The sequence below is a fragment of the Coprobacillus sp. genome, from assembly GCF_984815275.1.
In genome coordinates this window covers 115344-157911 of the sequence record NZ_CFJNYH010000002.1, presented here as the reverse complement: position 1 = coordinate 157911, position 42568 = coordinate 115344, and the positions used below count along the sequence as shown (strand labels likewise).

Genomic DNA, 42568 nt, shown 5'->3' with positions numbered 1-42568 from the left:
GTCAAGGATAATAAGAAGATAAGACAACAAATGCAAATGGAATATTTAGAAAGAAAAGAGAAATATACATATTTAAGACCAGGTATTTTTGATACTTGTCCTAGAGAAGATGTTTCGGCAGCTGCTATTTTTCATTGTATAAGAAAAGAAGATGAGGACTTTGATCATTATTTTGAAAAAATGAATTATAGTGAAAAAGTTGTTTTTGGAATTTATCAGGTCTCTTTGTCTTTAGAAGGACAGGGATCTTCTATTCATAGTTTTTTCTTGAGTCCTTCAAACCGTCCGTTTGTTCCTATTATAGTGGATATTTTTGAAGAAGTTGGGGCTCATGATATAGCAGAATTAATGAGAGCAGCAAGACGATTTGCAGAGATTATTGAAAATGATGAAGAAGATGATGAAGATGATCCTGAGATGGGAGATTTTTCAAGATATAATTTCTCAGATTTTACAAATGAATTTGTTTCGTTGGTTAATACAACTAACTTGAATGAAAAAATTACAAGATTTATCTTAGAACATAAGGAAGATTTTTATGATACAGATATTCCTAAAGAAATTGATGAAAATGGAGATGAGATAGATGAAGGAATTAGCGACTAAATACAATCATCAAAAAGTAGAAGAAGGTAAATACAAAACATGGATTGATCATCATTATTTTGAGGCTGGAGATGTTTCTAAAAAGCCATATAGTATTGTGATACCACCACCTAATGTTACTGGTAAATTACATTTGGGACATGCTTGGGACACAACACTTCAGGATATGATTATTCGTTATAAACGTATGCAGGGATTTGATGCCTTATGGCTTCCTGGAATGGATCATGCAGGAATTGCAACGCAAGCCAAGGTTGAAGCAAGAATGCGTGAAGATGGACTTTCTCGCTATGATTTGGGAAGAGAGAAGTTTTTAGAAAAAGCATGGTCTTGGAAAGAAGAATATGCTTCTATTATTCGTAATCAATGGGAAAAACTGGGGTTGTCTTTAGATTATTCTAAGGAACGTTTCACATTAGATGAAGGTTTAAGCGAAGCAGTTAAAACAGTTTTTATCACTTTGTATGAAAAAGGATTGATTTATCAGGGAGAACGTATTATTAACTGGGATCCTGTACAAAGAACGGCTCTGTCTAATATCGAAGTTATTCATAAAGAGATTGAAGGACATATGTATTACTTTAAATATAAAGTGGTAGAAAATGATGAGACATTGATTATTGCAACAACACGTCCAGAAACAATGTTTGCTGATCAGGCAATATTTGTTCATCCAGATGATGAACGTTATACACATTTAGTAGGTAAGCATGCAATAAATCCAGCTAATGGGGAAGCTTTGCCAATTATGGCAGATAGTTATATTGATATGAGTTTTGGTACTGCGGTTATGAAATGTACACCTGCGCATGATCCTAACGATTTTGCTTTGGCTAAGAAATATGGATTAAGTATGCCTATTTGTATGCATGATAATGGAACGATGAATGACATGTGTGGAAAATATGCCAATATGGATCGTTTTGAATGCCGTACAGCCCTTTTAGAAGATTTTGAAAAAGCAGGAGTTGTTGACCATATTGAAACACATATGCATCAAGTTGGTCATTCGGAACGTAGTCATGCAATCGTTGAACCTTATTTATCAAAGCAATGGTTTGTTAAAATGAAACCTCTAGCTGAAGCTGCTTTGGCCAATCAGGAGAAAGATTCTCAAGTTAATTTTGTTCCAGGACGATTTGAAAAAACATTTAAACAATGGATGGAAAATATTGAGGATTGGTGTATTTCTAGACAATTATGGTGGGGACATCAAGTGCCAGCCTGGTATCATAAAGAAACAGGTGAAGTTTATGTTGGAAAAACTGCTCCAGAAGATATTGATAATTGGAAACAAGATGAAGATGTTTTAGATACATGGTTTTCAAGTGCTTTATGGCCATTTTCTACAATGGGATGGCCAAATACAGAAAGTGAAATGTTTAAACGTTATTTCCCAACTGATACTTTAGTTACAGGATATGATATTATTTTCTTTTGGGTATCTCGTATGATCTTCCAATCTTTGGAGTTTACTCATGAAAGACCATTTAAAGATGTTCTAATTCATGGTTTGATTCGTGATGAGCAAGGTCGCAAAATGTCTAAATCTTTAGGAAATGGTGTTGACCCAATGGATGTTATTGATGAATATGGTGCTGATACATTGCGTTTTTTCTTAACTACTAATTCTGCTCCAGGTATGGATTTGCGCTATATTCCAGAAAAGTTAGAGGCTTCTTGGAATTTCATTAATAAAATTTGGAATTCAGCAAGATTTGTATTAATGAATATTGATGAAGATATGAAATATGAGGATCTATCATTTACCTATTTAAATTTATCAGACCAATGGATTTTAAATCGTCTTAATGATGTTATTCGATCAGTTGATGAAAATATGGATAAGTTTGAGTTTGTTAATGTAGGAAGCGAGCTTTATAATTTTATTTGGGATGATTTTTGTTCTTGGTATATTGAATTATCTAAAGCTCATTTAAATAGTGATAATGATACTGAGAAACGTGCCACACAAGAAACATTAGTTTATGTACTTAATGCCATTGTTCGTTTATTACACCCATTTATGCCATTTGTGACAGAAGAAATCTATCAGTCAATTCCTCATTTAGAGGAATCGATATGTATCGCAAAATGGCCTGAAGTAAATAATTATTTTGTAAATGACAAGATTAATGGACAATTTCAATACTTATTTGATATTATCAAAGGAATTAGAAATATTCGTGCTCAGTATGTTATTAAAAACTCTATTGAAATAGCTTATAGTATTCAAACAAAAGATGAACAATTATCTGAACTATTAGAAGATATTGCTTTATATGTTTCTAAATTATGTAATGCCCGTTGTATTGGATACAATGTGGAAACATCATCTCATGTTGCTACTGAAATGATTAAAGGTGGACATGCCTTGATTGTTGAACTTGGTGATTATATAGATTTAAATGCTGAAAAGAAAAAACTGGAAGATGAACTTAAGAAACTTGAAGGTGAAATTAAACGTTGTCAGGGAATGCTTTCAAATCCTAATTTTACGAGTAAAGCACCACCAGCAAAAGTGGAAGCCGAGGAAGCTAAATTAGCTGATTATCAATCAAAATATAACGCAGTTCAAGCTAAATTAAAAGAAATGGAAAAGGTGAAATAAAAAATTTCACTTTTTTTATTTTTGAGAAGAAAAATCATATAAAAGAAGTGAATATATATAGTAAGGGGGCTAATAGAAAGGAAGAAGCAATTATGAGAGAATTATCATTACAACAACAATGCGAAATTCAAGGTGGATCTTTTATAGGAACAGCACTTCTTTATTTGTTATTGGGTGCAGGAGTTTATAAGATTTTGAGATCGAAAAAAGGGCGTATTTCGATTCCAAGATTAGTCAATTTAGAATGGCGTAATTAATGGTATGAAAGGCAAAATGCCTTTCATATTCTTTATTGTTAGAGCATATAATTGGTGAGGTGAAGAAAATGAAATTTGAAGTGAAAGTTGTTATTATGAGTATTATTTTTTCTATAGTATGTATGTTTGTGTTTACATATGCAAGTTCATTTACCCAAAAGACAATATATGCTTATCAGGTTGGGATTTATAAAGAAGCAAGCAATAAAGATGCTAAGCTGGCTGAACTTAAAGAATCTGGCATTGAAGGGTATTGTTATAAAAAAGATGGACAATACTATGTTTTATCAATGATTAGTGAAGATCAAAAGAAAGTTGAAAAACATGCGGTTGATATGAAAGGGATTATGAAAACTTATGTTGTATCATCCGATACAACAGTTAAAACTTTATTAGACAACTTATCGAAGGGAGTTATACATGATTAAATCATTACCAATAGAAGAAAATCCACGTGAGAAAGCGATTGTCAATGGGATTGAGTCTTTAAGCAATGTTGAGTTGCTGGCACTTGTTTTAAGAACTGGTAATAAAGATGAATCGGTTATCCAATTAGCACAAAGATTATTAAAGGAAATCGGTGGTATATCACAATTATCTCATATTTGTTATGCTGATCTCATTGCGCTTAAAGGGATTAAAAAGGCCAAAGCCATTGAATTATTAAGTGTTATTGAAATGAGTAAGCGATTAAAACAAAAAGAATCACATGAATCATTGTTATCACCAAGCGATATTTATGATTATGTTAAAAATGAAATGATGATGTTGAAGCAGGAACATTTTGTGGTTTTGTGCTTAGATATTCGTAATCGTGTGATTAAGAAGAAAACAATATTTATAGGCTCATTAAATATGAGTATTGTTACGCCACGTGAAGTCTTTAAAGAGGCTATTGGAGTCAGTAGTGCTAAAATGATACTTTTACATAATCATCCCAGTGGTGATGCCTTGCCTAGTCAGGAGGATTTGTATTTGACAGAGCAATTTGTTAAACTTGGCGAAATGATGGCTATTGAAATAATGGATCATATCATCATTGGCTGGAATCAATTTTATAGCATAAAAGCGAAACAACTCTATTATGATAATCATGGTTGAAATGTTTATCCTTTTTTAATTTGCTTTTTTTTATACCAGATATTATAATGGTATGAGACTAGGGGTGATATTTTGTATAAAAAGAATAAATGGAATAAGCATAATAAAAGAATTGTAATTGTTACAGTTGTTTTGGTCATCTTTTCAGTTATGACTTTGGTCACAAGTCGTTCTGCTTCTGGAATTGAAACGATTTTTAAAGATACCATTGCAAACATTGAATATTATGTGATTAAAGCACCAATTGAATATGTGAGTGGTCTTTTTAATGAATATAGTGAGATGAAGGATGTTTATGAAGAAAATGCTAAACTTAAGCAGAAATTAGATGATTTGGCTCGTGAATCAGCTATGAATGATGTTTTAACATCTGAGTTAAATCAATTAAAAGATATTACAAAAATCAATTATCTACCAACTGATTATCAAGTGAAATATACAACTGTAATTACTAGAGATGCTGAAAACTGGACAAATGAAGTGACTATAAATATTGGCAAACTTTCTGGAATTAAAGAAGGGATGGCAGTGATAACTGCCCAAGGTATGATTGGAACAGTGACAAGTGTGAGCGAAATTTCATCAACTGTTTCACTATTATCTTCTGAAAATTCAAAGAGTCAGTTACCAGTTATGATTTTGAGTGGTGATAAAGAATATTATGGTCTTTTAAACCGTTATGATTTATCTACAAAAAGCTATCGTATTACACTGTTAAGTGATGTTGAAAAGCTTGAAAATGGTGCAAAAGTTGTAACAAGCGGTTTAGGTGGTCCTGGCAAGAGTCCTAAAGGAATTTTGGTTGGAACAGTAGATGGCTTTACATTGGGTGATGATGCAACTGAGTCTGTATGTACTGCAAAACCAAGTGCGGATTTTAATTCATTAAATTATGTTGCTGTGGTTCAAAGGGTGAATGAAGAATGAAAACAAGAATGACAGATAGTTATTTATTCAAATGTATTATGCTTGTTATCGCTTGTTTTATTTTAGATAGTACAATCAGTTATTTTTTACCTTATAACTATACAAAAGTTGGGATGACAATAGTCCCCTGCTTAGGTTTAATGATGTTTTCAATGCTTGTGAGAACTGTTGATGGTGCAGAAAGATATCTTTTTGCGGCTATATGTAGTGTTTATTATTCTATTGTTTATTCGAACTCTTTAGCTATTTATATACTTATTTATTGTTTAATCGCCTTTGTTCGATCTTATCTTTTCAAATTAGAGTCTTTAAGTTTGATAGAATCTATGATTTTCTGTATTTTGACAATATTTGCGCAAGAATGCGTGGTATATTGGCTGATGTGGATTACCAATATGACAAGATATCCTATTGTTTCATTCTTAACAATGAGGATATTGCCTACTTTAATTCTTAATCTTGTATTATTTGTAGGTGTTTATTGGGTCTATAATAAAGTTAAGATAGAGGTGGAATAATGAATATTGAAGTTAAAGGTGTCAATGGTGTTTTGGTTTTGAAAGTGGATCAGTTTTGTGATTTTGATACAGTATTAAATGATTTAAATATGCTCTTGGAACAACCTATCTTTCAACAAGATGGTTATTATCCAAGGGCATATTTTGATTTTGGGTGTCGATATTTGAAAAAAGAAGAATTAAATCATCTGATTATGTTGATAAAGCAAAAGAAGAAAATTTTGTTTGATGGATTATCATTGCCTCATGTTCAGAATCAACTTGAAATCAAACGACAACAATTACGTAATGGGGAAGAACTTTTTATTGACAAAGAAACTCTGTTTTTAGGAACAGTAAATCCAGGAAGTTATGTTTATTGTTATGATAATGTTTATTTTTTAAATACTGTACGTGGCACAATAGTTGCAATGAATGAAAATGTCAAGATTTATGGTCATGATTTTCAAAACGCTCAAATTGTCATAAATCAAGAAACTTTGCATGATTTGACAACATCTGCACTAACAAGTGTCTATTATAAAGATAATTGTATTAAAGCCAAGAAGGAGGATGGTTATGAGCAGAACTATTGTAGTTACATCGGGTAAAGGTGGAGTTGGAAAAAGTAGTATGACAATTAATTTAGGGTATGCGTTAGCATCGCAGGGACAGAAAGTATGTTTGATTGATGCAGACTTTGGATTGAAAAATCTCGATGTTATGATGGGATTAGAAAATCGTGTAATTTATGATTTAAATGATGTGATTTCTAATAAATGTTCTTTGAAACAAATCTTAGTAAAAGATAAGAGAATGGATTCATTGTATTTATTGCCAGCATGTAAATCATTATCATTTGAAAATTTGAATGTTGATTATATGATGAAAATGATTGAACAGTTAAAAAATGAATTTGATTTTATTTTAATAGATAGTCCAGCTGGAATTGAAAAAGGTTTTCAATACGCAAGTGGCTTATCACAAGAAGCGATTATTGTTGTGACACTCGATGTTGTTTCATTAAGAGATGCAGACCGTGTTGTGGGATTGCTGTTGAAGCAGGGAGTCACTAATTTACATATGCTGGTGAATAAATACAACGATGAAGATATACATAAGGGAAGAAGTTTAACATTAAAAGATGCCTATGATATTTTATCAATTCCTTTGCTGGGGCTTGTTTATGATGATCATGAAATGTTAGAGGCAAACAATAAAGGGATGCCAATTTATTTACAGAAGAATTTGTCTATTAGTGGATGTTTTGATCGAATTATTAAGAGATTAGATGGGCAGGAAGTTCCATTTCAAAAAAATAAGAAAAAACCGTTATTTGAAAGGATATTTGGATAATAATTTTATATTTTTTTCATAAGTATAGATGAGGTGACATACTTGTGAATGAAATAGATGAAATTAAAAGACGTATGGAAAAGCGTAGGGCACACCATCACCCAACATTAACTGATCGCCATTTTTCAAGATTGTATAATGGGATGATTAAATGTATGGTTGTATTGTTGGTGGGAGTTGCAATTTGTGCTTATGTGAAGGTGAGTCCAAATGGTGAATATATAAAAGATTATGTGTTGAATGATATGCGTTTTACTGAATTGACAAAATGGGTGAATAATCAATTGTTATCTTTTAATAAAAAGAGTGATAATGCAGCAACCGTTTCTAGTCAGGTATCCTATAAAAATATTAAAGATAACTATTATACGAATCAATCTAATGAAGTTTTGAATTTTGATAAAGGTCGTGTCATTTATGTTGGAAAACAAGATATGCTTGGACAATATGTTACTGTTTTATTAGAAAATAATATAGAAGTGACTTTTGGACAAATGACAGATGTCTTTGTGAGTGCTTATGATCAGGTTGATGCTGCAACGATACTTGGAACATATCAAAATCAGGTTATGATTATCTTTACACAAGGTGAAAAAGAAATTGATTATTCAACGTTTGAAGAACTTATTTCATAAAATTGATATTCACCCAGTTACACTTATATATTTTGTACTTGCATGGATAGGAGGATATTTGAAATGGTATCTTTCTACTTTGCTAATTGTGTGCCTTCACGAAATATGCCATCTTTTGATGGCATATTATTTTGATTTTGAAATTGATAAAGTTGAGATTTTACCATTTGGAGCCTATTTGTCTTTGAATGATTTTTATTTTCATCCCATACGTGAAGAAATCTGCGTGGTTTTAGCTGGACCATGCAGTCATTTGCTCATTTATGGGCTTATATTGGCATTGAGTTCTGGTGTCTATCAGGAATATCTTTTAACTATGAATATAATGGTGTTTGTGTTTAATCTTGTACCTATATATCCAATGGATGGTGGCCGCATTATTGGCTTGATTCTCCAAAGTGTTATGGATTTAAAAAAGGCATTGTATTTAACATTAAAAATATCTGTGTTTGTTTTTTGTATATTATTTTGTTTTTATTGTCAAATCAATACATTTGTTATTCTAAGTTATTTGTTTATCCAGCAATTTTATTATCTGAAGTTTATACCTGTCTATTTGCGGAAATACTATACTCAGATACCAAGTTTATATCCACGTGATAAGATTGTTTTAAATCGTACCTTGACTTATCGGAGAGGATTTCATAATTATTACCAGGTAGATGGTTTGATATATGATGAACAAGACATGGTAGGAGAATTGATTAAGAATGTAAAAAAATAGGAAATATAAGATTATATCTTGTTTTTTTTGATAGATTATGATATCATACTACAGGTATTTCAAATACACACATTGTGAATTCGTGAATCGAGTGCTCTAGTAGAGTGGTTTGTGTTAGAAGCAATGGAGGAAAAAAACAAAAGGAGGAAGTTACAATGGCAGTAATTTCAATGAAAAAATTATTAGAAGTTGGTGTTCATTTTGGACATCAAACAAAAAGATGGAATCCAAAGATGGCTCCATACATTTTCACTTCAAGAAATGGTATTTATATTATCGATTTAAAGAAATCATCTGATAAAATCGATGAAGCTTATGCGGCTATGATGGATATCGTTGCTAAAGGTGGAAAAGTTTTATTTGTAGGAACTAAAAAACAAGCTCAAGAAGCTGTACAATTAGAAGCTCAAAGATCTGGAAGTTTCTATGTAAATTCTCGTTGGTTAGGAGGAACTTTAACAAATTTCAAAACTATCCAAAAGAGAATTAGAAGATTAAAAGAATTAGAAAAAATGGATGAAGATGGAACTTTAGAATTATTCACTAAGAAAGAAGCAATCTTACTTAAAAAAGAACAAGCTAAGTTAGAAAAGAACTTAGGTGGTATCAAAGAAATGAGAAGATTACCAAATGCTTTATTTGTAGTTGATCCTAAAGTTGAACATAATGCAGTTGCAGAAGCAAAAATCTTAGGAATTCCTGTATTTGGTATTGTTGATACAAATTGTGATCCTGATGAAGTTGATTATGTTATCCCAGCAAATGATGATGCAATCAGAGCTGTTAAATTAATCGTTGCTGCAATGGCTGATGCTGTATGTGAAGCAAAAGGTGAACCTTTAACTGTTGCATATGTAAAAGATGAAGATGATAAAGAAGTATCTATGAATGATGCTGTCGCTTCTGTAGAAGAAAGCAAACAAAGAGGACCTAGATATAAAAATCAAGGACGTCCTAGATATAACAGAAATGCTGAAGTAAGCAAACCAGCTGAAGTTAAGGAACCAAAAACTGAAGCATAGTGAGAACAAGGGGAGGCTTATGTCTTTCCCTTTTTTATAAAAAACATAAACGGAGGATAAAAGAATGGCTATTAGTGCAAAATTAGTAAAAGAATTACGTGAAAAAACTGGTGCTGGAATGATGGATTGTAAAAAAGCGTTAGAAGCATGTGATGGGAATTTAGAAGCATCATTTGACTGGTTAAGAGAAAAAGGAATTGCAAAAGCTGCTAAAAAAGCTGACAGAATTGCTGCTGAAGGTTTAACTGCTTTTGTTATTGATGGAAATGCTGCATCAATCGTAGAAGTGAACTCTGAAACAGATTTCGTTGCTAAAAATGCTGAGTTCCAGGAATTAGTAGCAGATATTGCAAAAGTAATTGTTACAAATCAACCAGCAGACTTGGATGCTGCTTTAAAATTACAATTAGATGGTAAAGATTTAGAAACAGTAATTGCTGAAAAAAGTGGTAAAATTGGAGAAAAATTGAGTTTAAGAAGATTTGCTGTTTTAACTAAAGAAGATGCTGAAGTTTTTGGAGCATATTCACATATGGGTGGAAAAATGTCTGCATTGGTTAAATTAAGCGATTCTGATGAAGAAAAAGCCAAAGATATTGCTATGCATGTTGCTGCAAGTGCACCACAATATATTGATAGAACTGCTATTCCAACTGAAGTTTTAGATAGAGAGTTAACTGTATTAAAAGCTCAGGCAATGGAAGAAAATGCAACAAGTGCTAAACCTAAACCAGAAAATATTATTGAAAAAATGGTTGAGGGTCGTTTAAACAAAAACTTAAAGGAAATGTGCTTAGTGGATCAAGAATTCATTAAAGATCCTGATCAGACTGTAGCTAAATACTTAGGAAATGGAAAAGTTTTAGAAATGGTTCGTTTCCAAGTTGGTGAAGGAATGGAAAAAAGAGAAGAAAACTTTGCTGAAGAAGTTGCTGCTCAAATGAAGGGATAATAACTGAATATAAGGGGGAGGACACTTTTTGTGCCCTTTTCTTGTAAAATGAAGGAGAATTATATGAAGTACAATAGAGTTTTGTTGAAATTAAGTGGTGAGGCATTGGCTGGAGAGCAAGGGTTTGGGATTAATCCAGTTGTTGTTGCTGATGTGGCAAGACAAATTAAAGATGCAAAAGATTTAGGTGTTGAGATTGCTATTGTTTGTGGTGGTGGAAATATTTGGCGTGGAAAAACTGGTAGTGATATGGGGATGGAAAGAGCAGCAGCAGACTATATGGGAATGCTGGCGACAGTAATGAATGGTATGGCTTTACAAAATGCTTTAGAAGCTATTGGTGTTAATACAAGATTATTATCTGCTATTGACATGAAGGAAGTTGCTGAACCATATATTAGAAGAAGAGCAGTTCGTCATCTGGAAAAGGGGAGAATTGTTATCTTTGGTGCTGGTACAGGAAGTCCTTTCTTTACAACGGATACAACTGCGGCTTTACGTGCTGCTGAAATGAATGCAGATGTTATTTTAATGGCTAAAAATGGTGTGGATGGTGTTTATTCAGCTGATCCTAAAGTAGATCCAGCAGCTAAAAAATATGATCATATCACTTATTTAGATGTTTTAAACGAAGATTTACATATTATGGATCAAACAGCTATTACTCTATGTAAAGATAATGGTATTGATTTATGTGTATTTAATATGCAAGAAGATGGAAACATCGCTAAAGCTTGTGATGGTGCTTCTATTGGAACAATTATTTCAAAGGGAGGAGAATAAGTATGTTAAATTTAATTTTAGAAGAAACAAAAGAAAAAATGGACAAATCTATTGATGCTTTTAAAAATGAACTTTCTACAGTAAGAACAGGACGTGCTAATCCAACAATGTTGGATAGAGTTATGGTGAATTATTATGGTGAAAAAACACCATTGAATCAAATGGCTAGTATTTCTGTTGTTGAAGGTCGTCAGTTAATGATTAAACCATATGACAAATCAACGTTAAAAGATATTGAACATGGTGTTTATGAAGCTGATTTGGGATTGGCTCCACAGAATGATGGAGAAGTCATTCGTATCAATGTTCCTGCTTTGACTGAAGAGACAAGAAGGGGATATGTGAAACAAGCAAAGAAATTTGCTGAAGATGCCAAAGTTGCATTGCGTAACATTAGAAGATCAGCGAACGATGATGTTGATAAGGCTGGTTTAACTGAAGATGAAGTTAAGCAAGGAAAAGAAAGAGTTCAGAAGTTGACTGATGAATATGTAAAGATTATTGATCAATTAGCAAAAGATAAAGAAGAAGATTTAATGAGTGTTTAATAAAGATTGAGATAAAAGTTTTTATACTTTTATCTCTTTTTGTTTGATATTTTAATTATCTTTAAAGGAGGAGTTAAGATGCTTAAAATTGGAGAATTTTCGAAACTAACTAATATTTCAGTTCGAATGCTTCATCATTATGATGAAATTGGATTACTGAAACCAATCAAAATAGATGCTCAAAATGGGTATCGTCTCTATTCTGTTTCACAGATTCCAGACTTACAAAAAATTGTAATGCTTCGTGATCTTCATTTTCAAATTTCAGAAATTCAAAGTGCTCTTCATGATTGGTCAAAAGAAACACTTATTAAAAAGATGAAATGTAAAATACGAGAAAAAGAAACTTTAATTGAAAAGGTAAAGAAACTGATTAAGCAAATAGAACAAACTATTCATAGCATTGGGACAGAGCAACTTGATTTACACTATAATGTTATTTTAAGAGAAGTTTTTGATCAGTGTGTTATTTCATTAAGAAAAAAATACCTTATTATCATGATGAAGGTATTTTATGGAAAGAACTTTATCAGTATGTCAGGGAAAATCATATAGAAATATTAAAGCAGAATAATAACAATATAGCTATTTATTATGATGAGGAACATAAAGAAGGACAGGTGGAGATCCAATTCGTCGTATCGTTCATATTACGCAGAAGCCTATTGGTCGTTTTTCCCGTTCTACACCTGCCACTTATACAGCCCTTATGGATGAAATTTGTTTATTCTTTTCGGAAACTGAGATGAAAAAAATCCGAAATTATTCGATGAGTTATTTTAGTTATAACAGTAAAGAAGGACAGTGTCCAGTGTGTCATGGATATGGCTACAAAACTATAGAAGTTCCATTTATGCCAGGAATAAAAACAAAATGTACATTGTGCAAAGGGAAAAAATTTCATTCACCTATATTACAAATTTTATATAAAGGAAAAAATATTTCTCAAATATTAGATTTCAGTATGGAAGAAGCACTTCTGTTTTTTTAAGAACATAAGAAAATATCTCAAATCATTCAAGTTTTTATTGATATAGGATTAGGTTATATATCGCTAGGACAAAGTTCATTGACATTATCGGGAGGAGAAGCACAAAGGATCAAGCTGGTAACTGAACTCCAAGTCACAGAGCAACAGCATACCTTATATTTATTAGATGAACCTTCAACTGGGTTGCATATAAGCGATATTCAGAAACTTATAAACATATTTGATCGTTTGCTTTCAAAAGGGCATACAATTATTTTGGTGGAACATCATCTAGATGTTATTAAAAATGCAGATTGGATTGTTGATTTGGGTCCTGAAGGTGGGGATAAAGGTGGTAAAGTGAATGTTCAAGGGACTGTTACTGATGTCCAGCAATGTTCTCAAAGTTATACTGGTCAACTTTTAAAGCAAGGTTATATCGATGAAAATATTTAGAGACTTTCTAAGGAGTCTCTTTTATTTGTGCCATTTTTATCAATTTAATACTTCAAGTAAACGGGTGAAGTAGTGAATGAAACAGACTTCTTTTCTGTATTTTGTTTTCATAATGAAATGTTTATGATATAATACAAAAAGATTATGAGGTGAAAGTATGTTTTTTAAGAAGAAAATGCAACATGATTATGATTTAGACATGCATAATATTCCTGGTCATATTGCTTTTATTATGGATGGTAATGGCAGATGGGCAAAGAAGCGAAAGATGCCAAGAACTTATGGGCATCATGAGGGCACAAAAACTATTCGTACTTTAGCTTTAGAAGCAAATCGTTTAGGTGTGAAGGCAATGACTGTTTATGCTTTTTCTACAGAAAACTTTAAAAGAGAGGCTAGTGAAGTTGAGTATATTTTTAAATTGCCTAAAGAGTTCTTTAATTTATATCTAAAAGAATTAATGGAAAATAATGTTCAAATTCGTTATATTGGTCATTTAGAAATGGCTCCCATTGAAACTCAGAATATTATTAAGGAAGCAATTCAAAGAACTTCTGTTAACAGTGGTTTGATATTAACTTTTGCTTTTATTTATGGTGGGCGCGATGAAATTGTTGAAGCAACTCGAATAATTTGTGAAAAGTATAAGAATGGTGAGATTTCTTTAAGTGATGTAACTGAAGACTATTTTGAACAGCATTTAATGACAAAAGATTTACCACCTGTTGATTTAATGGTGAGAAGTAGCGGTGAATGCCGTTTGTCTAATTTCTTACCTTGGCAATTGGCATATGCAGAATTTATTTTTGATGAAACATTGTGGCCTGATTTTGATGAAGAACATTTACATAGAGCAATAGCTATTTATCAGGGCAGAGAAAGAAGATTTGGAGGAGTATTGAAATGAAAACACGAATTATTACAGGGCTTGTCTTAATTGCAATTATTTTACCTTGTGTTCTTATTGGTAATATTCCTTTCCAAGTTCTTGTAGGAATTGTTGCAGGAGCAGCAGTTTTTGAGATGCTTTCTATTTGTGATCGTCCAAAAGCAAATATTTATCTGTATCCGTTAGTTGGAGTATTTGTATTTTATTCATTGTTTTTCATGAATTCCTTGATGGTTTCAACTGAAATTATTATGGTATATTTGATTACTTTATTGGCTTGTAGCATGTTTGATAATGGTATGAACTTTCATCGTTTGTGCTACTATTTTACAGCAGGTGTTTTGATTGCTATGGGATTACATATGATTTATCAATTGCGTTTAACATATGGTGTTGAATATCTTATCATACTAGCATTGGCAACATTTGGGACAGATACAGGTGCTTATTTTGCTGGACTAATGTTTGGTAAACATAAACTTAATCCGAGACTATCACCTAAGAAGACCATTGAGGGGTCGATTGGTGGTATGTTGTTTGGAACTGTTCTTTCTGTTGCTTATGGTGCATATATTCAAGTGAACATACCTTTGACTTTATTGATTGCTGTGTGTTTGATTTTAACAATAACTGGACAGATTGGTGATTTGACTTTTAGCAGTATCAAAAGAACTTTTGAAGTGAAAGATTATTCACAGTTATTGCCAGGGCATGGTGGTGTTCTTGATCGCTTTGATTCCATTTTATTCAATGCTATGGTTTTTGGACTTTTGCTTCATTTTATAGCAATGGCGGTGATATAATATGAAAAAAATAACTGTATTAGGTGTAACTGGTTCAATTGGTCAGCAAACTGTTGATGTTGTTGTGAATCATCGTGATGAGTTTGAAATTGTTGCTATGAGTGCTGGTCGCAATATTGTTGCTTTAGAAGAGATTATGAAGCAATTGAATGTTTCCCATATTTGTGTTCAAAATAAAGAGGATAAAGAGTATTTAGAGAATAAATACAAAGATTGTCATTTTTATTATGGACAAGATGGTTTAATGACAATTGCAACTTTACCAGAAGTTGAAATTGTTTTGAATGCCATTGTTGGATTTGCTGGATTATTACCAACGATGGAAGCTATCAAAGCGCATAAAGATATTGCTTTGGCAAATAAAGAAACTTTAGTGGTGGCTGGTCACTTAATTTGTCCTTTGGTTAAAGAGTATCAAGTTGCACTATTACCAGTTGATAGTGAACATTCAGCAATTTTCCAATCCATGAATGGGGAGAATCATCAAGATATTTCTAAAATTATTTTAACAGCAAGTGGTGGTAGCTTTAGAGATAAAACTCGCGATGAACTTGTAGATGTGACTGTTGAACAGGCGTTGAAACATCCAAATTGGGCTATGGGTGCTAAGATTACTATAGATAGTGCAACATTATTTAATAAAGGTTTGGAAGTGATGGAAGCAAGATGGCTGTTTGATATTGATTATGATGATATAGAAGTTTTAATTCATCCTGAGAGTATTGTTCACTCGATGGTTGAATATCAGGATACATCTGTCATTGCTCAATTGGGAACTCCAGATATGCGTTTGCCAATTCAATATGCACTCACATATCCTCGTCGCCAGCCATTGATTAATGGTCAACGTCTTTCTTTAAGTGATGTGGGAAGTCTTCATTTTTACAAGCCTGATTTGAAAAGATTTCATGCACTGGCATTAGCATATGAAGCAGGACGTCAAGGGGGCTCTATGCCTTGTGTCCTCAATGGTGCTAATGAGCAGGCGAATTCTTTGTTTTTAAATGGTCGTATTCGTTTCTTGGATATTGAAAAACTGGTGGAAGATGCTATGCGAGCTCATGAGTGGGTTAATCATCCAACATTAGAACAATTAATAGAAATAGACCAATGGGCAAGAGATTTTGTTTTGAAAAGAGTAGGAGAAGATTAGATGCAAAATATTATTAACGTTTTAGTCTTTTTATTGATTTTAGGATCTATCATTATTATTCATGAATTAGGACACTTTTTAGCGGCGAAATTCTTTGGCGTTTATTGTAGTCAGTTTTCAATTGGTTTTGGTCCTAAAATCTGGTCAAAAAAAGGAAAAGAAACTGAATATGAGATTCGTGCTTTACCGTTTGGTGGGTTTGTCGCTATGGCTGGTGAAGAAAATCAAGAAGATAATGAAGAGATGCAAGATATTCCAATCGAAAGAACACTAAAGGGAATTAAGGCTTATCAAAAAGTCATAATATTCTTAGCTGGTGTATTTATGAATTTCATATTGGCAATTGTTGTACTTTTGTCTGTGAATGTTTTTGCAGGGCAATTACCTGTGAATGTTGCTCAAGTAGGAACAATAAGTCAAGGATCAGCTGCTGAAAAATCTGGTTTGCAAGTTGGGGATATCATTCAACAAGTGGATATTGTAGAAACAGGACAAACGATTCTGATTTCAAATTATGAAGATATATATTTTACTCAAGAAAACTTAAAAACAACTGCTAATGAAATTACTATGAATGTGACTGTGCAAAGGCAAAATGAAAAGAAAGTTTTGACAATGAAAGTGCAATGTGATCAAACAGATGCACGATATCGCTTAGGGATTACCCAGGCAACCCGTCCAATGAATTTTGTAGAAGCCGTTCAACATACATTTATTTCATTTGGTGAGATGAGTGTTGCTATATTTGCAGCAGTTGGGCAATTAATCACGAAATTTACTGATACAGTCACACAACTTTCTGGACCAGCAGGTATTTATCAAATTACTGCACAGGTAACAGAATCGGGACAGGTGACTTATATTCTTAATTTATTGGCAATGTTATCAATTAATGTTGGGATTTTTAATTTATTGCCAATTCCTGGATTAGATGGTTGTCAAGTTATCTTTGCTGTAGTTGAAAAGATGATAGGTCGAGAACTTCCACAAAAATTAAAACTGACTTTACAGATGATTGGGTTAGGGTTAGTTATGTTATTAATGGTATTTGTGACATATCAAGATATAATGAGAATATTTGGATAAGGGATACTATATCCCTTTTCATATTGAAAAGGAGGAATCAAAATGAATAAAATGTTAATTTTGTTGGAGCAACTTCATCTGGAAAATGATGTTCGACAATTAAAGAATGCTAATATAGATAGAGTCGTTGTTAATGCTGATAATTCATATGTGTTTTATGTATCTGCTTCGCATATTGTTCCATTAGAGGAAATAAGAAAATTATTTTCTGCTAAGAATGAATTTCCTTATCCAAGTAATTTTGTTTTTGATTGGATGTCTTCATATACTGCAGATGATGTTCAGGATTATGCGATGTTTATTTTAAATGGTTTAAAAGGACGTTTTCCTCAAATAGATTTTATTAATGAAGGCTCATTATCTTTTGAAGAAAACACATTAAAAATAGAAGTTTTAAATGAGATTCAATTGAATCAAATGCAGCAGCTTTTTAAGATATTTGATAAGTATTTTAATAAGTTTGGCATTCAAATTGGATTTGATGCCTATATTGATCAAAATAATGAAACTTATCAATCTATTCAAGAAGAAATGAATGCATTAAATGAAGTTAAAGTTGATCAAAAAACTTTTGATCAAGTTGATGAGATGGTTATAGAAAAAAAACCGAAGTTCCAGAGTTATAAAAAAGAATACTTTTCACTAACAATTGATGAGATAGATGAAAATGTAAAAGAAGTACAAATTCAGGGTTATGTCTTTAATGAAGATTCTAAAAAAGTTAAAACTGGTAAAACAATTCAATCCTTATATGTGACAGATTATACAAACAGTATAGTCGTTAAACGTTTTGAAAACAAAGGTGGCAATAGCCTTGAAGAAATGAACAAAGTGAAAAAGGGTGGTGTTTGGGTTCGCATTAAAGGAAATGTCGAGTATGATACATATGCTAAGGATACTGTCATTATTGCTAGAGAAGTCGAAGTAATTCCATCACCTAAAGTTCGTCAAGATAATGCAACAAAAAAGCGTGTTGAATTGCATACACACTCTAAAATGTCAGCAATGGATGGAATTGGGACCATTACTGACTATATTAGTCGAGCTGCTTATTGGGGTCATCAAGCTATTGCGATAACTGACCATGGAAATGTACAGTCTTTTCCAGAAGCACAAATGGCAAGTATAAAAAATAAAATAAAAATGATTTATGGTGTTGAGATGTATATGATTGATCTGGAATTTACTGTTGTCTTCAATGAAAAGGATATTTCACTCAAAGACTTGACTTTTATATCGTTTGACCTTGAAACAACAGGATTATCTGTTATGGATGATGATATTACAGAATTTGGAGCTGTCAAGATGAAAAATGGCCAAGAAGTTGGGCGTTTGCAAAGCTTAATTAAACCAAATAAGCGTATATCACAAAAGATTACCAATTTAACTCATATTACAAATGAAGACGTCAAGGATGCCCCAACCATTCAGGAGTATATTCCAAAGATTCTTGAATTCTTTGGGGATGATGTGATTGTTGCACATAATGCGACATTTGATGTTGGTTTTCTAAATGAAATTCTCCAAAGACATGGTTATGAAAAATTAAAAAATCCTGCAATTGATTCATTGGCTTTAGCATGGAAATTATTGCCTCAACTCAAGGGATTCCGTTTAGGAAATGTTGCGAGATATTATCGTATTGCTTATGATGGCGATGATGCTCATAGAGCTGATTATGATGCTGAAGTCTTGGCAGGTGTGTTTAATATGATGCTTCATGATATGATGCAAAATCAGCAGTATTCACTTTTAGATATGAATGCAATGCCATGTGAAAGTGCATATAAAATTGTCCGTCCTAAACATATGTGTGTTCTTGCAAAAGATAAAACAGGTTTAAAAAACATGTTTAAATTGGTTTCAGAAGCCAATACAACATATTATCAAAAAACTTCACGTATTCCACGTGAACGACTTGAATTTTATCGTGAAGGCTTATTGTTTGGAAGTGGTTGTTATAACTCTGAAATCTTTGATTTAGCAATGACACGAAGTATTGAAGAACTCAAAAAAGCTATGGCTTTTTATGATTATATAGAGATTCTTCCTTTGGATATCTGTGATTATTTTGTGGAACGTGGAAGAGTTGATACAAAAGAGGATTTACAACGTATTTTGCGACGTATTGTTGATACTGCAAAAGAGATGGGAAAAATGATTGTTGCGACAGGTGATGTCCATTATCTTGATCAAAAAGATAAAATTTTTAGAGATGTTTTTACATGTAATCCTAAAATTGGATTAGGTGGTACACTTCACCCTTTAACTGATCGTAATAATCCTAGTGCCTGGACACCAGATGAGTATTTAAGAACAACTCAGGAAATGATGGATAGTTTGCCATATCTTACTGATGATGAAAAATATGAATATGTTGTCGAAAATACAAATAAAATTGCTGATATGATTGACGGAAGTTTTCATGTTGTACATGATAAACTTTTTACCCCACATATTGATAATGCTGATGAGAACTTAAGAAAATTATGTTTTGATAATGCTCATAAACAATATGGAGAAGTTTTGCCAGATATTGTTGAAAAGCGTTTAACAAAAGAGTTGGACAACATTATTAAACATGGTTTTGGAGTTATTTATTATATCGCTCATAAGTTAGTTAAAAAGTCAAATGAAGCAGGGTACCTGGTAGGAAGTCGAGGTTCTGTAGGTTCTTCGTTTGTTGCTACGATGGCTGAAATTTCAGAAGTTAATCCTTTGCCTCCGCATTACTATTGTCCAAATTGCCAATATAATGAGTTTTTGCCAGATGGCTTTATAGCTAATGGATTTGATCTTCCTAATAAAGTCTGTCCAAAATGTGGCAAACCACTCAAAGGTGATGGCCATAATATCCCATTTGAAACTTTCTTGGGGTTTAATGCTGATAAGGTACCTGATATTGACTTAAACTTTTCAGGTGATTATCAGCCAACTGCTCATGCCTATACAAAAGAAATTTTTGGAGAAAGCCATGTTTATCGTGCTGGAACAATTTCAACAGTAGCTGAAAAAACTGCTTATGGATATGCTAGAGGTTATGCAGAATTGATGGGGAGAGAGAATTCAATTCGTACAGCTGAATTAGAAAGAATTGCAAAAGGATGTACTGGTGTTAAGCGTACAACTGGACAGCACCCAGGGGGGATTATTGTTATTCCTGAAAATATGGATGTCTATGATTTTACTCCATATCAATATCCAGCTGATGATTTAAGTGCTGAATGGAAGACAACTCACTTTGATTTCCATGCCATTCATGACAATGTTTTGAAATTTGATATTTTGGGTCACGTTGATCCAACAGTTATTAGAATGCTACAAGATTTAACTGGCATTGATCCAAAGGATATTCCAACAAATGATCCAGAAGTTATGAGTTTGTTCAACTCAACAGAAGCGTTAAAGATTGATTTAGGATATTTGAATTGTAAAACAGGTGCTTTAGGTTTGCCAGAGTTTGGTACAAAGTTTGTTCGAGGCATGCTTGAACAGACACATCCAACATCATTCAGTGATCTTGTTATTCTTTCTGGTTTGTCTCATGGAACAGATGTTTATCTGGGAAATGCAGAAACATTGATTTCATCTGGAACATGCACCCTTAAAGAGGTCATTGGATGTCGTGATGATATTATGGTTTATTTGATTGAAAAAGGCTTGCCAAATAAAGATGCATTTGACATTATGGAATGCGTACGTAAAGGAAAATCGCCTGTTGTTTTCCCAGAAAAGAAATATGAAGAATTAATGCGTGAAAATGATGTACCAACTTGGTATATTGAATCATGTAAGAAAATCAAGTACATGTTCCCAAAAGCCCATGCAGCTGCTTATGTTTTAAGTGCGGTTCGCGTGGCGTGGTGGAAACTTTATTACCCACGTGAGTACTATGCTGTTTACTTTACGACACGTTGTGATGCTTATGATATTGAAACGCTATTACAGGGGAAAGATGTTATTTATGCAAAATATCAACAAATTTTAAATGATAAACAAAATGGAGTGAAAATTTCTAACAAAGAAGAAGCTTTGATTTCTGTGTTTGAAATCGCATTAGAAATGTATGAACGAGATATTCACTTTAATAATATATCTTTAGAAAAATCAGATTCTCGTAATTTTATTCTTGATCCTGATGATGAACATGGTTTGCTTCCGCCATTTACATCAATTGATGGTTTGGGGGCAGCCGTAGGCGATAGTGTAGTTGAAGCACGTAAAGTGAATTCATTTTTATCAAAAGAAGATGTTACAAAGCGTACGAAACTGACGAATACACAAATCGATTTCTTGACGAAAATTGGCGTATTTGAAGATATGTCAGATGAGAATCAGCTATCATTGTTTGATTTATAGAAAAAATATGATGAAAGCATTGTTTTTTTGATTCATCTGTGCTATATTATATCTGTAATAAGTGATTTACGAGAGGGGTAACCCTCTCGTTTATATTTGTAAACGGAGGGTTATATGTTAGAGAAAATCACAAGTTTAATTCAACCGATTTTAGATAATCATGATGTTTATCTTGATGATATTGAATATGTCAGCGAAAAAAACGAGTGGTATTTGAGGATCTTTATTGAAAAAAATGATGGACACTTAGATATGGATACTTGTGTTGCTGTTAGTGAAGATATTAGTTTGAAGTTGGATGAAGAAGATATCATTACAAATGAATACTATTTAGAGGTTTCTTCGCCTGGTGCTGAAAAACCATTAAAAACGTTAGAAAAAGTTCAACAATCTATTGGAGAATATGTTTATATTCAATTTAAAAAACCAACACTTGGAATGGATGAAGTCTATGGAACTCTTTTCAATGTTGATGGTGAAATGATTGAACTTCAATATATGGTTAAGAACATTAAAAAGAAATGTGATATTAAATATGATGATATTGCTTTCATCAGATTAGCTGTTAAGTTTTAAGGAGGAAAATAAAAATGGCTAGCAAGAAGTTTATTCAAGCTTTAGAATTATTAGAAAGTGAAAAAGGAATTGAAAAAGAAGTTGTATTAGAGGCATTAAAAGAAGCTTTAGAAAAGTCTTATAAGAAAAATTATGGTGGACCTGAATCTATTATTCGTGTTGATATTAATGAAAATAATGGAAAAATTCGTTTATATGAAATTAAACATGTTGTTGATGATGTCAATGATGAAGATTTTGAATTATCTTTAGAAGAAGCTCAAATGATTAATCCTAAGTACCAAATAGGTGATGATGTTGTTAATGAGATTGATCCAGAAGTTTTTGGTCGCTTAGCAGCAGTTCAAACAAAACAGTTATTAAAACAAAAGATTAGAGAAGCTGAAAAAGAAACACTTTACAATGAATTTGTTGATAAAAAAGATGATATTATTACAGGTATTGTAGATCGTGTTGAAGAACGATTTGCGATTATCAATATTGGCAGAACTGGAGCTTTGCTGCCATCTAATCAACAAATTCCTGGTGAAACAATCTACGAAGGACAACACTTAAAAGTCTATGTCAGTGATGTTGAAAGAAATACAAAAGGAACACATATTGGTGTTTCTAGAACTGAGCCTGGTTTAGTCAAAAGATTGTTTGAAATGGAAGTTCCAGAAATTTATGATGGGACTGTAGAAATTAAGTCTGTTTCTCGTGAAGCTGGAGATAGAAGTAAAATTGCTGTCTATACAACTAATGAAAATGTTGATCCGATTGGTTCTTGTGTTGGTCCCAAAGGGAGCCGTGTGCGCAATGTTGTTAATGAACTCAATGGTGAAATGATTGACATTGTTGAATGGAATGAAAATCCAGTTATCTTTATATCTCATGCTTTATCACCATCTGAAGTTGTAAATGTTGATATTAATGAGAATGACCATAGTGCACTTGTTATTGTCCCTGATAATCAATTGTCATTAGCAATTGGTAAGAAAGGACAAAATGCGAGATTGGCTGTAAGACTGACTGGTTGGAAAATTGATATTAAATCAGTAAGTGAAGCTGCTAGAGAAGGTATTATTTATGGTCAGGATGCTGAATTTGAAAAAACATTTGTAGAAGAAATGACAAAAGATGAACCTGTTATTGAAGATGTCATGATTGAAGAAAGTTTTGAAGAGTTAGAAGATATAATCGAAGAACCAATCACTGAAAATATCATTGTTGAAGAACCAGTCGTTCAACCAATTGTTGAAGAAGTCAAGGCAGATGTGGAAGTAACTGAGCCTGAAATACTTTTAGATGATGAAGTTGAAAATGATATGGAGACAAAAGTGATTGAAGAGGAGATATTTACTGATTATAGTGATCAAGATTATGATGACGAGGATTATGATGATTATGAAGATTATGATCCTAAATATGATGAAGATATTGATTATGATGAATTTGACAAATATTATGATGAAAAATAGAGGTGAAACTTATGAAAAAAGTACCTTTAAGAAAATGTGTGGCAACTGGTGAACAATTGCCAAAAAAAGAATTAATTCGCGTTGTTAAAAATAAAGAGGGTCAAGTTTTTGTTGATCCTACTGGAAAAATGAATGGTAGAGGAGCTTATCTGAAAAAAAGTCTTGAAGCTATTGAAATAGCACAAAAGAAAGCTATTTTGAAGCGTTCATTAGAAATTGATATTCCTAATGAGATATATGAGGAATTAAAGTCTTATGTTAAATAGTGATGTTTTTTCTTTATTAGGTCTTGCTGCGCGAGCAAGAAAAATTTGTTCAGGTGATGTCTTGCTTAAAGATATTCGTTCAAAAAGTGTTTCACTTGTTATTATAGCTGAAAATGCAAGTGATAATTCAAAGAAAAAATGGAGTGATAAATGTACTTATTATAAGATTGATTATCGTATAATAGGTACAAGTGATGAATTGTCTCATGCAGTTGGAAAAGATAACCGAGTTGCTGTGGGAATAAAAGATAAAGGTTTTGCAGATAAAATCAAATCAAAGTTAGGAGGTTGATATTATGGCAAAAAAGAATACTTCAACAAAAAAGAGAGGTAATCAGCATAAAAAGAAATTGATTTCTAATATTCCAAATAAAGCCAAAGAAGAAAAGAAAATTATTGGTGATGGAATTGTGGAATATGAGGAAGGGATTACTGTTGGAGAGTTAGCAGAAAAGATTGGACAAACACCTGCTAATGTTATTAAAGTTTTATTTGTGTTAGGAACAATGGTGACTATTAATTCATCTTTAGATGATGAACAAGTAGAATTGATTTGTCTTGAATATGGTTATGAAACAAAAAAGAAAGTTGTTGTCAGTGAAATTAACTTCGAAGAGATTGAGATTGTTGATGATGAAGCTGATTTAACAAGTCGTCCGCCAGTTGTGACAATTATGGGACATGTTGACCATGGAAAAACAACATTATTAGATTCAATTAGAAAATCTAAAGTTGTTGATGGTGAATTTGGTGGAATCACGCAGCATATTGGTGCATATCAAGTAGATGTGAATGGGAAAAAAGTAACTTTCTTGGATACACCAGGGCATGAGGCATTTACAGCTATGCGTGCACGTGGGGCACAGGTTACTGATATTGTTATCATTGTTGTAGCAGCTGATGATGGTGTTATGCCACAAACAAAGGAAGCTGTTGATCATGCTTTGGCCGCAAGAGTACCAATCGTTGTCGCTGTCAATAAAATTGATAAAGAAGGTGCTGATCCTGAACGTATCAAGGGTGAAATGAGTGAAATTGGATTAATGCCAGAAGAGTGGGGTGGAGAGACAATTTATTGTAATATCTCTGCTAAGCAAGGAACTGGTATTGATGAATTATTAGAAACATTAACTGTTGTTGCAGAATTGGCAGATTTGAAAGCAAATCCAAAACGTTATGCATATGGGACAGTTGTTGAGGGTAGACTTGATAAGGGACGTGGACCAGTTGCAACTTTATTAGTTGAAAATGGGACATTAAGATCAGGTGATCCTATTGTTGTAGGAACAGCATTTGGGCGTGTTCGTCAAATGTTAAGTGACAATGGAAGAGAGATCAAACATGCTGGTCCATCTACACCTGTTGAAATTACTGGGTTAAATGAAGTTCCTGTTGCAGGTGATAAGTTTATGGCTTTTGAAACTGAAAAAATGGCACGCCATGTTGGGGAAGAAAGACAAAAAGTAAAACAGGTTAAAGATCGTGGTATGAATTCAGCGATGAGTTTAGATGATTTATTTAATCAAATTAAAGAAGGACAAGTTGCTGATTTGAATATTATTGTTAAAGCTGATGTGAATGGAACTGCTGAAGCAGTCAAAGGATCATTGGAGAAGATTGATATTGATGGAGCAAGAGTCAATGTTATTCGATCTACAGTTGGTGCTATCAGTGAATCTGATGTTTTATTAGCAAGTGCTTCAAAAGCTATTATTTATGGTTTCAATGTCCGTCCAGATGCAAATGTAAGACGTAAGGCTGATGAAGAGGGCGTTCAAATTAGGTTGCATAACATTATTTATAAAATGGTTGAAGAAATTGAAGCAGCTATGAAAGGAATGTTAGCTCCTGAGTTTGAAGAAGTTGTAACTGGACAAGCAGAAATCAGACAAGTTATCAAGGTATCAAAAGTTGGGAATATTGCTGGATGTTATGTAACTGATGGTTATATTCGTAAAGACTGCGGTATTCGTTTAATTCGTGATGGTGTGGTTATTTATGAAGGTAAATTAGCTTCTCTTAAACGTTTTAAAGATGATGCAAAAGAAGTTGCAACTGGATATGAATGTGGTATGACAATTGAAAATTACAATGATATTAAAGAAGGCGATATTATTGAAGGTTATATCATGGAAGAAGTTGAAAGAAAATAGGAGTTGATTTCTAGTGGTATTAAAAAAAGAGAAAATGAATAATATTATTCAAAGGGAACTTTCTACTATTTTACAAACTGAAGTAAAAGATCCATCAATTGGCTTTTGTACAATTACTGGTGTTGATACAACAGCTGATTTATCAATTTCTAAAATCTATGTTTCATTCTTAAATAAAAATACTAAGAAAAGCATGGAGGCTTTAGAAAGATCTAAAGGGTTTATTCGTTCGTTATTAGCTAAGCGTTTGACAATTCGCAAATGCCCTGAACTTCATTTTGTTTTAGATACATCTTTGGAGTATGGAAATAAAATTGATAATATTATTGAGGAATTGAATGAGAAAGGTGAGTCGTAGGCTTGCCTTTTTTTATAATATACTATGTGAAATAATTGACATAGTATAATAATGAGTATAAAATATAAAAGACAATACAGAAAGAAGGAAAAAGAAAATATGTTATTAGAAGGAAAAATTGCAGTTGTCACTGGAGGAACAAGAGGAATTGGCTATGCAACAGTAAAAGCTTTTTTAGAGCAAGGAGCAAAGGTAGCGCTTTTTGGGTCAAGAGAAGAAACTGTCAAAATAGCTTTAGAAAAATTGAATGAAGAGAATGCTGATTATCCTGTCATAGGGCTGCACCCTAATTTGATGGATCCCCAAGAAGTGAAATCAGCGTTTCAAACAGTTGTTGATGAATTTGGGCGTATTGATATTCTTGTCAATAATGCTGGTATTTCACAAAGAGATAAAATATTTGATTATAATATTGAAGATTTTGAGATGATTATGAATTTGAATGTTAATGCTGTTTTTATATGTTCAAAAGAAGCAGCTTCTTTGATGAAGAATCAAGGTGGCGGAGTTATCTTGAATACAAGTTCTATGGTCTCTTTATATGGACAACCAGCTGGCGCAGGTTACCCAACATCAAAATTCGCAGTTAATGGGATGACAAAATCATTAGCACGAGAATTGGGAAAAGATCATATTCGAGTGAATGCTGTGGCTCCTGGTGTTATCAAAACAGATATGGTTGCTGCTTTACCAGATGAGGTTATCCAACCAATTATTAATACAATTCCACTAAGAAGAGTTGGAGAACCAGAAGATGTTGCGAATGCTTTTGTGTTTTTAGCGAGTGATATGGCTAGTTATATTACAGGTGTTATTTTGTCAGTTGATGGTGCAACAATGTCGTAAGAATTGGGTATACTTTTGTATACCTTTTTCTGTGTATTTTATTTGAAGATATGAAGAGAAGTGGTATAATATAACAAGGAGGACAAAATTATGAAAAAATGTATTGTGAACGGGAAAGTTATTCTACATGATGAAATTGTAGAAAAAAATATTTTTATTGAAAATGATAAAATAGTGGAAATAAGTCAGCGTCAGCCTTGCGATGAAGAAGTGATTGATGCTCATGGATTATATGTTGCGCCTGGATTTATTGATGTCCATACACATGGTCGTGCTGGAAGTGATACAATGTATCCAACTTTTGAGGATTTAAATACGATTTCAAAGGCTGCTTTAAAAACTGGTGTTACAACATTGTTGCCAACAACTATGACTATGCCTGCTGTAGATATTGCAAAAGCAGTAGAAAATCTTGCTATAAATAAAAATAAAGTTGAAGGTGCTCAGATATTAGGGACTCATCTTGAGGGACCTTTCTTCAATAAAATTTATAAAGGTGCTCAACCAGAAGAATGTATGATTCTTCCAACTGTTGAAAATTATTTATCTTTTGTAAAAGAACATCAAGATATAGTTAGAAAAATTTCAATTGCACCAGAATTAGAACATTCAATAGAATTAATTACTTATTTAAATGATAAGAACACAGTTGTATCTTTGGGACATACAAATGCAACATATGAAGAGGCTCAGGTGGCTATTGATGCAGGAGCAACTTCTGGAACACATACTTTTAATGCTATGACACCATTGACACATAGAGCACCTGGCGTTGTTGGTGCTATTATGGTGAATGATAGTGTTTATGCAGAACTTATCTTGGATGGTATTCATGTTAATTTTGCTGCAGCACAAGCTTTATTGCGTGCAAAAGGTAAAGATAAAGTGATTTTAATCACAGATTCAATAGAAGCTGCTGGATTACCTGATGGAACATATAAGCTTGGAACACAACCAGTATATGTTAAAAATGGTGAAGCAAGATTGGCTAATGGGGCATTAGCGGGAAGTATTGCTAATATGAATGATTGTGTGAGAAATGCTTTTGAGCATCTTGGGTTGACTTTAAATGAGGCTGTGAATTTAGCTAGTTATAATCCGGCACAAAGTTTAGGAGAACCATTATTAGGTGAAATTAAAGAAGGTAAGTTTGCTGATATTATTTTCTTTGATGATCGTATTAACATCCAAAAGACAATGATAAAAGGTGAAATGAAATAGGAGAATTTATTTATGACAATTTTGAAAAATGATTTGTTGGAAGTAGAATTAAATGCTAAAGGTGCAGAGATAATTAAAATTGTTGGTCAAAAGGACAATATGAATTATATGTGGAGAAGAGATCCTGTCCAATGGGCAAATAGTGCACCTATCTTATTTCCAATTGTTGGTGCTATTAATAATAATGAATGCCGTATAGATGGAAAAACCTATACAATGACGCAACATGGTTTTGCAAGGCATAATGAGTTTATGACACATCAGTTGTCAGATACGTGTGTAGAATTTGAATTGACTCCTAATGAAGATATTTTAAAACAGTATCCTTATTTATTTGATTTGAAGGTAATTTATACACTAAATCAAAATCAGCTAGAATGTCATTGCATTGTTAGGAACACAGATTCAAAAACAATTTATTTTCAAATTGGTGGACATCCAGCTTTTGCTTGTCCATTTATGGAAAATGAGTCAAGCAATGAATACTATATAGAATTTGAAAAAGATGAAACTTTAGATCAAAAAATCATTAATGTAGAAGAGCGTGGTATGTCTCATGAAACGAAACAACTCTTTGATCATGAAAGAAGATTTTTTATAAGACAAGCTCTTTTTAATAACGATGCAGTTGTTGTTAAAAATTTTCAATCGAAATGGGTTGCATTAAAGTCTATTCATCATCAAAAATCAATTAAATTTTATATGGAGAATTTTGAACACTTAGGAATTTGGGCTGCTAAACATGTAGGTGGTTTAATTGCTATTGAGCCTTGGGTTGGACATAATGATTATGTTGGATTTACAGGAGAATTTAAAGAAAAAGAAAGTATCGTTGCGCTTCCACAAAATCAGGAGTTCGAGTGTAAATTTACTGTAGAAATCAACCAATAGTGACAAAAAACTTAATTATGATTTGATATCATAGTTTTATGAAGATAAAAATAATTGAAAAAACACATGAATTAGATTTAGAAGATGCAGTTAATGATTTTATTGAGAAGGAAAATCCGACAATTCATAAAATTCATTATCAAGTTTCTATGACCTCTCACAATGGTGAACTGGAATACAGTTTTAGTTGTCTCATTGAATATTAATGATGATTTTTGCCATACTAACAATGGAGGTGAAATCATGGCTAAAGATGTAAAATGTACTGTAGAAAGTTGTAAATATAATTGTGATGGGTGTTGTGATGCAAGTTGTATTATGGTTGATAATTGTCATTGTCAACATGCAAAAGATGTTGCTGAAACAGCTTGTGACACATTTGAATTAAAATAGAAAAGGCTATTATAGCCTTTTTTCATTATGAAAAAGATGTTATAATGGACAAGGTGATATTATGAGAAAGACCATACTTTTATTGTTGTTTCTTGTTTTTTGTTCTGCATGTGCAGCATCAACACAAGAAGATAAACAATTTGAATTATATAACCAATTAAAAAAAGAGTTGATTGTTCGTGAAGATATGGATAAGGATATTCCTTGTCGTATTTCTGTGATTTTTAATCCTTTAGATAATGAATATCGTTATGATATTGTTATTGATCAAGTTCAGGAAAATATGTATGATATTATGGCAGTTGCTTATGCTCATGAGGATGATCAACAAATCTGTCCTACTATTGGGATATTTGATGAAGATACATATAGTTTAAAGGTTAATTACATAAATAAATCTGAGGGTTTTTATAAAGGGATACAATTATCTGGGAAATGTTCTCAGAAACAAACAATTAAGCTCTATTTACGTTATTTTACAGATGAGAAAAGAGAGAAAAGTGTTGAAAAATATATTGAGGTTAACGAAGAATGAGATTAGATAAGTTATTAGCCCATAGTGGTTTTGGAACAAGAAAAGAAGTTAAGGACTTTATCAAAAAAGGAATTGTCACAGTTAATGGAGAGATTGCTGAAAAAGATAAAATGCAAGTTGACCCACAAACTGATGAAGTCTGTGTCAATGGCGAAGTCATTACATATGAGGAATTTGTTTACTATATGCTCAATAAGCCTGCTGGCTATGTAAGTGCAACAGAAGACAATCTTTACCCAACTGTTGTTGATTTAATTGATGATTATTATCGAGATGATTTATTTCCAGTAGGAAGGTTAGATGTTGATACGGAGGGATTATTGTTGATAAGCAATGATGGTGTGTTGGCACATCAGTTATTATCACCGAAAAAACATTGTCCAAAAGTTTATTATGCAAAAATTAATGGAATTGTTACAAATCAGGATGTAGAAGCTTTTTTTAATGGAATAACTATAGATGACTATCAATGTCAAAGTGCTGAATTAAAGATTCTTAGTACAAGTGCTACAACAAGTGAAATTGAAGTCACTATCTATGAAGGGAAATTTCATCAGGTGAAAAAAATGTTTATAGCAGTAGGAAAAGAAGTGACATATTTAAAGAGAATTCGAATGAAAGATCTGTGTTTAGACAATTCTTTACAGCTCGGAGAATATCGTCATTTAACTGATGAAGAATTAGATAGATTAAAGGTATAAATTGTGATACAATAATATAAAAATTGGAGGAAAATATGCGTTTAAGAAATAACCCTAAAGCAAATGAGATTTTAGAAAATCACAAAGATGTTGTTGTGTTAAATACAAAAGAACACAAAGGTCATTGGAGAAATATCTTTGATAATGATAATCCTATATTTATTGAAATAGGTATGGGAAAAGGTGATTTTATTATAGAAAATGCCAAACAATATCCTAATATTAATTTTATTGGAGTTGAGAAATTTCCAAGTGTCATAGTAGGAGCACTTAAGAAGTATGATGATTCATCATATGATTTAAAAAATCTAAGATTTATGAAAGAAGATGCATTATTTTTAAATGAAGTCTTTGCAGATAATGAAATTAGTCGTATATACTTAAATTTCAGTGATCCTTGGCCTAAGAAAAAACATGCCAAGAGAAGGCTAACTTCTCATACATTTTTGCCAATATATCAAAAATTATTGAAGCCAGATGGAGAGTTAATATTAAAGACAGATAATCGAATATTGTTTGAATTTTCTTTAATATCGTTTCAACAATTTCACATGGATTTTCATGATATTTGCTTGGATTTGCATCACAGTGATGGATATGAAGATAACATTCAGACAGAATATGAAAGAAAGTTTTCACCATTTGGACCTATTTATAGAATTGTAACAACATTTAAAGGAGAGTAACTATGAATAACTTGTTAGAATTAAGTGATTTAGAATCATATGATAAGGCCACACAAGGAAAAGCTATAATGGTTTTTTCAACAACTTGGTGTCCGGATTGTCATTTTTTAAAAACTTTTATTGATAAATTAGTGGAAGAAAATAGGGATTGGACATTTTATTACATAGATAGAGATAAAATGGTTGACTTATGCATTGATTTAGATATTATGGGAATTCCATCTTTTATTGCTTATAAAGATGGTCTGGAAGTTTCGCGTTTCGTTAATAAATTGAGAAAAACACAATCTGATATACAAGCATTTATTGATGCAATAGAAGAATAGGTGGGATAAAATGAACTTACATGCTTTTTATAATTCAAAATATATTGGTGATGATTTGCTGATACGCTTATGTTCGCAAAGAGAAGTGACTCATTATCAGCAATATCATGATCTTTGTGTGCTATATCATCATGATCAAGTGATTGGATATAATCTTTTTCATGCATCTACATATATATCTTCATTACAAGATGGAAAAGTCAAAATAACACCTGAATTTGTTGAGCAGTTAAATCGGGTTTTAAAAAATGAAAATCAAGAATTGGTTGAAAGTGATTATGATGATAGATTCAGAGTTGGGAGGGTTATTCAAATTGAAGAACATCCCGATTCTGATCATATGCATATTTGCCAGGTCGATACTGGAGATGAAACTTTACAAATTGTATGTGGTGCACCCAATGTTGCTTTGAATCAATTGGTTGTTGTTGCTAAAAATGATGCAGTTATGCCATCTGGTTTAATAATTAAACCATCTTCTTTGCGTGGTGTTGAATCTCATGGTATGCTTTGTTCAGCAAAAGAACTTGCTTTGCCAAATGCTCCACAAGTACGTGGTATATTGATTTTAGATGAAAATGACTATCAAGTCGGAAATCCATTTTTTAAATAGGAGGTAAAATATATGTTTAAGAAATTTTTTATGAAAGATGAAGAAGAGGAAGAAGTTTATGAAACGGTTGATCCTGTCTTAGAACAAAGGCGTAAAGAGAAATTTAGCACCCCTCTCATTTATAATGAGGAAGAAGAGGAAAAGAAGCAAGAAGAAAAGAAAGAGGTTAAAAAAACTGAACCTAAGAAATTCATACCTCCTGTGAGTGAATCAACTTATCACATGAGTGAAATTATTTCACCTATTTCTGGTATAAAAGAAAGCAGAAAGCCAGAGGTACATGTTTCTAAGCCTAAACCTAAAAAAATAAAAAAAGATACTGATCATTTGATTCCTATTATTAGTCCTTTTTTTGGTCCAGCAGACGAACAAGAAGAAAAAGAAATTGAAGTTAAAGCTAAAATGGTCAAAGAAGAACCTAGTGTTGAACAAAATTTAAGAAATATTGCTAAAATTGTAGAAGAAGAACAAGATCAATTAAAAATTATTGAAGAACGTACAGGTGAATTTAAATTAGATTTGAATAAAGAAGATGAAGATTCGTTTATTGATGAAATTGAAGACTCTATGAGTTTAGATGAATTAATGAGTCTTTATGAAAAGAAATTTAAAGATTAATGAGAGGTATAGGGGTAGATATTGTTGATCTTGATCGATTAGATATTGATAATTTGCATTTTGTAGAACGTATATTAACGGTTGAAGAATATCAAATCTTTCGCATGATTCATACTCAGCAAAGAAAGCTAGAGTTTTTAGGTGGTCGCTTTGCAGGTAAAGAGGCTTATCTAAAAGCTCATCATACAGGCCTAGGTGGCATAGATTTTCATGATATACAGATACTTAATGATGAAACTGGTTGTCCTTATTTGAATGATAAAAAAGCACATATATCAATTTCTCATGAAAAAAAATATGCAATTGCATTCGTTGTATTAGAAGAGTAAAGCGTAAGCTTTACTCTTTGACGCTTAGATTGAAAGTAATACCAATTTCACTTGTGTCTTTTTTGTAAACTTATTGTTATATTTAATTCAAAGTCACACGAATTGGACTCTTGTATGCTGCCATATCAAGATATTTTTCAATATATAATTGTTGGTACTATTTTAAATATGTAAACAGGCTATAGAAATTCAGTTAACACTTATTATAGTTGTAATCATCACATTGACAATGAACTTATTATTTAATACTATAAAGATAGAAAGAGGTATCATAATAAATATTAATAAAAAGTGGGTGAAATTGATTGATATGAACCTTTGATAATCATTAGTTGTAATCTTACAATATGAATTTGAAAGAGAGGGGATAGTATGAATAAGCGCATTGTTTTAATAATTGTTTTATCTTTGTTATTTGTTTTTTGGCTATTATGTGTGGGATTTCCTAGACATATGGGAAATTCATATTCGTCAGTCAAAGCGTTCGAACTCAGTACAGGAAGGCATTTTTATGATTTTTATGCTCCAGAATATTATTTAGATCAGACATCAAAGAAACAAACTCTTAGTGCAATAAATTATGTGAAGATTTGGTATCAAGGAAGTGTAGATAATGATTACAGCATGCAATTTCAAGTTAATAATAGTTTAGAGGTGAGTTATTCGGTATCAGAGTTTACTAAAGATGAATTTGAAAAAATAGAAGCAGAATATGAATTGATAGATAAAGATTTTAATATCTATTATTGTTTTGACAGTTCTGGTGTTTACGTGGCAGCTCATAACAATAATGAAAAGAGTATAATAAGAATTAGGATAAACAATTCGCAAATAGATACAGAGTTAGATAAAATGAAAACTATTGTTTATGAAATTATGAAGGACAGCATAAAATTAAATGAAGAAAATCATTAAAGTAAAGAGAATGTAAAATGCTTAATGGCTTTCATATATGCTTTTACAATATCTTTAAGCATGATCACAGTGAAAGTGGAAAATTGTACATATAACATAAAATTTATTGATACAAATGAATAAACTTTTATAGTTAAAATAAATAATAATGTAGAAGAGATTAAATATATGAAAATATTATAGATTCAGAGATGATGGGAGAATTATAAATCGTTACTGAAATGAGCTTTCTTATAACGGGGATATCTAAGATATCCCTTGTTTTATATTGTAAAGATTATAAATGTTATTTTTTAAATTTAAAATAAGTCTATTAAAATATATCTAAATAATGAATTTTGGACTTATATTTGCGACTTATTGATGAAAAAAGTTTCTTTTTTTGATAAATTGAGAACCAAAATGTATAAATATGCTGTAATAATAGGAAAAATGGAGAATTTGGTCATTTGTTTGTCTTCCTTTATAATGAAGAAGAGGAGGAGAAAACTATGTTTAATGAAATCATTGTTATAGGGAGGTTGGCAAATAAGCCTGTTATGAGAGAAACACAAAATGGTATAAAACTGGCAACAATTGTCCTAGATATTGAAAGACCTTATAGAAATAATTTAGGTATCAATGATCATGACTACATTACATGTGTGCTTTGGAAAGGTATTAGCCAGCAAGTCATGGATTGCTGTGATATTGGAAGCTTTTTAGGGGTTAAAGGGCGATTACAATCAAGGACATTTGAATCTGCTGATAATCAATCAATGACTGTCATGGAAGTGAAAGTCGAACATGTTGAATTTTTTGATAAATATTTTATAAAAAAGTAGTATTAATACTACTTTTTTGTTTCTTTTTTAATAATAATTGTGTAAAATAGATAAAGTAAAAAGAAAGGAGTTTGATTATGAAAATAGATCAATCACATATTAGAAATTTTTCTATTATTGCGCATATCGATCATGGAAAGTCTACTTTGGCTGACAGAATTTTACAATTAACAGGTGCTGTTAGTGATAGGGAAATGAAAGAACAACTCCTTGATAGTATGGATTTAGAAAGAGAACGTGGAATTACAATTAAATTGAATGCTGTTCAATTAACATATACTGCTAAAAATGGGGAAACATATTTATTGCATCTTATTGATACACCGGGACATGTCGATTTCACATACGAGGTATCTCGTTCATTAGCAGCTTGTGAGGGAGCAGTTTTGGTTGTTGATGCTGCTCAAGGCGTAGAAGCACAAACCTTAGCTAATGTTTTCTTGGCATTGGATAATGATTTAGAGATTTTACCAGTAATTAATAAAATTGATTTACCGAGTGCTGATCCACAACGTGTCATTCAAGAAATCGAAGATATCATTGGATTGCCCGCAGATGAAGCACCTTTGATTTCTGCTAAGACAGGATTGAATGTTATTGATGTTCTAGAAGACGTTGTTAAAAATGTTCCAGCTCCTCGAGGTGATGTGAGTCATCCGACTCAGGCATTGATATTTGACTCTCTTTATGATAGTTATCGAGGTGTTATTGTTTTTGTATGTGTTAAAGAGGGTAAAATTAGTGTTGGAGATCAAATTAAATTTATGGCAAGTCATGCAATTTATGAAGTTGTAGAACTTGGTGTAAGAAATCCTAAAGAAGTTAAAAAAGATTCTTTGGTCACTGGAGAAGTTGGATGGATTGCTGCTTCAATCAAATCTATCCAAGATGTTCATGTTGGGGATACAATTACAACACTCTCACAACCTGCACAGACACAATTGCCAGGATATCGTCGTCTAAATCCAATGGTTTATTGTGGACTTTATCCAGTTGATAATGCAAGATATAAGGATTTAAGAGAAGCTTTGGAGAAAATGAAATTGAGTGATTCGTCACTGATTTTTGAACCTGAAACATCACAGGCATTAGGATTTGGATTCAGATGTGGTTTTTTAGGTCTGCTGCATATGGATGTTATTGAAGAACGATTGGAAAGAGAATTTGATTTAGAATTAATCGCTACAGCTCCTTCAGTTGTTTATCATTGTTATTTAACTGATGGTTCAATGTTGGAAATTGATAATCCTGCATCGTTACCAGGGCCACAGAAAATTGATCATATAGAGGAACCATATGTAAAAGCATCGATTATGACACCTCATGAATATGTTGGACCTATTATGGAACTTTGCCAATCTAAGCGTGGAGAATATATGGATATAGAATATATTGATGATTTGCGTCGTAATGTTATTTATATGATTCCATTAAGTGAAATAGTCTATGATTTCTTTGATAAATTAAAATCTTGTACAAAAGGATATGCATCTTTTGATTATGAATTTGATGATTATCGTACAAGTAAATTGACGCGTATGGATATTATGCTAAATGGTGATGTTGTTGATGCTCTTTCAACAATAGTTCACAAAGACTTTGCTTATAATCGCGGTCGTATTATTTGTGAAAAATTAAAGGAAATTATTCCTAAACAAATGTTTGAAGTTCCTATTCAAGCTGCTCTACAAGGGAAAGTGATAGCAAGAACAAACATTAAGGCAATGCGTAAGAATGTTTTGGCTAAATGTTATGGTGGGGATATTTCACGTAAGAAAAAACTTTTAGAAAAACAAAAAGAAGGGAAAAAGCGTATGAAGGCTGTTGGGAGTGTAGAAATTCCTCAAGAAGCTTTTATGGCTATACTTTCTGTTGACGATGATTAATCCATTTAACTAATGAAGGTCTCTTAGCCATCTATGAACAGGTGGCTATTTTTATGTTGTTCATTTTTATTGTATATTTAAAAAATATACGTTAAGTAACTGTCAATTTTATTGTGGTTATAATTCACTGTATTCAATTTCTTAAGAATGAATTAAGAAAATTTGTGAAATTCTCTTTTTCTTTTGGGTTGATTTACTTTCAATATCGTTTATAATATAATAGGTCATGGAGGTGCATGAAATGAGTTTTTGGAAAAAGAATCAGATCAGATTTGATGGTAAAAAAGAAGTAGAAACAAGGCTTAAAAATCAAACTGATCATGTTATCTCTAGAAGATTTAAAATATTAATGGTTGGTGTGGCGATTGGTGGTGCAATCTTATTGATTCGTTTGTTTATGACACAAATTGGACAAAAAGATTATTATGCAACTAAACTTTCTCAATACAATACAAGTATATTTACAAGTGATACTTTTAGAGGAAATATTTATGATAGAAATTATAACAGACTTGTTTATAATAAAAATATCAATTGTGCAACATATTATGCTGTCAAGAATATTCAACCTGAAGAAATTGAGGTTATTATTAATTTTTTAATTAATAATGTAACAGTTGATATAAGCGATGTAAAACCGCGTGATAAAAAAGATTATCTTATAAAAAAAGATGAAGAATTTGTGAAGAGTCTTTTGACTGCTGAAGAATTAAAGCAGGATTCTGATACTGTTTATAAATTACAGATTGAGCGTATTACTGATGAAATGGTTAATCAGAGGTTGACTGAAAATGATATAAAATATTATATGCTATATTTTAAAATTGCAAATTGCACAAGAGGATCAACGGTGCTTTTGGAAGGACTTTCTATTAAGGAAGCAAGTATTATTGGTGAAAACTCAAGTCTTTTAAGAGGGATTAAAGTAACAAATGATTGGTCAAGAGAATATACATACAAGAACTCTTTGAATCAGGTTTTAGGGAAAGTGACAACTAAAAAACAAGGGCTTCCAGCCAATACAAAAGATATCTTATTGGCAGAAGATTATAACAATGATGCGCGTGTAGGTGTTAGTGGGCTTGAAGCTCAATATGAACATATTCTCAGTGGTGACAATGCAAAATATTCTATCTCCTATGATAGAAATGGAACGCCAATTGTTCAACCGGTTTCTAGTGGCTCTAAAGGAAGTAATATGCGTATAACTATTGATTGGGAACTACAGGAAATTTTGAATAAAGAAATTGAAGATTTTTTAAAAAACAGGTCAGGTGGTCCTAACAATAATCATATTTTTATTACTTTAATGGATCCAAATAGTGGTGAAATTGTTGCTATGGCAGGGAAAAAACGTGATACAAAAACTGGCGAAATTAGCGATTTTGCAGCTGGAAACTATCTTTATGCATATGCTATTGGATCCACATTTAAAGGTGCAACAATATATACGGCATTTAAAGAAAATTTAATTACAAAAAACACATATTTTAATGATACTGCTGATGGGATTCAAATCAAAGGAACTCCTGTTAAACGATCATGGAATAAGAGTGGTCTTGGGCGCTTAAATGAGATACAGGCATTGGCCCAGTCTTCAAACGTCTATATGTTCTATGTTGCTATTAAACTAGGCGGTGGTGTTTATGTTCCTCGTGAAACTCTCAATATTGATCCCAAGGCATTTGATATTTTGCGTAAGGATGCTGGTGAATTAGGTTTGGGTGTTAAAACTGGTTTAGATGTTCCTAAAGAAGAATTGGGGTATCGTGGAGATGTTACTAAACGTCAAGGCGGGAACTTACTTGACTTTGCAATTGGTCAATATGATACATATACGCCAATGCAGATGGCTCAATATGTTTCAACTATAGCCAATGGTGGAAAAAGAATTCAACCACATTTGTTTATGGATTCGTTTACTGAAACAGAAGAGGGAGAAAAGATTTCTCTTCTTCAACATAAAGTGAAAGTTCTTGATGATGTTTCAAGTTATACATTAGCTTTTGAACGTGTTCAAACTGGCTTTAGAGAAGGGTGTGTCTCAGGATTAGCTAAAAGTATTAATGGATCATATCAAGCGGCTGGTAAGACTGGTACAGCACAGGTTATGATCAAGGGTGAAGAATATCAGAATCGTGCTTTTGTTGGTTATGCTCCATATGATAATCCTCAAATTGCAGTTGCTTGTATGTCAGATACACAAACAAGAACATCAACGAGTGCATGTAATGGTTTATCAAAAACTGCTTTTACAAAATACTTTGAGAAATATGGAGTAAAAAGTGAATAAAATTGTAGCAATTTTCTAAACTTTATGCTATTATAGTATGGCGAAGTCATGATGGAGGTGTAAAAATGAGAGAAAACATCATTTTAAAATGTACTGAATGTGGTGAAGAAAACTACATTAATACTAAGAATAAAAGAAATCATCCAGATCGAATGGAAGTAAAAAAATATTGTTCAAGATGTAATAAAAAAACAACTCATAAAGAAAAGAAATAAGCCAATTGGCTTTTTTTCTTTAGGGAAAAGGAGATTGTCATGATAAAGAAACTTATTTTAGGTATGATGCAAACCAATTGTTATGTTGTATATAATAGTGAAAAAGAATGTATTGTTATTGACCCGGGGGCTAATGGTCAAAAAGTGGCTAAATTCATTGATGAAAATGAATTATTTCTTAAAGCCATTTTGTTAACTCATGGGCATTTTGATCATGTGGGTGCTGTTGATTATTTATATAGTAAATATAAATGTTCTATTTACACTCATAAAGAATCAATAGAATTGATGAGAGATGCTCAATTGAATCTATCTTTTTATGAAAAGTCATTTACTGTTGATTCACCTATCCAGGAAGCACATGATAAGATGGTGTTAGCAGGATATGAGATTCGATGGTTGTTGTTAGAGGGACACTGTCAAGGGAGTAGTATGATTTACATTCCTTCTGAAAATGCCTTAATGAGTGGAGATGTTTTGTTTGCTGGATCTATTGGGCGTTATGATTTTCCTACATCTTCACATTTACAGACAAAAAAATCATTAGAACAAATTAAAGAATTTACGTTTGACGCAAGGCTATTACCAGGTCATGGTGAAGAAAGTACACTGAAATATGAACAACAGAATAATCCTTATTTAAAGTCATAATAAAAAATTATGACTTTTTTTCATAAAAAAGAAGAAAAATCAAAAATAAATGAGAATATATATATTAGGAGGGTAATTATGGAAGAACTATTTGACAAAATGTTTTATAGAGCATTGAAAAGAAAGGCCACTGATATTCATCTTGTTCTCAAAGAGCAATTGAGTATTCGATTTCGAATTTTTGGAGATTTAAAGAAATATGAGGATATTGATAAGGTCATTGGCAGAAAATTGATGAATTATATTAAATATAAGTCTTCAATTAATACCAATTATAAATTATTGCCTCAAACTGGTGACTTTTCAGTAATAGTACATCAAAAAGAATTTTTTCTAAGAGTATCTTATTTGCCATCACAAGAATTTGAAAGTATCGTTATTAGAATTCTAAACAATCATAAGGTCCTCAAAATTAATGAATTAACTTATCTTAAAAACATTCAAGATTTTTTGTATTGGTTAACCAGACAATCAACAGGTTTGTTTTTGATAGGTGGTGCAACTGGCTCAGGAAAATCAACAACACTTTATACTGTTTTAAAGGAAATTATACGACTACATAACAAAAATATCATTACTATTGAAGATCCTATAGAAATGCATCTTCAGGATTGTTTACAAATTGAATTAAATGAGACATTGGGGATTACTTACCATAATACATTGAAACAAATTTTGCGTCATGATCCAGATGTTATCATGATAGGAGAAATAAGAGATGAACAAACTGCAAAAATAGCCATTACATGCGCATTAACAGGACATCTTGTATTAACAACTATCCATGCTAGTAATGCTCCTTTGTTATTAAAGAGATTGATGAATTTGGGGATATCCCAAGTTGATATAATTGATGTGGTCATTGGCGCTATATCACAAAAAATGATATATGATAAGGAAAATGAAAGAGTGATTGTTCTTTCAGAATTAATGAACCAATTAGAGATTAAAAACTATTTAGAGAAGGATTGTCTTAACTATATTAATTTTTCTGATCAGGCTGAACAACTTATATCTCAGGGATTTTCATCTGATTTGTTTATTGAGGAAGCTTATGAATAAGGATTATATGTTTCTTAAAAATTTTTATACACTTTTAAGTAGTCATTATACGGTTGAAGAATCACTGATTATTTGTAAACATATTTTAAATCATCCGGCTATTCCATATATGAATAATGAACTTCAAAAAGGAATGGATTTAGAAAATATTATATTAAATGCTGAACTGCCAGAATTATTTAAAGAATATTTCTATTTTTTTAAAAACAAGAAATGTTTATCAGAAGCCATTGAAAAAAGCTTAGATATTTGCACATCATTACAAAATTATCAAAATCAATTAAAATCGAAGCTAACTTATCCTCTTATTCTTATTGTGTTTTTATTTCTTTTTTCTGTTTTTGTAGTTTTTATTTTATTGCCTAATGTTAATCAACTTTTTATTTCATTTCAAATTGAAAAGACATTATGGATTCAGGTGGCATTTATTTCATTTTATTTGATTCCTTTTTTGATAATTGTATTGGGTATAGCTGTTGTTTATTTGTTAACAAAATTAATAATAGCACTTAAGAAAAAGTCATTTCGTATTATTGAATGGTACTTAAAATTGCCATTGTTTAAGGTGTTTTTACAGAAATATTTTTCACTTAAATTTGCTACATACTATCAGGAATTACTCACTGAGGATATGGATAGTGCAAGAATTATTAAACTTTTAAATGAACAGATGAATCATAGTGATTTAAAAATTGTTTTATATGAAATGAATAATCGTTTGCAAGAGGGAGAAACATTAGAAGATATTCTTGTGGACTTTGAATATTTAGATCCTTTGTTTCTTAGTTTTTTTCAAATGTATATGAAAAATCCTACACAACATGATTCATTAATATATTATATACAATTAACTTATGATCAGATAGATTTGTGGATTGCTAGTTTTCTAAAATATCTAATACCCTCTATTTATAGTTTTGTGGCAGTTTTTGTAATAACGATTTATATATCTATTATTATTCCGATGATGAATATTATCTCTGAAATTTAGAAAGGAAGGGTTTATATGAACAAA

49 protein-coding genes (1 of these 49 running past the window's edge) are annotated in these 42568 nt (G+C 31.8%); all 49 read left to right on the top strand.

What is annotated here, in order from left to right:
• The coding region (locus tag AC5M21_RS01815) for a DMP19 family protein (protein WP_493531469.1) at positions 1-606 on the top strand (606 nt) is incomplete at its 5' end.
• Positions 587-3217 (top strand): valine--tRNA ligase, encoded by a 2631-nt coding sequence (locus tag AC5M21_RS01810; RefSeq protein ID WP_008789746.1) that lies wholly within the window; start codon positions 587-589, stop codon positions 3215-3217. The genes AC5M21_RS01815 and AC5M21_RS01810, both read left to right, overlap by 20 nt.
• Positions 3218-3309: 92 nt before the next feature.
• Positions 3310-3474 carry a hypothetical protein gene (locus AC5M21_RS01805; RefSeq protein ID WP_008789745.1) on the top strand — a complete coding sequence of 55 codons (165 nt, stop codon included), beginning with the start codon at positions 3310-3312 and terminating at the stop codon, positions 3472-3474.
• A 68-nt stretch (positions 3475-3542) separates the two neighbouring features.
• On the top strand, positions 3543-3902 hold the full coding sequence (locus AC5M21_RS01800) for a hypothetical protein (RefSeq protein WP_008789744.1): 360 nt from the start codon (positions 3543-3545) through the stop codon (positions 3900-3902).
• Positions 3895-4575 (top strand): RadC family protein, encoded by a 681-nt coding sequence (radC, locus tag AC5M21_RS01795; RefSeq protein WP_008789743.1) that lies wholly within the window; start codon positions 3895-3897, stop codon positions 4573-4575. Before AC5M21_RS01800 ends, radC begins: the two co-directional genes overlap by 8 nt.
• A 72-nt stretch (positions 4576-4647) precedes the next feature.
• Complete coding sequence (mreC, locus tag AC5M21_RS01790) at positions 4648-5502, top strand: rod shape-determining protein MreC (RefSeq protein WP_302280774.1); 855 nt, start codon at positions 4648-4650, stop codon at positions 5500-5502.
• A complete protein-coding gene (locus AC5M21_RS01785; protein ID WP_117598792.1) occupies positions 5499-6020 on the top strand; it encodes a hypothetical protein in 522 nt (173 codons plus the stop codon). Before mreC ends, AC5M21_RS01785 begins: the two co-directional genes overlap by 4 nt.
• Positions 6020-6610, top strand: a complete 591-nt coding sequence (locus tag AC5M21_RS01780) for a septum site-determining protein MinC (RefSeq protein ID WP_117598791.1) — start codon at positions 6020-6022, stop codon at positions 6608-6610. The genes AC5M21_RS01785 and AC5M21_RS01780 overlap by 1 nt, the downstream gene beginning before the upstream one ends.
• Positions 6579-7355, top strand: coding sequence for a septum site-determining protein MinD (gene minD, locus AC5M21_RS01775; RefSeq protein WP_008789739.1), 777 nt, complete (start codon positions 6579-6581; stop codon positions 7353-7355). The genes AC5M21_RS01780 and minD overlap by 32 nt, the downstream gene beginning before the upstream one ends.
• 44 nt (positions 7356-7399) lie before the next feature.
• A complete protein-coding gene (locus AC5M21_RS01770; protein WP_008789738.1) occupies positions 7400-7990 on the top strand; it encodes a M23 family metallopeptidase in 591 nt (196 codons plus the stop codon).
• Positions 7956-8714 (top strand): site-2 protease family protein, encoded by a 759-nt coding sequence (locus AC5M21_RS01765; RefSeq protein ID WP_017143740.1) that lies wholly within the window; start codon positions 7956-7958, stop codon positions 8712-8714. Before AC5M21_RS01770 ends, AC5M21_RS01765 begins: the two co-directional genes overlap by 35 nt.
• Positions 8715-8869: 155 nt before the next feature.
• On the top strand, positions 8870-9736 hold the full coding sequence (gene rpsB, locus AC5M21_RS01760) for a 30S ribosomal protein S2 (RefSeq protein WP_008789736.1): 867 nt from the start codon (positions 8870-8872) through the stop codon (positions 9734-9736).
• 64 nt (positions 9737-9800) lie between these two features.
• A complete protein-coding gene (gene tsf, locus AC5M21_RS01755) occupies positions 9801-10688 on the top strand; it encodes a translation elongation factor Ts (protein WP_117598790.1) in 888 nt (295 codons plus the stop codon).
• A gap of 63 nt (positions 10689-10751) precedes the next feature.
• Positions 10752-11471, top strand: a complete 720-nt coding sequence (gene pyrH / locus AC5M21_RS01750) for a UMP kinase (protein WP_117598789.1) — start codon at positions 10752-10754, stop codon at positions 11469-11471.
• 2 nt (positions 11472-11473) lie between these two features.
• The gene (gene frr, locus AC5M21_RS01745; protein ID WP_008789733.1) at positions 11474-12019 is read left to right on the top strand and encodes a ribosome recycling factor; all 546 of its coding nucleotides are present in this window, start codon (positions 11474-11476) and stop codon (positions 12017-12019) included.
• Positions 12020-12097: 78 nt separating this feature from the next.
• Complete coding sequence (locus tag AC5M21_RS01740) at positions 12098-12574, top strand: MerR family DNA-binding transcriptional regulator (RefSeq protein WP_302280773.1); 477 nt, start codon at positions 12098-12100, stop codon at positions 12572-12574.
• Between the two features lie 514 nt (positions 12575-13088).
• Complete coding sequence (locus AC5M21_RS01735) at positions 13089-13445, top strand: hypothetical protein (protein ID WP_302280772.1); 357 nt, start codon at positions 13089-13091, stop codon at positions 13443-13445.
• A 157-nt stretch (positions 13446-13602) separates the two neighbouring features.
• A complete protein-coding gene (gene uppS, locus AC5M21_RS01730) occupies positions 13603-14352 on the top strand; it encodes an undecaprenyl pyrophosphate synthase (protein WP_302280771.1) in 750 nt (249 codons plus the stop codon).
• The gene (locus tag AC5M21_RS01725) at positions 14349-15137 is read left to right on the top strand and encodes a phosphatidate cytidylyltransferase (protein WP_302280770.1); all 789 of its coding nucleotides are present in this window, start codon (positions 14349-14351) and stop codon (positions 15135-15137) included. The genes uppS and AC5M21_RS01725 overlap by 4 nt, the downstream gene beginning before the upstream one ends.
• Position 15138: 1 nt before the next feature.
• Positions 15139-16290, top strand: a complete 1152-nt coding sequence (locus tag AC5M21_RS01720; protein WP_302280769.1) for a 1-deoxy-D-xylulose-5-phosphate reductoisomerase — start codon at positions 15139-15141, stop codon at positions 16288-16290.
• Positions 16291-17376, top strand: coding sequence for a M50 family metallopeptidase (locus AC5M21_RS01715; RefSeq protein WP_117768894.1), 1086 nt, complete (start codon positions 16291-16293; stop codon positions 17374-17376).
• A gap of 42 nt (positions 17377-17418) precedes the next feature.
• Positions 17419-21735, top strand: a complete 4317-nt coding sequence (locus AC5M21_RS01710) for a PolC-type DNA polymerase III (RefSeq protein WP_302378572.1) — start codon at positions 17419-17421, stop codon at positions 21733-21735.
• 114 nt (positions 21736-21849) lie between these two features.
• Complete coding sequence (gene rimP, locus AC5M21_RS01705; RefSeq protein ID WP_008789726.1) at positions 21850-22311, top strand: ribosome maturation factor RimP; 462 nt, start codon at positions 21850-21852, stop codon at positions 22309-22311.
• A gap of 14 nt (positions 22312-22325) precedes the next feature.
• Entirely contained in the window at positions 22326-23771 is a 1446-nt protein-coding gene (nusA, locus tag AC5M21_RS01700) for a transcription termination factor NusA (protein ID WP_008789725.1), read from the top strand.
• Between the two features lie 11 nt (positions 23772-23782).
• Positions 23783-24037, top strand: a complete 255-nt coding sequence (gene rnpM, locus AC5M21_RS01695) for an RNase P modulator RnpM (protein ID WP_008789724.1) — start codon at positions 23783-23785, stop codon at positions 24035-24037.
• On the top strand, positions 24027-24329 hold the full coding sequence (locus AC5M21_RS01690) for a L7Ae/L30e/S12e/Gadd45 family ribosomal protein (protein WP_008789723.1): 303 nt from the start codon (positions 24027-24029) through the stop codon (positions 24327-24329). Before rnpM ends, AC5M21_RS01690 begins: the two co-directional genes overlap by 11 nt.
• A gap of 4 nt (positions 24330-24333) precedes the next feature.
• Entirely contained in the window at positions 24334-26190 is a 1857-nt protein-coding gene (infB, locus tag AC5M21_RS01685; protein ID WP_008789722.1) for a translation initiation factor IF-2, read from the top strand.
• 13 nt (positions 26191-26203) lie between these two features.
• Positions 26204-26548, top strand: coding sequence for a 30S ribosome-binding factor RbfA (rbfA, locus tag AC5M21_RS01680; protein ID WP_008789721.1), 345 nt, complete (start codon positions 26204-26206; stop codon positions 26546-26548).
• Positions 26549-26647: 99 nt separating this feature from the next.
• The gene (locus AC5M21_RS01675) at positions 26648-27394 is read left to right on the top strand and encodes an SDR family NAD(P)-dependent oxidoreductase (RefSeq protein ID WP_008789720.1); all 747 of its coding nucleotides are present in this window, start codon (positions 26648-26650) and stop codon (positions 27392-27394) included.
• Positions 27395-27484: 90 nt separating this feature from the next.
• Positions 27485-28615 carry an N-acetylglucosamine-6-phosphate deacetylase gene (nagA, locus tag AC5M21_RS01670; RefSeq protein WP_008789719.1) on the top strand — a complete coding sequence of 377 codons (1131 nt, stop codon included), beginning with the start codon at positions 27485-27487 and terminating at the stop codon, positions 28613-28615.
• A 12-nt stretch (positions 28616-28627) separates the two neighbouring features.
• Entirely contained in the window at positions 28628-29506 is an 879-nt protein-coding gene (locus AC5M21_RS01665; protein WP_008789718.1) for an aldose 1-epimerase family protein, read from the top strand.
• Positions 29507-29544: 38 nt separating this feature from the next.
• Positions 29545-29712, top strand: a complete 168-nt coding sequence (locus tag AC5M21_RS01660; protein ID WP_008789717.1) for a sporulation protein Cse60 — start codon at positions 29545-29547, stop codon at positions 29710-29712.
• A 37-nt stretch (positions 29713-29749) separates the two neighbouring features.
• Positions 29750-29899 (top strand): DUF1540 domain-containing protein, encoded by a 150-nt coding sequence (locus AC5M21_RS01655; protein WP_008789716.1) that lies wholly within the window; start codon positions 29750-29752, stop codon positions 29897-29899.
• Positions 29900-29960: 61 nt separating this feature from the next.
• On the top strand, positions 29961-30434 hold the full coding sequence (locus AC5M21_RS01650) for a hypothetical protein (RefSeq protein WP_008789715.1): 474 nt from the start codon (positions 29961-29963) through the stop codon (positions 30432-30434).
• Entirely contained in the window at positions 30431-31135 is a 705-nt protein-coding gene (locus AC5M21_RS01645; RefSeq protein WP_008789714.1) for a pseudouridine synthase, read from the top strand. The genes AC5M21_RS01650 and AC5M21_RS01645 overlap by 4 nt, the downstream gene beginning before the upstream one ends.
• Before the next feature lie 35 nt (positions 31136-31170).
• Complete coding sequence (trmB, locus tag AC5M21_RS01640) at positions 31171-31821, top strand: tRNA (guanosine(46)-N7)-methyltransferase TrmB (protein ID WP_008789713.1); 651 nt, start codon at positions 31171-31173, stop codon at positions 31819-31821.
• Positions 31822-31823: 2 nt separating this feature from the next.
• Entirely contained in the window at positions 31824-32147 is a 324-nt protein-coding gene (locus tag AC5M21_RS01635) for a thioredoxin family protein (protein ID WP_008789712.1), read from the top strand.
• Between the two features lie 10 nt (positions 32148-32157).
• Positions 32158-32760 carry a YtpR family tRNA-binding protein gene (gene ytpR / locus AC5M21_RS01630; protein WP_008789711.1) on the top strand — a complete coding sequence of 201 codons (603 nt, stop codon included), beginning with the start codon at positions 32158-32160 and terminating at the stop codon, positions 32758-32760.
• 12 nt (positions 32761-32772) lie between these two features.
• Positions 32773-33378: a hypothetical protein gene (locus tag AC5M21_RS01625; RefSeq protein WP_017143737.1), complete on the top strand. Its 606-nt coding sequence runs from the start codon at positions 32773-32775 to the stop codon at positions 33376-33378.
• Entirely contained in the window at positions 33378-33707 is a 330-nt protein-coding gene (gene acpS / locus AC5M21_RS01620) for a holo-ACP synthase (protein ID WP_008789708.1), read from the top strand. The genes AC5M21_RS01625 and acpS overlap by 1 nt, the downstream gene beginning before the upstream one ends.
• Before the next feature lie 372 nt (positions 33708-34079).
• A complete protein-coding gene (locus AC5M21_RS01615) occupies positions 34080-34622 on the top strand; it encodes a hypothetical protein (protein ID WP_008789707.1) in 543 nt (180 codons plus the stop codon).
• A gap of 491 nt (positions 34623-35113) precedes the next feature.
• Positions 35114-35446, top strand: coding sequence for a single-stranded DNA-binding protein (locus AC5M21_RS01610; RefSeq protein ID WP_008789706.1), 333 nt, complete (start codon positions 35114-35116; stop codon positions 35444-35446).
• 77 nt (positions 35447-35523) lie between these two features.
• On the top strand, positions 35524-37332 hold the full coding sequence (lepA, locus tag AC5M21_RS01605; protein ID WP_008789705.1) for a translation elongation factor 4: 1809 nt from the start codon (positions 35524-35526) through the stop codon (positions 37330-37332).
• A gap of 241 nt (positions 37333-37573) precedes the next feature.
• Positions 37574-39625 carry a peptidoglycan D,D-transpeptidase FtsI family protein gene (locus AC5M21_RS01600; RefSeq protein ID WP_017143736.1) on the top strand — a complete coding sequence of 684 codons (2052 nt, stop codon included), beginning with the start codon at positions 37574-37576 and terminating at the stop codon, positions 39623-39625.
• A gap of 65 nt (positions 39626-39690) precedes the next feature.
• On the top strand, positions 39691-39840 hold the full coding sequence (rpmG, locus tag AC5M21_RS01595; RefSeq protein ID WP_008789703.1) for a 50S ribosomal protein L33: 150 nt from the start codon (positions 39691-39693) through the stop codon (positions 39838-39840).
• 39 nt (positions 39841-39879) lie between these two features.
• Positions 39880-40491, top strand: coding sequence for an MBL fold metallo-hydrolase (locus tag AC5M21_RS01590; protein ID WP_008789702.1), 612 nt, complete (start codon positions 39880-39882; stop codon positions 40489-40491).
• A 78-nt stretch (positions 40492-40569) separates the two neighbouring features.
• Positions 40570-41553: an ATPase, T2SS/T4P/T4SS family gene (locus AC5M21_RS01585; protein WP_008789701.1), complete on the top strand. Its 984-nt coding sequence runs from the start codon at positions 40570-40572 to the stop codon at positions 41551-41553.
• Positions 41546-42544: a type II secretion system F family protein gene (locus tag AC5M21_RS01580; RefSeq protein ID WP_008789700.1), complete on the top strand. Its 999-nt coding sequence runs from the start codon at positions 41546-41548 to the stop codon at positions 42542-42544. Before AC5M21_RS01585 ends, AC5M21_RS01580 begins: the two co-directional genes overlap by 8 nt.
• Before the next feature lie 15 nt (positions 42545-42559).
• Positions 42560-42568 carry the 5' portion of a competence type IV pilus major pilin ComGC gene (comGC, locus tag AC5M21_RS01575; RefSeq protein ID WP_008789699.1) on the top strand. It continues 297 nt past the right edge of the window, so only the first 9 of its 306 coding nucleotides appear in the window; its start codon is at positions 42560-42562; its stop codon lies beyond the right edge, outside the window.

What these genes read in the sequence shown, in the direction of transcription:
- minD (WP_008789739.1), top strand. Translation starts at nt 6,579, where the DNA reads ATGAGCAGAACTATTGTAGTTACATCGGGTAAAGGTGGAGTTGGAAAA.
- AC5M21_RS01805 (WP_008789745.1), top strand. Translation starts at nt 3,310, where the DNA reads ATGAGAGAATTATCATTACAACAACAATGCGAAATTCAAGGTGGATCT.
- AC5M21_RS01585 (WP_008789701.1), top strand. Translation starts at nt 40,570, where the DNA reads ATGGAAGAACTATTTGACAAAATGTTTTATAGAGCATTGAAAAGAAAG.
- AC5M21_RS01780 (WP_117598791.1), top strand. Translation starts at nt 6,020, where the DNA reads ATGAATATTGAAGTTAAAGGTGTCAATGGTGTTTTGGTTTTGAAAGTG.
- AC5M21_RS01635 (WP_008789712.1), top strand. Translation starts at nt 31,824, where the DNA reads ATGAATAACTTGTTAGAATTAAGTGATTTAGAATCATATGATAAGGCC.
- rimP (WP_008789726.1), top strand. Translation starts at nt 21,850, where the DNA reads ATGTTAGAGAAAATCACAAGTTTAATTCAACCGATTTTAGATAATCAT.
- trmB (WP_008789713.1), top strand. Translation starts at nt 31,171, where the DNA reads ATGCGTTTAAGAAATAACCCTAAAGCAAATGAGATTTTAGAAAATCAC.
- pyrH (WP_117598789.1), top strand. Translation starts at nt 10,752, where the DNA reads ATGAAGTACAATAGAGTTTTGTTGAAATTAAGTGGTGAGGCATTGGCT.
- AC5M21_RS01625 (WP_017143737.1), top strand. Translation starts at nt 32,773, where the DNA reads ATGTTTAAGAAATTTTTTATGAAAGATGAAGAAGAGGAAGAAGTTTAT.
- lepA (WP_008789705.1), top strand. Translation starts at nt 35,524, where the DNA reads ATGAAAATAGATCAATCACATATTAGAAATTTTTCTATTATTGCGCAT.
- AC5M21_RS01740 (WP_302280773.1), top strand. Translation starts at nt 12,098, where the DNA reads ATGCTTAAAATTGGAGAATTTTCGAAACTAACTAATATTTCAGTTCGA.
- nagA (WP_008789719.1), top strand. Translation starts at nt 27,485, where the DNA reads ATGAAAAAATGTATTGTGAACGGGAAAGTTATTCTACATGATGAAATT.
- AC5M21_RS01615 (WP_008789707.1), top strand. Translation starts at nt 34,080, where the DNA reads ATGAATAAGCGCATTGTTTTAATAATTGTTTTATCTTTGTTATTTGTT.
- AC5M21_RS01650 (WP_008789715.1), top strand. Translation starts at nt 29,961, where the DNA reads ATGAGAAAGACCATACTTTTATTGTTGTTTCTTGTTTTTTGTTCTGCA.
- AC5M21_RS01785 (WP_117598792.1), top strand. Translation starts at nt 5,499, where the DNA reads ATGAAAACAAGAATGACAGATAGTTATTTATTCAAATGTATTATGCTT.
- AC5M21_RS01690 (WP_008789723.1), top strand. Translation starts at nt 24,027, where the DNA reads ATGTTAAATAGTGATGTTTTTTCTTTATTAGGTCTTGCTGCGCGAGCA.
- AC5M21_RS01645 (WP_008789714.1), top strand. Translation starts at nt 30,431, where the DNA reads ATGAGATTAGATAAGTTATTAGCCCATAGTGGTTTTGGAACAAGAAAA.
- AC5M21_RS01800 (WP_008789744.1), top strand. Translation starts at nt 3,543, where the DNA reads ATGAAATTTGAAGTGAAAGTTGTTATTATGAGTATTATTTTTTCTATA.
- AC5M21_RS01590 (WP_008789702.1), top strand. Translation starts at nt 39,880, where the DNA reads ATGATAAAGAAACTTATTTTAGGTATGATGCAAACCAATTGTTATGTT.
- AC5M21_RS01665 (WP_008789718.1), top strand. Translation starts at nt 28,628, where the DNA reads ATGACAATTTTGAAAAATGATTTGTTGGAAGTAGAATTAAATGCTAAA.
- AC5M21_RS01660 (WP_008789717.1), top strand. Translation starts at nt 29,545, where the DNA reads ATGAAGATAAAAATAATTGAAAAAACACATGAATTAGATTTAGAAGAT.
- rpmG (WP_008789703.1), top strand. Translation starts at nt 39,691, where the DNA reads ATGAGAGAAAACATCATTTTAAAATGTACTGAATGTGGTGAAGAAAAC.
- AC5M21_RS01715 (WP_117768894.1), top strand. Translation starts at nt 16,291, where the DNA reads ATGCAAAATATTATTAACGTTTTAGTCTTTTTATTGATTTTAGGATCT.
- AC5M21_RS01600 (WP_017143736.1), top strand. Translation starts at nt 37,574, where the DNA reads ATGAGTTTTTGGAAAAAGAATCAGATCAGATTTGATGGTAAAAAAGAA.
- AC5M21_RS01720 (WP_302280769.1), top strand. Translation starts at nt 15,139, where the DNA reads ATGAAAAAAATAACTGTATTAGGTGTAACTGGTTCAATTGGTCAGCAA.
- AC5M21_RS01675 (WP_008789720.1), top strand. Translation starts at nt 26,648, where the DNA reads ATGTTATTAGAAGGAAAAATTGCAGTTGTCACTGGAGGAACAAGAGGA.
- AC5M21_RS01655 (WP_008789716.1), top strand. Translation starts at nt 29,750, where the DNA reads ATGGCTAAAGATGTAAAATGTACTGTAGAAAGTTGTAAATATAATTGT.
- ytpR (WP_008789711.1), top strand. Translation starts at nt 32,158, where the DNA reads ATGAACTTACATGCTTTTTATAATTCAAAATATATTGGTGATGATTTG.
- rnpM (WP_008789724.1), top strand. Translation starts at nt 23,783, where the DNA reads ATGAAAAAAGTACCTTTAAGAAAATGTGTGGCAACTGGTGAACAATTG.
- AC5M21_RS01710 (WP_302378572.1), top strand. Translation starts at nt 17,419, where the DNA reads ATGAATAAAATGTTAATTTTGTTGGAGCAACTTCATCTGGAAAATGAT.
- AC5M21_RS01610 (WP_008789706.1), top strand. Translation starts at nt 35,114, where the DNA reads ATGTTTAATGAAATCATTGTTATAGGGAGGTTGGCAAATAAGCCTGTT.
- infB (WP_008789722.1), top strand. Translation starts at nt 24,334, where the DNA reads ATGGCAAAAAAGAATACTTCAACAAAAAAGAGAGGTAATCAGCATAAA.
- uppS (WP_302280771.1), top strand. Translation starts at nt 13,603, where the DNA reads ATGTTTTTTAAGAAGAAAATGCAACATGATTATGATTTAGACATGCAT.
- acpS (WP_008789708.1), top strand. Translation starts at nt 33,378, where the DNA reads ATGAGAGGTATAGGGGTAGATATTGTTGATCTTGATCGATTAGATATT.
- radC (WP_008789743.1), top strand. Translation starts at nt 3,895, where the DNA reads ATGATTAAATCATTACCAATAGAAGAAAATCCACGTGAGAAAGCGATT.
- frr (WP_008789733.1), top strand. Translation starts at nt 11,474, where the DNA reads ATGTTAAATTTAATTTTAGAAGAAACAAAAGAAAAAATGGACAAATCT.
- tsf (WP_117598790.1), top strand. Translation starts at nt 9,801, where the DNA reads ATGGCTATTAGTGCAAAATTAGTAAAAGAATTACGTGAAAAAACTGGT.
- AC5M21_RS01725 (WP_302280770.1), top strand. Translation starts at nt 14,349, where the DNA reads ATGAAAACACGAATTATTACAGGGCTTGTCTTAATTGCAATTATTTTA.
- AC5M21_RS01580 (WP_008789700.1), top strand. Translation starts at nt 41,546, where the DNA reads ATGAATAAGGATTATATGTTTCTTAAAAATTTTTATACACTTTTAAGT.
- AC5M21_RS01810 (WP_008789746.1), top strand. Translation starts at nt 587, where the DNA reads ATGAAGGAATTAGCGACTAAATACAATCATCAAAAAGTAGAAGAAGGT.
- nusA (WP_008789725.1), top strand. Translation starts at nt 22,326, where the DNA reads ATGGCTAGCAAGAAGTTTATTCAAGCTTTAGAATTATTAGAAAGTGAA.
- rpsB (WP_008789736.1), top strand. Translation starts at nt 8,870, where the DNA reads ATGGCAGTAATTTCAATGAAAAAATTATTAGAAGTTGGTGTTCATTTT.